The sequence below is a fragment of the Psychrobacter cibarius genome (assembly GCF_904845955.1).
GTDB lineage: Bacteria > Pseudomonadota > Gammaproteobacteria > Pseudomonadales > Moraxellaceae > Psychrobacter > Psychrobacter cibarius_B.
In genome coordinates this window covers 115,344-173,014 of the sequence record NZ_CAJGYX010000006.1, presented here as the reverse complement: position 1 = coordinate 173,014, position 57,671 = coordinate 115,344, and the positions used below count along the sequence as shown (strand labels likewise).

Annotated in this window: 50 protein-coding genes and 2 tRNA genes (1 of these 52 only partly in view); 31 read left to right on the top strand and 21 right to left on the bottom strand. The window is 44.0% G+C overall.

From position 1 onward, the window contains the following. Window positions 1–1,500: the 5' portion of a mechanosensitive ion channel gene (locus tag JMV76_RS12375; protein ID WP_201502894.1), read on the bottom strand. The gene continues 213 nt to the left of window position 1, outside the view; 1,500 of the gene's 1,713 nt are visible here — the first part of the coding sequence; the start codon lies at window positions 1,498–1,500; its stop codon lies beyond the left edge, outside the window. 474 nt (window positions 1,501–1,974) lie between these two features. On the opposite strand from JMV76_RS12375, the gene JMV76_RS12370 reads away from it, so the two are divergent. Further along, window positions 1,975–2,706 carry an FKBP-type peptidyl-prolyl cis-trans isomerase gene (locus JMV76_RS12370; protein ID WP_055125408.1) on the top strand — a complete coding sequence of 244 codons (732 nt, stop codon included), beginning with the start codon at window positions 1,975–1,977 and terminating at the stop codon, window positions 2,704–2,706. Window positions 2,707–2,802: 96 nt separating this feature from the next. On the opposite strand, the gene argA is transcribed toward JMV76_RS12370, so the two are convergent. Next, the gene (gene argA, locus JMV76_RS12365; protein WP_201502893.1) at window positions 2,803–4,125 is read right to left on the bottom strand and encodes an amino-acid N-acetyltransferase; all 1,323 of its coding nucleotides are present in this window, start codon (window positions 4,123–4,125) and stop codon (window positions 2,803–2,805) included. 516 nt (window positions 4,126–4,641) lie between these two features. Between argA and JMV76_RS12360 the strand changes: the two genes are divergently transcribed. Beyond that, a complete protein-coding gene (locus tag JMV76_RS12360) occupies window positions 4,642–5,229 on the top strand; it encodes a hypothetical protein (protein ID WP_055125406.1) in 588 nt (195 codons plus the stop codon). 150 nt (window positions 5,230–5,379) lie between these two features. Here JMV76_RS12360 and JMV76_RS12355 read toward each other — a convergent pair whose 3' ends face one another. Continuing rightward, entirely contained in the window at window positions 5,380–6,396 is a 1,017-nt protein-coding gene (locus JMV76_RS12355) for a patatin-like phospholipase family protein (RefSeq protein WP_307783674.1), read from the bottom strand. 272 nt (window positions 6,397–6,668) lie between these two features. On the opposite strand from JMV76_RS12355, the gene recG reads away from it, so the two are divergent. Beyond that, on the top strand, window positions 6,669–9,035 hold the full coding sequence (recG, locus tag JMV76_RS12350; RefSeq protein ID WP_227690371.1) for an ATP-dependent DNA helicase RecG: 2,367 nt from the start codon (window positions 6,669–6,671) through the stop codon (window positions 9,033–9,035). Window positions 9,036–9,163: 128 nt separating this feature from the next. On the opposite strand, the gene JMV76_RS15115 is transcribed toward recG, so the two are convergent. Then, on the bottom strand, window positions 9,164–9,292 hold the full coding sequence (locus JMV76_RS15115) for a hypothetical protein (protein ID WP_265090305.1): 129 nt from the start codon (window positions 9,290–9,292) through the stop codon (window positions 9,164–9,166). A 462-nt stretch (window positions 9,293–9,754) separates the two neighbouring features. Here JMV76_RS15115 and JMV76_RS12345 point away from each other — a divergent pair, with 462 nt between their 5' ends. The 12 genes from JMV76_RS12345 (at window position 9,755) to JMV76_RS12290 (ending at window position 22,418) form a co-directional block, all read left to right on the top strand. Beyond that, window positions 9,755–11,083 (top strand): efflux RND transporter periplasmic adaptor subunit, encoded by a 1,329-nt coding sequence (locus tag JMV76_RS12345; protein WP_201502892.1) that lies wholly within the window; start codon window positions 9,755–9,757, stop codon window positions 11,081–11,083. Further along, complete coding sequence (locus JMV76_RS12340; RefSeq protein WP_201502891.1) at window positions 11,080–14,181, top strand: efflux RND transporter permease subunit; 3,102 nt, start codon at window positions 11,080–11,082, stop codon at window positions 14,179–14,181. Before JMV76_RS12345 ends, JMV76_RS12340 begins: the two co-directional genes overlap by 4 nt. 216 nt (window positions 14,182–14,397) lie before the next feature. Then, window positions 14,398–14,973 (top strand): YceI family protein, encoded by a 576-nt coding sequence (locus tag JMV76_RS12335; RefSeq protein ID WP_201502890.1) that lies wholly within the window; start codon window positions 14,398–14,400, stop codon window positions 14,971–14,973. A gap of 46 nt (window positions 14,974–15,019) precedes the next feature. Then, on the top strand, window positions 15,020–15,460 hold the full coding sequence (locus JMV76_RS12330) for a transposase family protein (protein WP_201501705.1): 441 nt from the start codon (window positions 15,020–15,022) through the stop codon (window positions 15,458–15,460). Window positions 15,461–15,471: 11 nt separating this feature from the next. Then, window positions 15,472–15,852, top strand: coding sequence for a transposase family protein (locus tag JMV76_RS12325; RefSeq protein WP_238069273.1), 381 nt, complete (start codon window positions 15,472–15,474; stop codon window positions 15,850–15,852). Between the two features lie 450 nt (window positions 15,853–16,302). Beyond that, window positions 16,303–17,340 carry a DUF1852 domain-containing protein gene (locus JMV76_RS12320; protein ID WP_201502889.1) on the top strand — a complete coding sequence of 346 codons (1,038 nt, stop codon included), beginning with the start codon at window positions 16,303–16,305 and terminating at the stop codon, window positions 17,338–17,340. A gap of 54 nt (window positions 17,341–17,394) precedes the next feature. Continuing rightward, window positions 17,395–18,441: a methionine synthase gene (locus tag JMV76_RS12315; protein ID WP_201502888.1), complete on the top strand. Its 1,047-nt coding sequence runs from the start codon at window positions 17,395–17,397 to the stop codon at window positions 18,439–18,441. A 136-nt stretch (window positions 18,442–18,577) separates the two neighbouring features. Then, window positions 18,578–19,078 (top strand): flavin reductase, encoded by a 501-nt coding sequence (locus tag JMV76_RS12310; protein ID WP_201502887.1) that lies wholly within the window; start codon window positions 18,578–18,580, stop codon window positions 19,076–19,078. 77 nt (window positions 19,079–19,155) lie between these two features. Beyond that, window positions 19,156–19,989 carry a sulfite exporter TauE/SafE family protein gene (locus JMV76_RS12305; RefSeq protein ID WP_201502886.1) on the top strand — a complete coding sequence of 278 codons (834 nt, stop codon included), beginning with the start codon at window positions 19,156–19,158 and terminating at the stop codon, window positions 19,987–19,989. Window positions 19,990–20,623: 634 nt separating this feature from the next. Then, window positions 20,624–20,875, top strand: a complete 252-nt coding sequence (locus JMV76_RS12300) for an EamA family transporter (RefSeq protein WP_227690369.1) — start codon at window positions 20,624–20,626, stop codon at window positions 20,873–20,875. Window positions 20,876–20,937: 62 nt separating this feature from the next. After that, window positions 20,938–22,103, top strand: a protein-coding gene (locus JMV76_RS12295; protein ID WP_201502525.1) for an IS3 family transposase whose coding sequence is annotated in 2 segments (ribosomal slippage) — window positions 20,938–21,196 and window positions 21,196–22,103 — 1,167 coding nt in all. Because the reading frame shifts where the segments join, the coding sequence is not laid out codon by codon here. A gap of 81 nt (window positions 22,104–22,184) precedes the next feature. Beyond that, complete coding sequence (locus JMV76_RS12290) at window positions 22,185–22,418, top strand: hypothetical protein (protein ID WP_201502885.1); 234 nt, start codon at window positions 22,185–22,187, stop codon at window positions 22,416–22,418. 25 nt (window positions 22,419–22,443) lie between these two features. Here JMV76_RS12290 and truC read toward each other — a convergent pair whose 3' ends face one another. From truC to hisF, 8 genes are all read right to left on the bottom strand, one after another. Beyond that, window positions 22,444–23,214: a tRNA pseudouridine(65) synthase TruC gene (truC, locus tag JMV76_RS12285; RefSeq protein ID WP_201502884.1), complete on the bottom strand. Its 771-nt coding sequence runs from the start codon at window positions 23,212–23,214 to the stop codon at window positions 22,444–22,446. A gap of 175 nt (window positions 23,215–23,389) precedes the next feature. Then, window positions 23,390–25,234, bottom strand: a complete 1,845-nt coding sequence (gene glmS / locus JMV76_RS12280; protein ID WP_201502883.1) for a glutamine--fructose-6-phosphate transaminase (isomerizing) — start codon at window positions 25,232–25,234, stop codon at window positions 23,390–23,392. A gap of 247 nt (window positions 25,235–25,481) precedes the next feature. Next, window positions 25,482–26,864, bottom strand: coding sequence for a bifunctional UDP-N-acetylglucosamine diphosphorylase/glucosamine-1-phosphate N-acetyltransferase GlmU (gene glmU / locus JMV76_RS12275; RefSeq protein ID WP_201502882.1), 1,383 nt, complete (start codon window positions 26,862–26,864; stop codon window positions 25,482–25,484). A gap of 257 nt (window positions 26,865–27,121) precedes the next feature. Continuing rightward, window positions 27,122–27,700, bottom strand: coding sequence for a phosphatidylglycerophosphatase A family protein (locus JMV76_RS12270; protein ID WP_201502881.1), 579 nt, complete (start codon window positions 27,698–27,700; stop codon window positions 27,122–27,124). A 3-nt stretch (window positions 27,701–27,703) separates the two neighbouring features. Beyond that, on the bottom strand, window positions 27,704–28,759 hold the full coding sequence (gene thiL / locus JMV76_RS12265) for a thiamine-phosphate kinase (RefSeq protein ID WP_201502880.1): 1,056 nt from the start codon (window positions 28,757–28,759) through the stop codon (window positions 27,704–27,706). 2 nt (window positions 28,760–28,761) lie between these two features. Continuing rightward, entirely contained in the window at window positions 28,762–29,634 is an 873-nt protein-coding gene (gene nusB, locus JMV76_RS14910; RefSeq protein ID WP_227690367.1) for a transcription antitermination factor NusB, read from the bottom strand. A gap of 221 nt (window positions 29,635–29,855) precedes the next feature. After that, window positions 29,856–30,377: a 6,7-dimethyl-8-ribityllumazine synthase gene (ribH, locus tag JMV76_RS12255; RefSeq protein ID WP_045445783.1), complete on the bottom strand. Its 522-nt coding sequence runs from the start codon at window positions 30,375–30,377 to the stop codon at window positions 29,856–29,858. 176 nt (window positions 30,378–30,553) lie between these two features. Continuing rightward, window positions 30,554–31,336 carry an imidazole glycerol phosphate synthase subunit HisF gene (gene hisF / locus JMV76_RS12250; protein ID WP_201502879.1) on the bottom strand — a complete coding sequence of 261 codons (783 nt, stop codon included), beginning with the start codon at window positions 31,334–31,336 and terminating at the stop codon, window positions 30,554–30,556. A gap of 188 nt (window positions 31,337–31,524) precedes the next feature. Between hisF and JMV76_RS12245 the strand changes: the two genes are divergently transcribed. The 5 genes from JMV76_RS12245 (at window position 31,525) to JMV76_RS12225 (ending at window position 35,723) form a co-directional block, all read left to right on the top strand. Beyond that, a complete protein-coding gene (locus JMV76_RS12245; RefSeq protein ID WP_201502878.1) occupies window positions 31,525–32,772 on the top strand; it encodes a homoserine kinase in 1,248 nt (415 codons plus the stop codon). A 50-nt stretch (window positions 32,773–32,822) separates the two neighbouring features. After that, window positions 32,823–33,134: a DUF2007 domain-containing protein gene (locus JMV76_RS12240; RefSeq protein WP_045452353.1), complete on the top strand. Its 312-nt coding sequence runs from the start codon at window positions 32,823–32,825 to the stop codon at window positions 33,132–33,134. After that, on the top strand, window positions 33,135–34,043 hold the full coding sequence (locus JMV76_RS12235; protein ID WP_201502877.1) for a class II glutamine amidotransferase: 909 nt from the start codon (window positions 33,135–33,137) through the stop codon (window positions 34,041–34,043). It begins immediately after the preceding gene. Between the two features lie 73 nt (window positions 34,044–34,116). Continuing rightward, entirely contained in the window at window positions 34,117–35,259 is a 1,143-nt protein-coding gene (locus tag JMV76_RS12230; protein ID WP_201502876.1) for an AAA family ATPase, read from the top strand. Between the two features lie 2 nt (window positions 35,260–35,261). Continuing rightward, a complete protein-coding gene (locus tag JMV76_RS12225) occupies window positions 35,262–35,723 on the top strand; it encodes a type II toxin-antitoxin system VapC family toxin (protein ID WP_201502875.1) in 462 nt (153 codons plus the stop codon). Here JMV76_RS12225 and JMV76_RS12220 read toward each other — a convergent pair whose 3' ends face one another. Next, window positions 35,724–36,314 carry a YchJ family protein gene (locus JMV76_RS12220; RefSeq protein ID WP_201502874.1) on the bottom strand — a complete coding sequence of 197 codons (591 nt, stop codon included), beginning with the start codon at window positions 36,312–36,314 and terminating at the stop codon, window positions 35,724–35,726. Window positions 36,315–36,359: 45 nt separating this feature from the next. Beyond that, window positions 36,360–37,076, bottom strand: a complete 717-nt coding sequence (locus tag JMV76_RS12215) for a metal-dependent hydrolase (RefSeq protein ID WP_201502873.1) — start codon at window positions 37,074–37,076, stop codon at window positions 36,360–36,362. A gap of 460 nt (window positions 37,077–37,536) precedes the next feature. On the opposite strand from JMV76_RS12215, the gene acnA reads away from it, so the two are divergent. The 3 genes from acnA (at window position 37,537) to JMV76_RS12200 (ending at window position 41,383) form a co-directional block, all read left to right on the top strand. Next, on the top strand, window positions 37,537–40,335 hold the full coding sequence (gene acnA / locus JMV76_RS12210; protein ID WP_201502872.1) for an aconitate hydratase AcnA: 2,799 nt from the start codon (window positions 37,537–37,539) through the stop codon (window positions 40,333–40,335). 215 nt (window positions 40,336–40,550) lie between these two features. Then, window positions 40,551–40,991, top strand: coding sequence for a transposase family protein (locus JMV76_RS12205; protein WP_193007402.1), 441 nt, complete (start codon window positions 40,551–40,553; stop codon window positions 40,989–40,991). A gap of 8 nt (window positions 40,992–40,999) precedes the next feature. Then, on the top strand, window positions 41,000–41,383 hold the full coding sequence (locus JMV76_RS12200) for a transposase family protein (protein ID WP_244656536.1): 384 nt from the start codon (window positions 41,000–41,002) through the stop codon (window positions 41,381–41,383). Here JMV76_RS12200 and JMV76_RS12195 read toward each other — a convergent pair. After that, the gene (locus tag JMV76_RS12195) at window positions 41,378–41,824 is read right to left on the bottom strand and encodes a hypothetical protein (protein ID WP_201502871.1); all 447 of its coding nucleotides are present in this window, start codon (window positions 41,822–41,824) and stop codon (window positions 41,378–41,380) included. The two genes, JMV76_RS12200 and JMV76_RS12195, sit on opposite strands and share 6 nt — an antisense overlap. 32 nt (window positions 41,825–41,856) lie before the next feature. Beyond that, complete coding sequence (locus JMV76_RS12190) at window positions 41,857–42,510, bottom strand: LysE family translocator (protein ID WP_193007543.1); 654 nt, start codon at window positions 42,508–42,510, stop codon at window positions 41,857–41,859. A gap of 284 nt (window positions 42,511–42,794) precedes the next feature. Here JMV76_RS12190 and JMV76_RS12185 point away from each other — a divergent pair, with 284 nt between their 5' ends. Further along, complete coding sequence (locus JMV76_RS12185) at window positions 42,795–43,094, top strand: hypothetical protein (protein ID WP_201502870.1); 300 nt, start codon at window positions 42,795–42,797, stop codon at window positions 43,092–43,094. A 160-nt stretch (window positions 43,095–43,254) separates the two neighbouring features. Here the strand turns inward: JMV76_RS12185 and JMV76_RS12180 are convergent. From JMV76_RS12180 to gltX, 4 genes are all read right to left on the bottom strand, one after another. After that, window positions 43,255–43,330, bottom strand: a tRNA-Glu gene (locus tag JMV76_RS12180). Window positions 43,331–43,477: 147 nt separating this feature from the next. Beyond that, window positions 43,478–43,553 (bottom strand) — tRNA-Ala (locus tag JMV76_RS12175). A gap of 122 nt (window positions 43,554–43,675) precedes the next feature. Beyond that, complete coding sequence (locus JMV76_RS12170) at window positions 43,676–44,053, bottom strand: hypothetical protein (protein WP_201502869.1); 378 nt, start codon at window positions 44,051–44,053, stop codon at window positions 43,676–43,678. 144 nt (window positions 44,054–44,197) lie between these two features. Then, window positions 44,198–45,727: a glutamate--tRNA ligase gene (gene gltX, locus JMV76_RS12165; protein ID WP_201502868.1), complete on the bottom strand. Its 1,530-nt coding sequence runs from the start codon at window positions 45,725–45,727 to the stop codon at window positions 44,198–44,200. A gap of 319 nt (window positions 45,728–46,046) precedes the next feature. Here gltX and rsmH point away from each other — a divergent pair, with 319 nt between their 5' ends. The 7 genes from rsmH (at window position 46,047) to JMV76_RS12130 (ending at window position 55,940) form a co-directional block, all read left to right on the top strand. Then, window positions 46,047–47,246, top strand: a complete 1,200-nt coding sequence (gene rsmH / locus JMV76_RS12160; protein WP_227690365.1) for a 16S rRNA (cytosine(1402)-N(4))-methyltransferase RsmH — start codon at window positions 46,047–46,049, stop codon at window positions 47,244–47,246. A 245-nt stretch (window positions 47,247–47,491) separates the two neighbouring features. After that, window positions 47,492–47,989, top strand: coding sequence for a cell division protein FtsL (gene ftsL / locus JMV76_RS12155; RefSeq protein ID WP_201502867.1), 498 nt, complete (start codon window positions 47,492–47,494; stop codon window positions 47,987–47,989). Next, complete coding sequence (locus JMV76_RS12150; protein ID WP_201502866.1) at window positions 47,986–50,094, top strand: peptidoglycan D,D-transpeptidase FtsI family protein; 2,109 nt, start codon at window positions 47,986–47,988, stop codon at window positions 50,092–50,094. The genes ftsL and JMV76_RS12150 overlap by 4 nt, the downstream gene beginning before the upstream one ends. 71 nt (window positions 50,095–50,165) lie before the next feature. Beyond that, entirely contained in the window at window positions 50,166–51,875 is a 1,710-nt protein-coding gene (locus JMV76_RS12145; protein WP_201502865.1) for a UDP-N-acetylmuramoyl-L-alanyl-D-glutamate--2,6-diaminopimelate ligase, read from the top strand. 285 nt (window positions 51,876–52,160) lie between these two features. Beyond that, window positions 52,161–53,621: a UDP-N-acetylmuramoyl-tripeptide--D-alanyl-D-alanine ligase gene (locus JMV76_RS12140; protein WP_201502864.1), complete on the top strand. Its 1,461-nt coding sequence runs from the start codon at window positions 52,161–52,163 to the stop codon at window positions 53,619–53,621. Between the two features lie 3 nt (window positions 53,622–53,624). Further along, window positions 53,625–54,743: a phospho-N-acetylmuramoyl-pentapeptide-transferase gene (gene mraY / locus JMV76_RS12135; protein WP_060492004.1), complete on the top strand. Its 1,119-nt coding sequence runs from the start codon at window positions 53,625–53,627 to the stop codon at window positions 54,741–54,743. A 213-nt stretch (window positions 54,744–54,956) separates the two neighbouring features. Next, window positions 54,957–55,940 (top strand): putative RNA methyltransferase, encoded by a 984-nt coding sequence (locus tag JMV76_RS12130; RefSeq protein WP_307783673.1) that lies wholly within the window; start codon window positions 54,957–54,959, stop codon window positions 55,938–55,940. Window positions 55,941–56,007: 67 nt separating this feature from the next. Here JMV76_RS12130 and JMV76_RS12125 read toward each other — a convergent pair whose 3' ends face one another. Beyond that, window positions 56,008–57,531 carry a phospholipase D-like domain-containing protein gene (locus tag JMV76_RS12125; RefSeq protein WP_201502863.1) on the bottom strand — a complete coding sequence of 508 codons (1,524 nt, stop codon included), beginning with the start codon at window positions 57,529–57,531 and terminating at the stop codon, window positions 56,008–56,010. Window positions 57,532–57,671: the final 140 nt, after the last annotated feature.

Below are 57,671 nucleotides of genomic sequence, written 5' to 3'. Positions count from 1 at the left end.
TTCTTGTGTACTTGAGCTAGCATGAAGAGCAGATTTCGCTTTAGCTTCTTCACGTTCTTTGTCCATTTTATCCTGCATTTTACGTAGGAAACGTGCAGCGGCTTCTTGACCACCAAGACCAAATGAAAGGGCAAAGGCTACCGCTACGGCACCTAGTGTTAGACCAAAGGCTAGGTTAACGATAGAGTCAGCAATACCCATCGCTTTTAGACCCATGGCAAGTACTAAACCCATGATTAGTACACGAACGATGTTTGCTAAGAATTGTGAGCCTTGCTCAGAACGCTCAACGACACCTGCAATGATATTGGCAAGCCAGAAGCCAATAAATAGGATAATTGCGCCCAAGATAATGTTGGCACCAAACGCAATAAACATGGCGATAATGGCAGAGATAGGCTCAAAACCTAGCAAGTCAGCGGCGGCAATTGAGGCAAATAACATCGCAAAGAAGATAATCGCATAACCAACAAGGTCAGAGACTCTCTTATCGCCCATCGTTTCTTGTAAACCAACTTTCGCAGGCAATTGATTAATCTCAGTGTTTTCGATCAAACCTTTGATGATATTGGCAACCATGCGTACCACATAGAAGGTCACGACTAAAATTGCAACTGCCATAAAGATGTTTGGCAATGCTTCCATGATTTTGTTAAGCATGTTTGTCGCAGGACGAGCAATCACTTCAATTTTTAATGCGTTTAATGCAGCAATAATAGTTGGAATGATCACTACTAAAAATGCCAATGAACCAGCGATATTAGGCAAGCTATTTTTTTCGCTTAAACCTGCTTTTGTAGCCAGTTCTTGAACATTAAAAGTAGACACAAGGTTGGTCACAATGCCGCGTACCACTTTGGCAATGATATAACCGACGACAAAGACAACACCTGCAATGAGGATGTTAGGGATAAAGCTAAAGATTTTATCAACCATATTAGTCAATGGAGCAAATAAACCATCAAGCTCTAATTTACCCAATACCATCGTTAAAACAACCAACAAGATGAACCAATAAACCATATCGGCAATCGTGCTACTCATTGGTTTTACACCTGCCTGAGCACTTAAACGCTCATCCATTGACGTTTTCGCCAATGCCGCGTTGATAGCTGTGCGTGCAACAGTAGCCAAGACCCAACCAATAATACCCACAGCGATAGCGCCGATAAGATTAGGGATAAAGGCTAGGACTTGATCGACCATATTTGCAAACGGTGTCGAGATTGAGTTCAAATTCAATTGATTCAGCGCCCCAGAAATCGCGATGATAAAGATGAACCAAAATACAATCTTAGAGATAATACCTTCTAAATCGTAGGTCTTACCCGTTGAAGAGTTCATGCGTTGGTTCAGATTGACTCTAGATAATACATTACGAACCAGTGCTGCGATACCCAATGCGACTAGCCAACCAATAATAAATATTAAAATAGCACCAATAATAGAGCCGATCGGCCCACCAAGATAACCGTTAAAAGATGTGTACATTGGATTCATCTTATCCTCCTTTAATCATCATACGAAAGCCACTCAACAATATTATCAGTACAGCTATTGTTGAGCGAAACCAATACATAGATGGTTATAATTAATAGTATTTTTAAAGTAAGTTATGCGGTGATATTATAATTTTTGAGTAGATAACCTTATCAAAAAACCTTATCAAAAAACGTTAGTTTCCCTCGTGTTAATTGCTCTACTGCCAATGTTAATCATCCATGATAAAGACGTACACTCGGTTACTTATCACCTTAACTAATTTAGCTTAGCTGATGTATTAGTGGATTTAAAGATAGAAAGCTTAACGTGTTACTGTATTTGTGTGATAACTTGTTATTATGATGAGAAATATTAACATAGACTGTACATTCGCCCGATAATTTGACGGCAAACATGGTTCCTAAAACTAAGATTTGTTATTATAGGAACATGTGACATCTCGCCACTATCCTTACAATTTGAGAGTACTTTATGAAAAAAATCACTACTTTAAGCGTTGGTGCACTTGCTAGTGCTATGTTGTTGGTAACAGGCTGTAGCACAAATAACGGTAACCAAGAGACAGCTGCTAAAAGCGTTTCAATCACCGAGCAAAGCTCAGCAAATGAAAAAGTAGGTTATAGCTTAGGCTTCATGATGGCTGAAGGTAACAAAGAAGCGGTCGGTGACCTGAATCTTGATACCTTTGAAAAAGGCTTCCGTGATGGTTATGAAGGCAACGAATCAGCATTGACCCAAGAACAAATGCAGGAAGTATTAACGACTTATCAAAAAGAGCAAGAAGAAAAGTTCGTTAAAGACATGGAAACAAAAGCTGGAGAAAACAAAACCAAAGGCGCTGCATTCTTAGCAGAAAACGCTAAAAAAGAAGGTGTCAAAGAAACGGCTTCTGGCTTACAGTACAAAGTTATCACCGCAGGTACGGGTAAATCACCAAAAGCGACTGACGTGGTTGAAGTAAACTACGAAGGTAAGTTAATCGATGGTACGGTATTTGATAGCTCTTATGAGCGCGGTGAGCCAATTGAGTTCCCGTTGAACCAAGTCATCGCTGGCTGGACAGAAGGTCTACAACTGATGAAAGAGGGCGGCAAATACGAGTTTTATATCCCATCAGATATTGCTTATGGCGAAGCGGGTAACGCAGGTATCGAGCCTAACAGCACGCTTATCTTTACGGTGGAGCTATTAAAAGTAAAATAATACTTAGTACACACCCTAGTGAATAGTGTTAAATTCTAATCATAAAAAAGCCCTTATAATATTATGAGGGCTTTTTTATGATTAGAAATTGAGCATCTAAAGAGTTTTTTGAAAGACTTTAGAATTACGACCATTATGGTATTTTTCTTGACGCGATGCAGGTAGCGCGCTGGCCTCGACTTCGGCAAAGCCTTGCTCAACGAACCAATGTGCCGTCCGTGTCGTTAACACAAACAACCTGTGTAGACCATGACTGCGCGCTTGTTGCTCTAAAAATGCCAGTAAGTCCGCACCGCGACTACCGCTACGATAATCGGGATGTACGGCGACACAGGCAACTTCTGCTGATTCTGTATCTAATGGATATAGCGCCGCGCAGCCCAAAATCATACCATCACGCTCAATGACACTATAATTATCAATCTCTTGCTCTAAGCGTTCGCGTGAGCGGCTGACTAATATGCCTTGCTCTTCTAGCGGTGATAACAGCTCAATCAGTCCGACCACATCGTCAATATTGGCACGACGAATCTCTTCGTAAGGGTCATGGCTGATAAGAGTACCAGAGCCATCGCGAGTGAATAGCTCTTCTAATAAGGCACCGTCTTTGGCATACGAGATAATATGGGTGCGATGGACGCCTTGGCGGCAAGCCAAACTGGCACAATTTAAGAAATAATTGATCTCGCAATTTAAATCACGATCACGTAAGAAGCGATCGACTTCATTAGGAATCATCTCTCTTAGTAAGCGATCATCGTCATTGATGCCTGCTTCTTCGCCCAAGAAGATAAGCTTATCAGCACCCAGTGCCACAGCCGCACTGAGCGCCACGTCTTCAGCCAACAAATTAAAGACTTCACCAGTCGCTGAATAACCCATTGAGCCTAAAATCACAATATGGTCGTGTAGCAGGTTGTTTTTGATGGCCTCAACATCGATAGAGCGCACTTCGCCAGTCATTTGGTAATCGATACCATCACGAATACCGTAAGGACGTGCGGTCACAAAATTGCCTGAAATGGCATCGATGCGTGAACCATACATAGGTGAATTGGCCAGTCCCATCGACAGCTGCGCTTCGAGTTGCAGGCGAATAGCGCCTACCGCTTGTAAAATAGCAGGCATCGCCACGCGCGGTGTAATTCGAATGTCTTGATGCAGTGGGGAGGTAATGTCAGCATCTTTTAAGTTCTTTTCGATTTGCGGTCGCGCTCCATGTACCAATACCAGCTTGATACCTAAGCTATGCAGTAGCGCAAAATCATGAATAAGGGTGCTGAAATTTGGATGATTGACCGCCTCACCACCAAACATAATCACGAACGTTTTGCCGCGATGGGTATTGATGTAGGGGGCAGAGTTACGGAACCAATGGACGTATTCAGGGTTGATTTGGGGCATGGCGCTAGTAGTCATAATAAGGGCAATAGTAGTGAGAATAAGAAAAGGGGCGTAGCAAAAAATGCCTATCGCTAAAGAATTACCATAGCAAAAAACGCCGTTATGAGCTATCTTTTATTTCAGTAGTATCAATCAATTTTTATCACGGATGGACGATATACACAACCTCAACACGGGGTTAGTGTACGTACAAACACTTTTTGCTATGCTAAACGCTATTGCTTTACAGGCGATGAACGAAGATAATCAATAAAAATAAGAACTTTATACGCTAAGCTTACCAGCTATGACAAGATAGACGCCAGCAGCGCTTGCCATTAGCTGTCACTACAATCAGCAGCGATACTAGGTCTGCCAGTACTATAACAGTCAATCATTTATAATTAGTCGTGTTTCTTATAACATGTTTCTTATAAGTGGGTATGTTCCGTCTAAATTGCGCTGCCTATCAACGATTCAATATATATCAAAAGTCATTCAAGTTTTACCAGCTGCGTTTTACCGACATATTAACCAGGGATAATGAAAACCATGAAAAAAAGTAACCAATTTGCTAGCCCATTTAGTGCTTGGAGCGGACATCGCTTATTCCACGTTGTGGCTGGTACGCTCATCGGTGCGATGGTAGTGACGCAAGCCTCGGCAATGCTACCGACGCCAGAACAAGCGGTCGATAGTTCGGCAGCTGTACAGACCAATGCTACTAAAAGCAGCAACTCGAGTGCACAGGCCGTCAATAGTAAAATTACCGCGTCATTGATTAGCGTTGATGCAAACGGTCAAGAGGTTTTGGCTCCGGTGAATGCTAGTACGCGCCTACAATCAGGTAATGTTTTGGAGTACCAAGGTTATTTTACCAATACCAATGCAGATCGCGTCCGAAAAATGACCGTGACGATGAGTATCCCTGAGCAGGTAGAGTTATTGCGTACAGTATCACCTGAATTTCCATACGGCAGTGCAGACGGCAATACTTTTGCCCGTATGCCATTACGTGGAAAAGTGGATAACCAACTGCAAGAAATTCCATTAAAGTATTATAAAGCGGTACGCTGGGATTTAGAGGGTGTTGGTCTTAATGACACCGTAGTGGTTAAATACCGTGCACGTGTGAAATAAGCCAGTCATTTAATATTAAGTATTTTATCAGGGTGATTTATTTAATACCGGCTTAATATTCGTTTAATCACAAAAAGCATCACGGCTCGTTGCTGTGGTGCTTTTTTATGGGTTGTTAATAAGAAATCTTGGTACGCCGTTGCAAGGCGCTTAAAGCGTCGCATATTTTCGGCTAGATTTTTCTTTGATTAATTGCTTGATGGCAGCCATCTGTGCGGTAGTGGCTTGCGAGCCTGCAGCTATGAGAGCACGGCGCTGGCTGGTATCTAGTGAGCTGATATGACTGACCGCAGGCGTAATCAGCACATCAGCACGATCTCGTTCACGCTGCATCGATGAGGCACGATTGGCGCTTGGCGGGGCTACGACATTACTCTCCAAAAATCCCCAAAAACTACTTAATCCGTTGAGGTTTAATTTCTTATCAAGTGTAGACACACCGCTAGGATTGTTAATACCAGTATCTGTCACATCAACGGCAATAACAATATCAGCGCCCAAATCACGGGCGCTATCGACAGGTACTAGGCTGACCACGCCACCATCGATATATTTTTTACCGACCTTTTCGGGAATACGTGGCGCAATAAAAATATTTGGTACGCTACAGGATGCCTGAACGGCAAGCCCCGCATCACCAGTGGTAAAAATGGCTTTTTTCAAAGTATGCTTCTCCGCCGCGACTGCTGCAAAGCGGATAGGGAAATCCTCTATTACTCGTCCATCGACTTTATCGTTGATAAAGTTCTTGAGTTTGATACCCTCGATGACACCTTGATTGGATAAGACAAAATCTGTCAATTCGCTATCTGTAGTGGTCAGTGCCAGTTGCTCAAGCTGTACTGGTGTGTAACCGCTCGCATATAGGCCACCAACCAAGCTGCCGACGCTGGTGCCAACGATAAGTGTGGGCTTAATACCATTTGCTTCTAGTGCTTTAATCACCCCAACATGGGCGAAGCCTTTGGCACCGCCGCCGCCCAAGACTAACGCAATGTTAGGTTGCGCTATTTCAGATGCTTCAGGTAACGGCTGCGCTGGCGTTAGAGAGCTACAAGCGCTGATAGATAATCCGAGTACGGCAATTAAGCTGGTGCATAGCATTCTCATACTATGTCGCACTCTTAGACTATGAAGAGGTTGTCGATACTGGGCAGGAGCGAACATAAAAACACCTTATAAAATGACGATAATACGGAAAATAAGACATCAGTTATTGATATGATACAAATGAGCCGTTTGACTTTCAGGCTTTTTGACGCAGTATTACTAAATAGCTGAGCATAAGCAATTGTATTGTCAGCTATAATGAAATGAGTCGGTGTTTTGATGTGTCATGTTTATGACAGCTGTTTTATAAAAACTGTCATCATCTACGGTATATTGAAAATACTTGAATGAGTATATGAAAACTAAAAATAATATCGTTAGGATCTTTGATGTCAGTATCAGTGAACGCTTCTTTAACTAGCCCAACAGACCATTTTAGGTCTGAGCTGCCACTCTCAGCGCTAGATATGCCAGTGACGGCACTGGCGGGTGTGGGATTAAAAGTCGCAGAACAGTTGGCGCAATTGAATATTAAACGAATATTTGATTTATTACTGCATCTGCCACGTGATTATGAAGATCGTAGCCGACTGCTGTCTATAGCAGAGGTGGGGCACGGGCAGTCTGCGTTGATTACTGGGCGTGTGGTACACGTCGATACCAAGCGCAGCGGTATGACGGTCGTGGTAGATGATGATACGGGCACCATATCGCTACGGTTTTTTAAGGTTTATCGTGGTCTTGCACAAACCATGAGCTTAGGGACACAGCTGCAATTGTTTGGCGAAGTGAAAGTGAGTCGTTATGGTAAGCAAATCCACCATCCTGAATATCAAATTATCAGTAGTAATGAGACGGTAGTAAATACTGGTTTGCAGCCCATTTATCCAAGTGTTAAAGGCTTACATCAAAATAAGCTGCGTACCTTAATTAAGCTGGCATTACAGACGGTTCGCAGTGAAGGCTTACCAATGACGCTGTTTGCTCCTACAGATTTTGCAGTCGTGGCTGACTTGCCATTAGCACCTTTTGAACCGGCTAAAATACCGATAACAGAGGCAGAGTATCCAGAAGATATATTCTCGACACTGGCGCGTAGTGTGCCAGATAATACGACTGGTCATGGCGTTAGTAGTGTCAATAAAGCCAATGTCTATGATGCCAATAATAATACAAACAGTGATATCCATACAGTCGCTAATAGAACAGTTAATAACAACGTCTATAATCTGACGATATTTGAAGCCTTAGTATTACTGCATACGCCGCCGACTTATACCGACGCAGGACGACAATATCAGCTACTCACCCAGTTAAGTGCCCGTACTCATGCAGCATGCCAGCGTTTAATTATTGAAGAATTAACCGCCCATCAGCTCAGCTTGTTATATCGTCGTCAGCAACTGCATCAGCATAAAGCGCCCAAATGTGCCACGCAAAGTCCATTGACTGATCAGTTGTTTGCCGCATTACCATTTGATTTAACGGGTGCCCAGCAACGAGTCATGAAAGATATTACGGCTGATATGGCAACGTCCATCCCGATGTTGCGGTTGGTGCAGGGCGATGTTGGCGCGGGCAAGACTCTGGTCGCAGCGGGTGCAGCGGGTTATGCGCTTGATAGTGGTTGGCAAGTGGCTGTTATGGCACCCACAGAAATTTTAGCAGAGCAGCATTTGGTCAATTTCAAACAATGGTTTGAACCGTTAGGTATCGGTGTTGGCTGGCTTGCTGGGAAACAAACGGCGAAGCAGCGCCGCGAAGCATTGGAAGCAGTCGCAGAAAATACGGTGCAAATCGTGGTCGGTACTCATGCACTGTTTCAAGAGCAGGTACAGTTTGCCAAATTGGGCTTAGTTATTATCGATGAACAGCATCGCTTTGGTGTTGAGCAGCGTATGGCACTGACCAATAAAGGTGTGGCGAATAGCACGCCGCATCAGCTGATTATGACCGCTACACCAATTCCGCGCACGCTCGCAATGAGCGTTTATGGTGATATGGATACCTCTATCATTGATGAATTGCCACCGGGGCGTACGCCAATTACTACGGTGACCATTGACCGTAATCGACGCGATGAAGTCATTGAGAGGATTGCGGTTAATTGTGAAGCGGGTAGGCAAGCGTACTGGGTTTGCTCGTTGGTCGAAGCATCTAGTGTGCTAGATGCGCAAGCCGCTGAAGCCACTTATGAAGATTTAAATGAGCGCTTGAATATTCGCATTGGTCTTGTCCATGGCAAGATGAAATCCGTTGACAAACAAGCCATCATGCAAGCATTTAAAGCTGGCAATTTGGACTTGCTGATTGCCACAACGGTCATTGAAGTTGGGGTCGATGTCCCTAATGCGTCGTTAATGGTCATCGAAAATGCCGAACGATTAGGTCTATCGCAATTACATCAGCTGCGCGGGCGAGTCGGGCGTGGCTCAACCAAAAGCTATTGCGTACTGTTATACCAAAAGCCATTATCAGAAACTGGTACAGAGCGCTTAAATGTCCTGCGTGATAGCACTGATGGTTTTGTCATTGCCCAAAAAGATTTGGAACTGCGTGGTCCCGGTGAGTTATTAGGCAAACGTCAAACGGGTAATGTTGGTTATTATTTGGCTGATCTGATACGTGACGAGCAGCTGTTTGCCATTGCTCAGCGTTTAGCCAAACATCTAATTGCAGATCCTACGCGCAAGGCAGATGTCAGCCAACTGATTCACCGCTGGATGCCTGAGGCGAGTCGTTATACCAATGCCTAGGGCGTCTCCTCAATTCAATCGACTATCGTCTAAATGGGCTGAAAATGGCTAAATTAATGGTAAAAAAGAGGACAGCCAACGCTATCCTCTTCTGTTTTTTGACGTAAAGCCATCATCTCGAAACAATGCTATTTGGCTTTTTTCGACTTTTTCAATGACTTCTTAAGATCTTTGAGGTCTTTCTTTTTCTGCTTAATTTTTGCTTTGGTGTCTTTAATTTCTTGCTTAAGCTTTTTTACCTCTGATTTATTAGCCATGATGGATTCCTTTATTAGTAGATTTATCTTAATAATGACAAATTACCCCGTAAATACAAGTCTAAACTGTAGGGCGTATGTATCATTAGTTTTTACGAGTGATGGTTCCAACTATAATGGTCGCATCTTAATTCATTTAATATGACAACATATTTTTTCATTGGGTGAATAAGTTTTAAGCAAGGGATTTTGTGTGAAGAAGACTTATGCAATGAACTGGGAATACGCTGTCTTTTGTCTTTACTTATCGTTCACTTTATAATCTTTGCTACTAATATCTTTATTAAGTTCAATGTCTTGATGACTATCAACAATTGACTATGTAGATACTTAACATAATTGACCCGATTACGAGATAGTCTACAATGATAAAAGACTATTTTGATAAGCTCTGCCTGTATCATTTTGTTTCCCTTATACTTTTTACGGCGTTAGTACCGTGCTTATTTATAGAGACCGACTATGAGTGATTTTGAACACCCTAATAATAAGCAAGCACCGACTAGCGAGCAAGAAACCAACATTGAGCCACCTCAACCATCTGAGCTACCACCGTATCGCCAGTCTGATACTTTGTCTAAAAAAACCGCTTCAAAATTACCATTATGGTTGTTACCCGTATTGGTAGCCGTGCTTATCATTGGTGTGCTACTTGGAAAGTATTGGGGCGGTAGTGATAAAGCCGTGACCGATGAATCGCCAGTTTCTAGTCGTACTTCAAGTGATGGTGCCACTGCAAGCGCTACGAGCACTGAGCAGGCGGTATTATCAGTAGAAACGGTCAGCCCAAGCCAAGATGATATTGGTAACACACTCAGTGCTGATGGCACCATTGATGCCAAAGATACGGCGAATGTCAGTGCTAAAGTCAATGGCGTGGCTATCGAGCGTATATTGGTCGAAGAAGGTGATCGCGTCAAAGCCGGTCAAGTATTGGCGATATTTGACACCGATGCTATGGATCAGCAAGTTTTGCAAGCAGAGGCAGATGTTGCCGAAGCAGAAGCGACGCTTGCCAATGCCAGCGCTGATGCCGCTCGTGTCCTGCCATTGATTGAGATAGATGCCATTAGTAGGCAAGAAGCCGATCGCTATCGCACTGCAAAACTTCAAGCACAGGCTGCGCTACAAGCCTCCAAAGCGCGTCTGAGCACTCAGCGCTTGAGTGTAGATAATGCAACAGTGGTCGCACCAGTCAGCGGTGTCATCAGCGAGAAAATGGCGGAGGTCGGTATGGTTGCTGGTGGCGAGCCATTATTTACTATCATTAAAGGTGGTATTTTGGAATGGCGTGCAGATATTGATCCCAAGCTTGTCGGTGAAGTCAGTGTCGGGACGCCAGTACGGGTGAGCTTACCAGATGGTGATACGGTAATGGGGAAAGTGAGCCGTATAGCACCAACGGCGGACAACAACCGGCAGATTACCATCTATGCGAGCTTGGCAGCCAATGCAAAAGTACGGGCAGGTATGTATCAAACGGGTGAGTTCCTATTAGGCAGTGCCAGTACGCAAACGGTGCCCAATAGCGCTATCGTCAGCAACGATGGCTATGATTATGTGATGCTAGTAACCAATGTGACCACTCAAGATGGTCAGGCCATGGGTCGTATCAAGCAACAACGAGTGACATTGGGCGAGCGACTTGGCGAAAACGTGGCAGTGCTAGAGCCATTGCCTAGTGACAGTCAAATTGTCAAACAAGGCGGTAGCTTTTTAAATGATGGAGATTTGGTGCGTATCGTTGATGGTGTTAGCCAAACGAGTACAGCAGCGCAGGCACAACCATGAGTTTAAATGTTTCTGCTTACTCGATAAAAAATCCTTTAGTTGCCATTTTGCTATTTATACTACTGACGTTAGGCGGTATTTATGGCTTTATGAAAATGAAGGTGCAGCAGTTTCCTGATATTGACTTACCTGCAGTCGTGGTCACGGTGACTTTACCGGGTGCCGCGCCATCACAGCTCGAAAACGACATCGCAAAAAAGATAGAAAACAAGCTCACCAGTATTGAGGGCATCAAGCATATTCGCACCACGTTACAAACGGGTGCTGCCACCATGGTCACAGAGTTTGTGTTAGAAAAGGATATTCAGGAAGCGGTCGATGATGTGCGCTCGGCAGTAGGCGAGGTACGCGGCGATTTGCCTGCCGCTGCCAATGACCCTATTATTACTAAAGTTTCAACCGCAGGATTCCCCGTTGTCACTTATTCTGTGGCTTCTGAAAACATGAATGTGGAAGACTTGTCTTGGTTCGTCGATGATACGGTCACCAAGCGTCTTTCTGACATACCGGGTGTCAGTACGGTTAGCCGTATTGGTGGTTTGCAGCGTGAGATTACCGTCGCAGCTGACCCGATTACCTTGAGTGGTCTTAAGCTCTCTATCACACAACTATCCAATCAAATCACGGGTATTCAGCAGGACAGCTCTGGTGGTGAAGCAGAAGTGGGCAAAACCACCCAGACGATACGTGTCCTTGGTGCGGTGGAGCGGGCAAGTGAGCTCAATGATTTACAAGTGGCAATCCCAGTAGGCGGCACGCAAGCGCTTGGACGTATGGCACAAATCACAGATGGCGCGGCTGACCCAAGCTCTATTGCTAAGCTTGACGGGCAAACGGTGGTGGCATTTAATATCACCCGTTCGCGTGGTGCCAGTGAAGTTGAGGTCATGGAGCTGGTTGATGCAGAGCTTGCCAAGCTGTCAGCCGATGTAGGTAATATCACTATTGAAAAGGTCTATGATCGGGCAACGCCCATCGCTGAAGATTATCAAGCTTCTTTACGGATGCTGATCGAAGGTGGTCTGTTAGCAGTCGTCGTCGTATTCTTATTTTTGCGCAATATTCGGGCGACTATAGTTGCTGCTGTCGCCTTGCCATTATCAGTGATTCCCACCTTTTTAGGTATGTACTTATTTGGCTTCAGCCTCAATATTATATCTTTGTTGGCATTGTCGTTAGTGATCGGTGTATTGGTCGATGATGCGATCGTCGAGGTCGAAAATATCATACGGCATTTACGCATGGGCAAGACACCGTATGAAGCAGCGATGGAAGCGGCTGACGAGATTGGCTTGGCGGTAGTCGCGACCACCTTTACTTTGATTGCTGTGTTTTTACCCACCGCCTTTATGGGCGGTATCGTTGGACAGTTTTTTCGTCAGTTTGGCTGGACAGCTGCATTATCGATTTTTGCGTCTTTGATGGTCGCGCGTCTTATCACACCGATGATGGCAGCGTATATATTGCGACCAGAGAAAAAACACGTTGAGAAGCAAAGCGCGCTGATGGGTTGGTATCTCAAAATAGTGGCATGGACACTGCATCATCGCTGGCTAACGATGGGTGCAACTTTAGTGTTATTCGTGGCGTCACTGATGCTTGTCAAATTACTACCAACATCGTTTATTCCTGATAATGACATTGACCAAACTCGTGTGGCGATTGAGTTGACACCTGACGTTGCGCTGGAAGACACAGAGCGGGTTGCTGCGCTGGCAAGTGAGCGTATTTTAGCAATGCCTGAAGTCACCAATATTTTTACCTCAGTCGGTGAGGCTCAGGCTAGCATGGACTCAAACTCTAGTGGTGGCAAAGCCGAAAATATAGCAGGTCTAGACATCGTGCTAGCACCACGTGCAGAGCGCGGCTCTAAGCAAGAGATTGAACGTCAAATAAGTAGTTTGTTGGCAGAAGTGCCAGGTGCGCGCTTTACCGTCGGTTTGTCGAGTGGTGGAGAGAGTGGTTATAACTTCTCTATGACCAGTACCAATCCGCAATTGCTTGAACAAACCGCTCAGCAAATCATGTCAGAGATTCGAGGGCTGCCCAGTGCTGGCTCCGTGACCAGTGACCGCAGTTTGCCGCGTCAAGAGTTAACGGTGACGCCAGACAGACTGGCGATGGCGGATAAAGGGGTGACCACGCAAGACATCGCTACGACGTTACGAGTGGCGACGGTGGGTGACTATGAGCAGCGTTTATCCAAGCTCAATTTGGATACGCGGCAGATTCCTATCGTCATTCGTCTACCAGATGTTGCCAAGCAAAATGTCAGTCAATTAGAAGGTCTATATGTACCGAGCTCGTTACCCGCAGGACAGGGTGTACGTGTGGGTGAAGTCGCGTCATTGGACTTTGGCACTGGGCCTGCGCAGATTAGCAGGCTCGATCGAGAACGCGCCATCAGTATCACGGTGCAACCTGCGAGTGGCGAGCTTGGAGACTTGGTACAAGCGGTTAAATCAGTACCTGCCATGCAACAACTACCGCCTTCCATTACCATTATTGACCAAGGTCAAGCAGAAAACATGGCTGAGCTATTCAGCGGTTTTGTGATTGCGATGTCGGTCGGTGTGGTTTGTATTTTAGGCGTACTTATTCTATTGTTTGGGCGTATATTGCAGCCTTTCACCATTTTGATGGCATTGCCTTTATCGATAGGCGGCGCTTTTGTAGGCTTGGTTATTACCAATAGCAGTCTTTCTATGCCGTCGATGATCGGCTTTATTATGCTAATGGGTATTGCCACCAAAAACTCTATCTTATTAGTCGATTATGCACTGATTGCACAGCGTCGAGGTTTGGCGCGTTTTGAGGCTATTATCGATGCTTGCCGCAAGCGGGCGCGTCCTATTATTATGACCACCATTGCGATGGGCGCGGGGATGTTGCCCTTAGTCTTCGGTTGGGGTGATGCCGATCCAACCTTCCGTCGTCCGATGGCCGCTGCGGTATTGGGTGGTCTGGTGACTTCGACGTTATTAAGCCTTGTGGTGATTCCCGTGGTTTATACTTTAATGGATGATTTGTCAGGATGGTTTGCTAAATGGCTCGTACCTAGTGGCAAAGAGCAGACAACGACAGATAGTAAAGTATGATTTAATGGATTTATTTGATCATACTTATGACCATAGCGTTAGCAGTGAGAATGCTATGTTTAAAACAGACAAGCCCATACTGATTGATTAAGTATGGGCTTGTTGTCATTATATAAGAGAGCAATTATAAGAGAGCAATTATAAGAGCACAATCACAAGAGCACAGTCACAAAGGATGTGATGGCTCTATCATTTATACAGCAAAGGAGTGTTACTATGAATCAAATATCCCTCTCGACAGTCATACTGTCCTCTCGAAAGCCGCTACTAGCCTTAAGCATAAGCATGTTGGGTATCGCCAGCAGTCAGGCGAGGACTTACGATATCGACCCCACTCATACCAATGTACGCTTTGCTATTGACCATTTTAATACCTCTACCAACACAGGTGGCTTTTATAATATTACTGGGCAGCTAGATTATGACCCAGCAGCTAAGACCGGTAATATCTCGCTAGTAATTCCTCTGAATAGCCTAAATACAGGCAATACAGCATTTGATATCACACTAAAAAGCGCAGATTTTTTTGATATTGAGCAGTTTCCACTGGCGCAATTTGAGTCTACCAAATGGTATTTTACGACTGATGGTAGTGGTTCAAATGTCAGCAAAGTTGATGGTATGTTGACACTACATGGCAAGACTAATCCCATTACGCTAACGGCCAGCAAGTTCAATTGCTACCTAAACCCAATATTGAAAAAGCCAGTTTGCGGTGGGGATTTCACAACGACCATTGATCGAACGAAATGGGGCATTAGCAAATATACATTAGACCTCTTGCAAAAGTAGTTTCAAGACTCAAAGACTATAACTGAACCCTAAATATTTAAAAGATATGCCAAATATAGCCAAACTACTTGAACAGAGCGATGCAGGTTTTAAACGTTATACTGGCATCCACAAAGCCACTTTTGAGAAAATGCTAGAAGCCATGCAAGAGCATGAAGCTTCCAAGACCAAATCAGGTCGTCCAAGTGAACTTAGCTTAGAGGCGCAGATTTTACTCGCACTGACCTATTGGCGTGAATACCGAACCCTTTATCATATTGGTGTGGACTTCAACGTTCATGAGTCCTCTGCCAGTCGCATTGTCAGAAGAGTAGAAGACATCCTTATCCACTCAGGCAGATTTGATTTGCCACGAAAACTGCCACACGGTAAGCCTGAGGATATCAATTGGTCAGCAGTCATCATTGATGCCACCGAAACGCCCATTGAACGGCCAAAAAAAACCAAAAACAGTACTACAGTGGAAAAAAGAAACAACATACCTTAAAAGCGCAAGTCATCGTACATTGGCAAACAGGACTGATATTGGATGTGCAAACCTGCAACGGTTCAGTACATGACTTTAGTCTTTATAAACAAACTTGTCCTGATTGGCTGCCTAAAAACACCAGCTATCTAGCAGACAGCGGTTATCAAGGTATAGCCAAGCTACACGATCAGACCTTTATCCCCTTTAAGAAACCAAAAGGCGGTGAGTTGCTAGCGCTTTGCAAACAGGCCAATCAATATTTGGCAAAATGTCGTATTCTGGTTGAGCATAAAATAGGGCTGATTAAGCTATTCAAAATTGTGGCTGAACGCTACCGTAATCGACGTCAACGTTATGATTTAAGAATGAAGCTGTTCGCAGGACTGGTAAATCTTGAGCTTAATATCTGACTTTTGCAAGAGGTCTATTATTGGGTATTACTGAAAAAGTTCAGCTAAATATTCAGATTGAAGCTGCAAAGCGCTAACACAATCAATAGAAAGTAATTTTCTATTTATATTATCAAAAAAAAGGCTGAGACTTAGAAAATAAGTCTCGGCTTTTTTAATGAGAGAACCCTTAGATTCGTTAGTTAGTTTATCGAAATTTTCTTTATGCTTTCTTTAGCGTAGCTCATTTTTCTACAGGCTTATTTTTTGCTGAATGCTCCTATCGAGTAAGTCGTAAAGTCTCCGCTATCCAATCTCATGTCATACCATAATTTCATTAACATGAATTATATTCATCTTATATTTAAATAGTATCGTTTTTATTCTTGTAATAGTTTAGGTATGATTCACCTCATACACAAATTTGGTTTTATCTCAAATAATGAGAGTAGATTAGGGTAGCGGATTATCATGAGTAAAGAATTTAGCTGTGCCATTAAGCGCATTCGTTTTGATGAAAACTATCATCCTGCAAATAGCACGCGTCTGACGACGAACTTTGCGAATCTGGCGCGTGGCGAGCATCGTCAAGAGAACTTAAGCAAAACATTAAGAATGATCAATAATCGTTTTAATGCATTGGCACATTGGGATAATTCCACCGCAGATCGTTATTCTGTTGAGGTTGATATTATTTCTGTCGATATGGATGTTGCAGGAAATGGCGATACTTTCCCTATCATCGAGATGCTGCAAACAACGATTGTGGATCATAAAGAGAACACCCGTATTGACGGTATGATTGGTAATAGTTTCTCATCTTATGTGCGCGATTATGACTTTAGCGTCGTCTTATTAGACCATTTCGATAAACATCCATCATCTGTGCCACCAGTAGATTTCGGTGACTTACACGGCAAGCTGTTTCAGTATTTATTGAATTCAGAAGCTTACCAAGCTAATTTCACTAAAAAGCCTGTGATTTGCTTGAGTGTTTCCACCAGTAAAACCTATCAACGTACGACCAATCAGCACCCTGTATTGGGCGTTGAATACAAACAAGATGGCTGCTCTTTGAACAAAGGATCACTAACCGATGAGTACTTTTCCAAAATGGGCTTAACCGTTCGCTACTTTATGCCTACGGGTAGCGCCGCGCCATTAGCATTTTATTTTGCGGGTGACTTGCTGAGCGATTATACCGATCTTGAGCTGATCAGTGCGATTAGTACCATGGAGACTTTTCAAAAAATCTACCGACCTGAAATTTATAATGCCAATTCGGCAGCGGGTCAAGTGTATCAACCGAGTTTGAAGTACCAAGATTATTCGTTAACTCAAATTGTGTATGACCGTGAAGAACGCAGCCAGATGGCATTGACACAAGGTAAGTTCACCGAAGAGCAGTTCATCAAGCCATACCAAACCATTCTTAATGAGTGGGCAGCAAGCTATGATGTGACAAGCAGCATTGTTCAAAAAGAAGCCGTAAAAAAAGCCGCAGCATAGCCAATATAAATGTAGCCGAAAAGTAAAATACAAATTAATAAGAAGATGAATCGTATGACAATATTATTACCGACACAAAAGTTATTACCGACGTCAACGGCTGGCAGCTTACCGAAACCTTCTTGGCTTGCAGAACCTGAAAAAATCTGGTCACCTTGGGCATTAGAAGGCGCGCAACTGCTTGAAGCCAAACAAGATGCACTACGTTTGACATTGCAAGAGCAAGTGCATGCAGGCATCGATATTGTCAGTGATGGCGAGCAGACTCGTCAGCACTTTGTGACCACCTTTATTGAACATTTGGATGGCGTCGATTTTGAGAAGCGCGAGACCGTGCGCATTCGTAATCGTTATGATGCCAGTGTGCCGTCAGTTGTGGGCGCGGTAAGCCGTCAAAAGCCTGTATTTGTTGATGATGCTAAGTTTTTACGTGCGCAAACCGATCAGCCGATCAAATGGGCACTGCCTGGTCCGATGACCATGATTGATACCTTATATGATGGTCATTATAAAAGCCGTGAAAAATTGGCGTGGGAATTTGCTAAAATCTTAAATCAAGAAGCGAGAGAGTTAGAGGCGGCTGGGGTGGATATTATCCAATTCGATGAGCCTGCCTTCAATGTGTTCTTTGATGACGTCAACGACTGGGGTATTGCCACGTTAGAGCGTGCCATTGAAGGTCTAAAGTGTGAGACGGCGGTGCATATCTGCTACGGCTATGGCATCAAAGCCAATACCGATTGGAAAAAGACACTGGGTTCAGAGTGGCGTCAATATGAGCAAGCCTTTCCTAAGTTGCAGCAGTCGAATATCGATATTGTCTCTTTAGAATGCCAAAACTCACATGTACCCATGGATTTAATTGAATTGATCCGCGGTAAAAAAGTGATGATTGGTGCCATTGACGTGGCAACCAATACTATTGAAACCCCTGAAGAAGTGGCCAATACACTACGTAAAGCCTTGCAATTCGTCGATGCGGATAAGCTGTATCCTTCAACCAACTGCGGTATGGCACCACTATCGCGCCAAGTGGCACGAGGTAAGCTGCAAGCGTTAAGTGCAGGCGCAGCAATCGTGCGTCAAGAACTGACCGCTTAGGGTTCATTGAATAAACTGATACAAAATTTAGCTTTTATAGGTTGGGTTTTTAACCCCGTCTATACTAGCTTGTTTAAACTCATGAGTGACCTCAGTTATCAATGAACTTAAAGATTTAAAATTTAGGAGTTAAGTCATGATTGAAGCCACCGATTTTAGAGATGGTATGTCTTTGTTAACAACAGCGGTCAATGTTATTACCACAGAAGGCAGCGCTGGTACTCATGGATTTACCGCATCTGCGGTGTGTAGCGTCACCGATACACCGCCAACCTTGCTGGTTTGCATGAATCAGACGTCTCGCTCACATGCTCATTTTATTGAAAATAAAATATTAAGTGTCAATGTTTTAGGCGCACAGCACGAATCAATATCTAACGCTTTTGCCTCCAAATTGAGTTCACAAGAGCGATTTGAATACGGCTCTTGGTCACAACTCAAAACAGGCGCTCCCGTTTTAGAAGATGCGTTGGTCAGTTTTGATTGTGAGATTGAGGACATTCAGCAAGTGGGCACGCACAGTGTTTTCATGTGCCGGGTGGTCGCCATTAGACAAAGTGAGCAAGAGGAGAGTTTGGTGTATTTTAATCGTGCCTATTCTCGGGTTGGTCAAGTGGATCAAGTAGAAATCGCTTAAGTTGGCTTTTTAACTGATTGATTGTCACTGAACTAAAATAACCATCGTACTAACTCTACATAAGAAGTAAATATCCCGTGGAATTAATCGTTTTTTTAATTATAGGCGCGCTAGCAGGATTTGCTGCGGGGCTATTTGGTGTAGGCGGTGGCACAATTATCGTGCCATTATTATTTATCGTCTTTACGCAAATGGGTTACAGCCCTGACAATATCATGCATTTGGCATTAGGTACTTCATTGGCGACCATCATTGTCACCTCTATCAGCTCGCTCATGGCACACAATAAAAAAGGCGCAGTCATGTGGCCTGTCTTCAAAAATCTGGCACCAGGCTTAGCGATTGGTTGCTTTTTAGGGGCAGGGATTGCAGGGCAGATATCTGGGCTGTACCTTCAGCTCATTGTTGGCGTATTTTTGCTTTGGGTCGCCTACAAGATGTTTTTCGGTGGGAAAAAACAGGTAGCTAATCCTGCTACCAATTCTAGTAGTGCCGACGATGCTAATACACAACTGCCTTCAAAACCTAGGCAATTAGCAGCAGGTGGGGTTATCGGTATCGCTTCTGCCATTTTCGGTATTGGCGGCGGTAGCTTAACCGTGCCTTATCTCACGCGTTATGGTGTAGTCATGCAAAAAGCCGTTGGCACCTCAGCTGCTTGTGGTCTGCCGATTGCCATAGCTGGGGCATTAGGTTTTATATTTTTTGGGATGCAGCAACGAATTGATGTGCCTAACACCATTGGCTTTGTGCATATTTATGCCTTTTTAGGGATCAGCATCATGAGCTTTTTTACCGCCAAGCTAGGCGCGAAAGTTGCTCATATACTATCACCAGAGCTTTTAAAGAAGTGCTTTGCGTTGTTATTAACGGTTGTGGGGTGCTATTTCCTTTATAAGGGGCTGGTTTAAGTCTTTATATTAGCGCGTTTACACTGCAACGTTTAGGTCGTTCAAAAGTCTATTTTGAGTGGTTCTCTTATATCAGTCTGTTTTAGGTGGTCTATTAATGGGTCTAAAGGGTGAAGTATCTGGGTTCTGTTGGGGTATACTCTTTTGTTTTTCAGAATGATCTTTGGAAAGAGAAAATCATTTGTCCTAGAGTCTGATAGCAACTTAGAGGTTAGCAGTACAAGTGCTGGTAGGTTGTTCAAAGAAGGTTTGCTAACCTCTCTTTTTAACCCAAAACTTATCTTATTTTTATGGCTGTATTTCCGCAATTTATCGATACTGAGCAAGCCTATCTTTCTCAATTTCTAATTTTAGCTTCAGCTTTTTGCCTCTTGGTCTTACTGATCCATTTTTGCTACGCAGAAGCATTTGCTTTAGCCAGTCGGTATCTATGGAAAGCTCAAGATAACCTATAGTTAATTACAAAAATAGGCGGTGCAACATTAATGCTCATTGCCGTTCTATTGTGTGTAAGTGTAGTGCTCACTCTCTAAAAGCATCCTATGGTTAATACGAGATTGTCATAAAATTTTTAAATATAATAACCAGCCATAACTTCCTAGGCCAACTACATGACTCCTATATATATACTGCATTGGCTGTACTGGTTACTTTTATTTGGGGTGTAAACTTTACCTTTATTGCATGGGGACTTGAAAGCTTTCCACCGCTAATGCTCACCGCCCTGCGTTTTTTCTTTACCGCTGTGCCACTGGTTTTTTTTCTAAAACCGCCTAAATTTAACCGTACATTACTTATCTATGCTATCGGTACGTTTGTCATGCAGTATGCTTTTGTCTTTACTGCCATGCATTTAGGGGCATCGGTAGGGTTGACGGCACTATGAGCTATGCTGAAGAAACCGTACAATTAAACTTGGTAAACTAACGACTCAAAGAGGAGTTTACCATGGTCAAGAAAGTAAGAACCTACAGCGATGAATTTAAAGCCGAAGCTATTAAGAAGATAGCAGACAATAAGGGTAATGTTTCAGCGACTGCAAAGCAGCTTGGCATAGCCATGCAAACGCTATCTAACTGGCAAAACAAAGCCACTCAAGGCAAGCTTGCAGGGACTGAGCAATATGACCCACAGCTAATGGCCGTGCTAGAAGAGAATAAGCGCCTCAAGCGACAGCTGAAAGTTGCCGAAGAGGAGCGCGAAATTCTAAAAAAGGCGACGGCGTACTTCGCCAAACACAGCTAGTAAAGTACGCCTTTGTTAAAGACAACCAGCAACTCTTTCGCATCAGTAGCATGTGCCGTGTACTACATATTAGACCCTCAAGTTACTACGACTGGCTGGGTCGTGACATCAGCGCTCAGCAGATACATCGTAACCAGTCTGAGCTACTAATCAAAGCGGCACACAGTGAAACAAAGGAGCGCTACGGCTTTGAGCGTCTGCATGCGCATCTAAATGAGCAAGGATATGATATCAGCCCATACATGGTCAGAAGCATCAAGGAAGAACACGGTATCAAATGCCGTCGTCATAAGCGTTTTAAAGTTACTACCGACTCAAACCACAACAAGCTGGTCTATGACAACGTGCTCGATCAGCAGTTTGACGTCAACCGCCCTAACGAAGCATGGGTCAGTGATATCACCTATATCTGGACAACCGAGGGCTGGCTGTACTTAGCAGGCGTTAAAGACTTGTATACCAAAGAGCTGGTTGGCTATGCCATCAACAAACGTATGACCGCTGACTTAGTTTGCAAAGCATTGAACATGGCAATTAAGAATAAGAGACCAAGCAAGGGACTAATTGTTCACTCTGACAGAGGCAGTCAGTATTGTAGCCATGCGTATCATAAGATTATTAAACAGCATCAGTTTATAGGCTCAATGAGTGGCAAAGGTAATTGTTATGACAACGCACCCATAGAGAGCTTCTGGGGTGTATTAAAGAATGAGCTGGTATATCATCAGGACTATAAGACCAGATTTGCCGCTATTACCGATATCATTAGATATATCGAGTTGTACTACAACCAAACGAGAATTCAAAAGGGTTTAGGCTATAAATCGCCAAGACAGGTGTGGTTTGACTATTATCGTCAAGCGGCGTAACTAAAATCTCCCAAGTTTAACTGTACGGATTTGACGGCAGGGGTCAACAACCTCAGTGCTGCTTACAGGAGAGGTCGTGACATGGTGGAAGATGCTGGCAATGATATTGATATTGTCGGGGTTGTTGCTAGCGAATATAAAAATGAAACTGGGAAGAAAGCGCCAGCCAATATGATGTTAGCTGCTCTTATTCCTATAACAGCGCTTACGGTAAATAAAAATAAAAATCCAAACGCTCATAGCCGAAGGTTCAAGTCCTTACTAGGGTACCGAACCTTCATATCTAGCATCAGTATGTCGACTTCTTTGATATGACTATCTAAGATAAACCTTACTCTGTTTAAACTTTAGCGCTGTCTACCCAAGAAAACTCTTCTAAGATACGCATCCATTGGTCATCTAATTTAGCTTTTAGTAATAATGGCTCACCAGTAACCGGGTGGCTTAGTGCTAACGTTTGAGCATGCAGTAGCATGCGCGTACAATCATAGTGAGTACGAAAAAATCGTGTGTGACGTATATCGCCGTGGCTGGTATCACCCACGATATGATGGAATACATGTCGCATGTGCCGACGCAGCTGATGCTTACGCCCAGTCTCGGGTGTCAAGCGCACAAGACTATAGCGGCTCGTGTCATGCTTTTTTGATACGGCAAATGGTAACTCGATTTGTGCCAAACTTTGCCAATGGGTCACCGCCTCTTGATCGGGTTTGTCCAAATCGGCAAACTTATCGGCGATGGCATCGGGTTGAAAGCTCAACGCATAATCAACGGTGCCTTGTTCTGACATATAGCCGCGCACCACGGCTAAATACTGCTTGGTAACTTTGTGTTCAGTAAAAACCTCGCCAAGGCTGCGCGCCACGGCTGAGCTCTTGGCAAACAATAATACGCCTGACGTAGGCTTGTCTAACCGATGCACTGGAAATACATGACAACCTACCGCATCACGGGTGAGTTGCATGGCAAAGCGCGTCTCGCCCTTATCCAGCCAACTGCGATGCACCAATAGACCAGCCTCTTTATTAATTGCCACCAGAAATTCATCTTCATAGATTATTTCTATTTGATTAGTGATTTGATTGGCGGTGCCGCTTTCGATATCCATGTTCTCATTGTCCATACTGTAGATACAGTAATTATATAAGTGATTGAATTATATAAATTACTGACATTTTTCTATTCGTTATTCACAAAAAAATCCTTCGCTATCTTATTCGTACCAGATAGCGAAGGACTCGGTGCAAAAATAAATTTATTGATAATAAAATCAAATGCTTATATTACTCAACAGTCACTGATTTAGCAAGGTTACGTGGCTGATCGACATCAGTACCGCGCATTACGGCGACATGATATGACAACAGCTGTACGGGTACGCTATAGACGATAGGGGCAAGCGTCTCGCACACATCGGGCACATAGACCACATGTAATCTGTCTTCTGCGACCATTTGACTAGATTCACTGGCAAAAACGAACAGCTCACCATGACGCGCGTGTACTTCTTGCATGTTGGCTTTTAGCTTATCAAACATGCTGTCTTTTGGCGCTAGTACGACGATGGGCATGTCTTTATCGACCAAGGCCAATGGTCCATGCTTGAGCTCACCTGCCGCATAGCCTTCAGCGTGGATATAAGAGATTTCTTTCAGCTTTAACGCGCCTTCTAGAGCGATCGGGAATTGTAGACCTCGACCTAAGAACAAGCAGCTCTTTTTATACTCAAAATGCTCACTCATGGCTTTAATAGGCGCATCGAGGTTTAAGCTGGCATGTAGTTGACCACGTAGCTCTTGTAATTGACCAAGCAAGGTACTCAGGTTTTCGCCAGTCATGCGCTCCTGAACGACACCCACTTTTAAGACCAATAGCATTAAAGCGGCGAGCTGAGTGGTGAATGCTTTGGTAGAAGCAACACCAATCTCGGGACCAGCAAGCGTTGGTAAAAAGATATCCGTCTCACGTACCAGAGACGATGTCGGTACGTTGCATAATGCTAAGCTAACTAGACCTGCTGGCGTGTGCTTTTGAATATCACGTAGCGCCGATAACGTGTCTGCCGTTTCGCCAGATTGAGAAATACAAATGACGAGTGTGTTGTCGATGACGACAGGATTGCGATAGCGAAATTCACTAGCGACTTCAACGGAACAAGGCACACGAATAAGGCTCTCAAACCAATATTTTGCGACCAAGCCTGAGTGGTAACTGGTACCACAAGCGATGACTTGGACATGCTTAATGCCTTTTAATTGCGCTTCATGACGCTGTAAAAAATCATCACGCAGTTTAGACGGCTCATCGCTATCTACAGCCATCTCAACAGTACGGGCGACCGCGTCTGGCTGCTCATAGATTTCTTTGAGCATATAATGCTTAAACTCGCCTTTATCCGCATTGTGCTGTGCCGCATCAATTTCATGTATCTGACGTTTTACTTCGACACCATCGGCATAAACCTGAATGCTACTGCGCGTCAATTTGGCGATATCACCTTCTTCTAGATACATAAATCGATTGGTGACCGGTAGTAAGGCTAATTGATCAGAAGCAATAAAATTCTCACCGATACCCACACCAATCACCAGTGGAGAGCCCAAACGAACAGTAATCAACTCTTCTGGGCAGTCGATATGTAGAATACCAAGGGCAAATGCGCCATGTAATAACGGAATAACGGCACGAACCGCCTCTAGTAAATCAGGTGTGGTTTTGTAGATATCATTGATTAGATGAGCGACGACTTCGGTATCGGTCTGCGACGTAAATACGTAACCTTTAGCAATCAATTCTTCTTTTAATTCGGCATAGTTTTCAACGATACCGTTATGTACCACAGCAATCTTGCCTGATACGTGCGGATGGGCATTACGCTGTGCCGGCTCGCCATGGGTTGCCCAACGTGTATGCGCAATACCAATGTGACCATCGAAAAATTCAGGATTAACTGCCACAGCATCGACCAATGCTTGAACTTTACCCACTTGGCGCTCGCGATGGAGTTCGCCATCACGAATGACGGTTAGACCGGCAGAATCATAACCACGGTATTCTAGACGCTTAAGACCCTCAAGTAAGATATTAGCGATATTACGCTCAGCGACTGCTCCAACGATTCCACACATAACTATTCCTTAAATTCGATGTTTCGTGTTTTGATTTTTAAAAGCTTCAATGTTTCAATGCTTAACCGCTCAAATACTTTGAGAGGCGATAATGTTCAGTCAATAAATAATAGAAGTTCATACTGGCAGAGCTTTTATACTAACAATTTTGACGTTATAAATATAAGGAAGCAGCATCACAAAAATTGTCATGCTGCTTAGTATTACTTCAATAGACATTAGTCAAAATGCTGGTGATTGACCATTGCTATTTTGACTTTTTGGTCGGACGCTGAAAGTCGTTTTTCTGAGTTTGTCGTGCCCGTCCAAAGGCTAATGCTTTACTGTCGACGTCTTTAGTAATCACTGAGCCTGCGGCAACCGTAGCGGTATTACCAATAGTCACAGGTGCCACTAAACTTGAATTCGAGCCAATGAAGGCATTGTCTTCAATAATGGTTTGTGATTTATTGACACCATCATAATTACAAGTAATGACGCCTGCACCGACATTGACATCTGTACCAATGGTCGCATCACCGATATAACTCAAGTGATTGACTTTGCTGCCATGACCGATAGTCGATTTCTTAATTTCGACGAAATTACCAACTTTACTATTGTCAGCCAATACCGTTTCAGGACGCAGATGGGCAAAAGGACCAACATCAACACCTGCCCCAATCTCAGCGCGATCAATCACGCAGTAAGGTTTGATATGACAGGCATTACCAATGTGGGCATTTTTGATGACACAGCCCGCTTCGATATAAACATTGTCACCTAAGACACAATCACCCTCGAATACCACACCCACATCGACAAACACGTCTTGACCTGCAGTCAAGGTACCGCGAATATCAACGCGACTTGGATCAGCGAACTGTACACCGGCTTCTTGCAGGTCGGCAACCAGTTTGCCTTGCCACGTGCGCTCTAAGCTAGCAAGTTGTTGGCGGTTATTGACGCCTTCAATCTCAAAGGTATGCTCAGGCTCAATCGCGACAATATTAATGCCTTCAGCGACTGCCATTTTGACAATATCCGTCAGGTAGTATTCTTGCTGCGCATTGTCATTAGACAGCTTTGGCAGGTATTTATGTAATAACGCATTATCGACGCAGTAAATACCGCTATTAATCTCTTGGATTTTTTGCTCATCGGCGCTGGCATCTTTTTGCTCGACGATGGCTTCGATGTTGCCGTCTTTGTCACGTTTGATACGACCGAGACCAAAAGGATTGTCTACGGTCAACGTCAACATCGACATGCCCTCGGTGTTAGCCGCTTGTAGCGTTGCTAATGTCTGGCAGCTGACTAATGGCACATCACCATAGAGAATCAGGCTTTGCCCTTCTTTGGGTAATTCCGACAGGGTCACTTTAACCGCATGTCCAGTACCTAATTGCTCAGTCTGAGCAACCCAAGTAATAGGCAGATGCGCATATTGAGCATTGATATCTGCTTGGACTTGCTCGCCACCAAAACCATGAACAATAATAGTGTCGTCAACCGTTAATTGATGACACGTATCAAGGACATGACCCAATAACGATTTACCAGCCAATGTCTGTAGTACTTTTGGCTTGGCCGACTGCATACGCGTGCCTTTGCCCGCAGCGAGGATAATTACCGAAAGAGGAGATGTCATAATAGCCTACAAATGTAACAAAATATAATTTAGAATTATAGCGCAAACTGTCATTTAACTAAAACGCTATGTCGTGACATCTTTGTAACTTACGTTGCTTGTCATGGGCTTACCATTTACTGGTGGCTTGCTGATAAATTGGCTATCGTCACAAACGCATTACTAAAAAAGTGGGAGAGTTAAAAAAATGCTGGACTATAAACGACAATCGGTTATGAAAGACCGTCGCTTATATAAAAGCGAGGCTAATTTAACAATTAAAGGATGGTGATATAAATAATGATCCAAACGGCTGCTGCCATGATACCTGCGATGATATCATCAAGCATGATACCTAGGCCGCCTGCGACTTTTTTATCTGCCCAGCCAATCGGTGGTGGCTTAATAATGTCAAAAAAGCGGAACAATATAAAGGCGATAATAATGGCAACAATAGAAGAGGTTTGAGCGATATTTTGCCAAAAATTACCGTCAGCGATACCCATATAAGACAGCGGCAGTAGAGTAAGCCACATGCCTGCCCATTCATCCCAGACGATATGCGGGTTATCATGACCACCCATTAGCTCTGAGGTACGACCGCATATCCAACTACCAATCACACAAGAGAGAATGGTAATAATCAAAAATGGCACGAATCCTAAGCTTAGCAATGGTATCGCGACGATTAAGCCACCAACCGTGCCCCAAGTACCGGGTGCACGGCGAGGCAGACCACTACCTAAACCTAACCCAAGCCAATAAACTACGCGGTCAAGCATACTGGCATTGGCGGGTAGCGGCGGGCAGTCATTGGCTTTACGGATATCAGGCTTAGATAGGTTGTGATCAATCATGGCTTAACCTGCAAAATGTTGGTAACCCGTCAGATTGGGCCAAGTAGTAAAGGGGGCGGGATGGGTAGGTGTGATTGGCTGTCCTTGATAAAAAAGCTCTGGTCGTAAACTCTTGGTAGCATCTGGCTCATTTACGGTTATGACTTCGCCGATACAGGTAACAGGCGTGTTGCTACTGTCATTAACAGGTGGTTCAATATGAGCAGGCAAAGTAAAAGCCAATTCATAATCATCACCGCCAGTCAGCTGGCACAACAAGCGCTCGGTTAACTCAGCGTTTGCCAATGCTTTGCTAGTAGGTAGCTGATCAAGATGAATGCGCATACTAACGCTGCTTTGTTGGCAGATATGTCCAATGTCTTGATACAGACCATCAGAGATATCTATCATCGCCGTCGCACCGATTTTTGCCAATGCTGAACCCAGTGCAATACGTGGCGTTGGCATATGTAGGCGATGCGCAAGCTCAATACCGATAGCAGTATCAGGATGCTGTAGCGCATAAGCGGCATCTCCAAGCGACCCTGAGACATAAAGTTTGTCGCCAACTTGCGCGCCTGAACGGTAGACGGCTAGCGTCTCTTTGGTGAGTAACCCTTGCGCGCTGACACTCAGCACTAAATTGTCGCTGCGCGTGGTATCACCACCAATCAGCGTCACCCCAAATAGCTGGCAAGCATGAAATAAGCCTTTAGCAAATTCACTTAACCAGTGCTCATTTGCCAAGCGCTGAGGTAAGGCTAATGCCAGTAGAATACTATGCGGAGTTGCACCCATAGCGGCAATATCTGAGACGTTCACTGCCACGGCTTTATAACCGATGGTAAATGCAAGCTTATTTACTTGCTCCCAGTCAGCGCTAAAATGTCGACCTTGAACCAGCGTATCAATACAGCTGACCAAGCGTGCGCCTGCAGGCAAGCTCATCACCGCCGCATCATCACCAATGCCTTTTTCAAAACTGCCTTTGTCGACAATGCCTTTGTCGACAATGCTAGACAATGACTGTGCAGCTTGTATTTGGGAGAATATACGCTCAATCAGCTCAAACTCATTCATGATTAGTCTTTGCTGTCTGCATCAGTGCGGTCTGTTTCAATCGCTTTTTTGCTCGCTTTAAAGTCACTAATATTGGCAGTAGCTTTACTAGCACTATTGCGTTTGACGGTAGCATTATTGGCACTAATACGAGGCTTGTTTGAAGCGGTTGATTTTTCTTCAATGGCAGCTGTATCAGCACTATCTTCTATATCGGCGTTATCGTCAGCATTGCTATCCGCTTTTATTATAGGTTTAGCAGCCGCTTTTTGTGAGGTGCGTAAATTGGCTTTGCTATCTGCTTCTACTTCAATAGCACGTAGCTCTACCGCCATTTTATCAAGGACGGCATTAATCAATTTATGCGCGTCAGTAGCGCCAAAATGATTATTCAGCTTCATCGCTTCATCAAGTACCACTTTATAAGGAATCTCTAAGCGGTTTTGTAGCTCGTAAGCACCAATTAAAAGAATAGCGTGTTCAACGGTATCCAATTTATCGATTTCACGGTCAAGATGCTGAGAGATAAGGACATCTAGCGCCTCGATTTGCTCCGGGATGTCACGCATCATTTCATGATAATAGCCAATATGTACGGTATGCATGGCATTGGTCGCGCGTGTACGAGCGGCGATATCATGTGGGGCATTGTCTTTCCAGCCAAGCTTACCATCGATATCGAAGCGGCGGTCAGTGACGAGCCATTCGTATAGACCTTGCATCGCGAAGCGTCGCGCTTTACGGATAGCGGTGTGACTGGTCTTGTAAGAAGACTCACTCATATCGAAGATTTGATCACCCGCACTGCTGCTCGCGATGCGCGTGGCTTCAGCTTGTTTATCATTGGTTTGGGCGGTTTTCGCAGCGCTGATAGCGCGCTTGAGTTGGTCAGTCATAGGGGGTCTATACCTAGTTGCTAAGATAAAAAGTTTTTAAGATAAAAGTTTTAAAATAAAATGTTAAATAGTAGTTAGCTGGCAGGCTTTGCCAGTCGAGTTTTGTAGCGTACTTGGTAACAGTCTTTGTAACACTGACGCTGTGGTCTCGATAAAAACGAAAGCTCATAAGAACCACAGCGCTCATTAAATAACAAACAGCCTATCAAATGACGGCTTGATTAAGCATCTTCACTGTCATCTTCAATATCTAACTGTGATAGTACCGCAAGCATTTCTAGTACAACCATCGCCGCTTCTGAGCCTTTGTTACCCGCTTTCGTGCCAGCACGCTCAATCGCTTGCTCAATACTATCAGTGGTCAATACGCCGTTTGCGACTGGAATGTTGTAATCCATCGCTACCGCGCTTAAGCCTTTTGCAGATTCGCTTGCAACGAAATCAAAATGCGGCGTGCTACCACGGATAATCGCACCTAAAGCAACGATGGCGTCAAAGCGATCAGACTCAGCGGCACGTTGGGCAACCAATGGCAATTCAAAAGCACCAGGTACGCGGATAACGGTAATGTTGCTACCTAATACACCGTGACGTAGTAGCGCGTCAATTGCGCCATCTACCAATGATTCAACCACAAAACCATTAAAACGACCGACGACGATACCAATACGAACGTCTTTGTTTTGATGTAAATTACCATCGATGTGAGTCACGTCATTGCGCTGCTGTTGTAGATTTGACATAAAAAATCCTTTGCCGAATGGGCTTTTAATTAAAATGTAGGCATAAATAATGCGCTAAATATATCGCTAGGTTCAAATGGCTTATTATCCGTTAGATAATCAGTTAAATGAACGAAAATAAGTGGTTAGCGCTATGATAACATTTTTTTCTGTTTTATTTGTACTTTACGAGCGTACTATAGACGCATTTGTATGCCTTGCGCTGCCATATACGCTTTGGCTTCTTGAACCGTATACTCACCAAAATGGAAGATGCTGGCAGCAAGGACGGCATCGACGCCACCTTCTAACACCCCTTCGGCTAAATGTTGCAAATTGCCGACGCCACCTGAGGCAATAACGGGCACATTAACGCGGTTAGTAATTTGCTTCATCAGGGCCAAGTCATAGCCTTTTTTGGTGCCATCGCCGTCCATCGAGGTGACGAGTAATTCGCCAGCGCCAAGCTCAGCCATTTTGCTCGCCCAAGCCACAGCATCAATACCTGTTGGTTTACGACCACCATGGGTAAAAATTTCCCAACGCGGCATGATGATGCCATCAACGTCGATATCTGCAACGCGTTTGGCGTCGATAGCAACGACAATACATTGATTACCGAATTTCTGTGCGGCTTCACCAACGAATTCAGGGGTAAATACCGCTGCAGAATTGATCGCTACTTTATCCGCACCTGCATTGAGTAAGTTGCGGATATCCGCAATCTTACGCACGCCACCACCAACTGTCAGCGGAACAAATACCGTCTCCGCCATACGCTCAACGGTATGATAGGTGGTATCGCGCTCGTCATTGGTCGCAGTAATGTCCAAAAAAGTAATTTCGTCAGCGCCTTGTTCGTTGTAGCGTTTCGCTACTTCGACAGGATCGCCTGCGTCTTTAATATCGACAAATTGTACGCCTTTGACCACACGACCATTATCAACGTCCAAACAAGGAATGATACGCTTTGCTAACATAGGGACTTTCGCCTTATAATCAATTCATTCTATAAGCGCTAGTCTAGCAAAATCACCGCCATCTCAGGCAGGTTTTCGCAAGATTATTATGCTTTTAACCAAAGTTTGCTCATGCACGGTACAATCACTGTCATTACCGTCGATATTTATCCTATTTACCTTCTTTTAATTGCCATAAGTGAGATGTCATGTCCGTCTATACCCAGTTAACCGATGACCAGTTTGCCGATTTTTGCCACCGTTTTGGCGTATCGTTCGCCCGTGCCATTCCGATTACCCAAGGTATCAAAAACTCTAACTGGTTTATTCAAACGACTGACGATGTAGATGGCGCACACTCTTATGTGTTTACCTTATTTGAAGAGCGTCCACCAGAAGATATCGAAAAGATGGCGATTATCTTAAATCAATTGGACGGTAAATTACCGGTCGCCGCGCCGTTATCATTGCTTGATTTAGGCGCTGATAGCGCAGAAAAATGCTATGTCATACGCTATGACAATAAAGCAATTACCTTAGTGCCATGCCTAGCGGGCTCGCATCCACAGCAAACCACACAAGCGATGTGTCATGAAATTGGCGCCGCTTTAGCGATGCTGCATGAGACATTGCAAGCACTACAACCTGCGGAAGAATATGGCGTGCCTTTATACCCATGGAGCGAGGTGCGCGATCGTGAAATGCAGTTTATGCCAGCTGACGAAGCCAAATTGATGAGTGATATTTGGCAGTCTTATACGGATTTGCCGCTTGCCACTTTGCCAAAAGGCTTATGTCATTTAGACATGTTTGCTGATAACACGCTATGGAACTTATCGTTAAATAATAGCCAAAAAAGTGAAGCGCGTCTGACTGGGTTGTTAGACTTTACCGAAGTTAGCGTCGAACACTATGTGATGGATATTGCCATTACGATTAATGACTTTTGTACCACTTGGGGTATGGCTGAACAAGGCGAGTCGGTAAATTTTGATCGCAGTAAAATGGCGGCTTTCTTGCAAGGCTATGAGTCGAAACGCATGCTCGGTGAAGATGAAAAACGTGCCTTACCAGTGATGCTCGCAAAAGCGGCGGTGATTTTTTGGCTATTACGTCTCAACGTTATTCACTATAACCGTACCGAAGGTCGTACGGGCGATAACATCATGGTCAAAAATCCTGACCTGATGAAACGCCTTGCTGCTTATCATTGGTCACATGTAGAAAAAGCGCAAAGTACCGTGTTTGTACTAGAGCATGCGCGTTATAAAGAAGATGATAAAAATAACGATGTCGAAGATTTTAAGATAATCGGTGTGTTTGCGACTGAGCAACAAGCACAAGCTGCTATTGAGCAATTAAAATCACAATCTGGCTTTAAAGATTATCCAAACGGTTTCAATATTGATGCTTATCCGTTAAATCAAATTAATTGGTCACAAGGTTTCGGTTGCTAATAGAATGATAGCAACGAGTTATATTTATAAATATTTAAAAGGAATTTATCATGACCGATCAAGTTGATAACTGGCACAAACTGGCACGCTACGACACCAATATTCAAGGTGATCTGCATGCCAATCTGCTGCGTAACAATGGTATTACGGTGTCTCTGCAACCGCTGAGCGCAATGCCGGGTATGAATTCTGGGATTGTGCTGTGGGTGCAGGATACTGATTTGGCGCATGCACAGCGCATTTTGGCAAATATTGACACCGATGGGGCAACGCCTTATGAGGTGTTTGATGAAACGTCAGCCGCCAAAATTAACCCTACTTTAAATTCTGCACAAGACGACAAGAACGGCGGTGAAGTATAAATGTGTCAACTCCTAGGAATGAACTGTAATACCCCAACCGATATTGGTTTTAGCTTTGCAGGGTTTCGTCGCCGCGGTGGCATGACCGATAGCCATGAAGACGGCTTTGGCATTGCATTTTTTGAGCGTAGCGAATGCACTAATAGTGACAAACCAGAGAATGCTTCAACTGGTCTACGCTTATTCCATGACAATCGCCCAAGCCATTTATCGCCCGTGGCTGATTTGGTTAATAACTATCCAATCAAAGCCATGAATGTTATCGCTCATATTCGTAAAGCGACCCAAGGGCAAAATTGCTTGGCGAACACGCATCCCTTTGTCCGTGAAGTGTGGGGCGAGCAGTGGGTTTTTGCCCATAACGGGCAGATGAATAGCGAATTTATCAAACGCTGTCAGCGCTTGCAAGACAACGGCAACGCCTCACATTGCCAGCCAGTCGGCACAACTGATTCTGAAATGGCGTTTTGCTACCTTGTTAATCGCCTAAAAAGTAGCTTTAAAACCCGTCCGGATGACAAAACGCTGTTTAACTTTTTGACCACTCAATGTCGTTATTTATCCGCCAATGGGTTGTTTAATTGCTTGATATCAAATGGTAGCTGGCAATTGGCTTATGCGGGGAGTTTATTGTTTTATCTCACGCGTCAAGCGCCGTTTGGCGAGGCGAAATTGGCAGATGATGATTTGGCGATTAACTTTGGTGATGTGACGACAGATACCGATAAAGTGACGATACTAGTGACCGTGCCATTGACTGAAAATGAAAAATGGCAACAGTTAGCCGTCAATGAATGTCTGATATTCCAAGATGGCGACGTCATTTATAAAGATAGTCCAAGCCAGCGGAAGTTTTTGACGATTGATGAAGGCATTGCGGTGGCACGGGCGGTTGGGGCGAGTGTTTAGGCTGGTTGACTTGTATTTTTAAATTGGTTGTTCCGCTATGAAATTAATAGTTTAATAAAAATTAGGTGAATCCATGTTAGGCAATGACGTTCAAATCAAACAGCTTGTGGGCGTAGGCGATGTACATCTCAGCTTTCAACCTGACCAAAGAGTCTACTGCCTGATTGGTGAAAACGGTATCGGCAAGACAAAGTGTTTAGAGGCTTTGTTTACTGCTTACGCTGCTTCTAATAAAAGAATAAATAAAATAGTAAGTGACTTAGATACTCACGAAGAGATTAGAAAATTTAAATCGTTTACTACTGAAAATTTAATAGTCGAATTTATGACAGGTGATAATGTCCTTACTTTTAAAGATTTTAGAAAAGCCTCTGATTCTAAGATACCTTTTGTTATAAGCTCCATCAATAATAGAGGCTCAATAGAAGAGGGAAGAGATATTGATAATAGTATCGGGAACTTAAGTAAAAGAAAGAGTGATTATTTTTTGAAAGTGGCAGAGTGGTTTTATACAGATAACAAGCGTGGAGAAATATTTAGTAACGATATAAAAGAGTGGGTCGTACAACGTGCACAATCTGCCAATCCTTATCAAGCCGCCGAAGATAATCGCGAAGTTGAAATCATCACACTGTTAAATTTACTTAACCAAGTAGACGAACGAATTGATAGTAAGTTTCTTGAAATCTCAGGAAGTAATCGCGTATTTATCAAAGTATCTGACAAGAAAACCGAACTATCTAAGCTTTCTAGCGGCTTTGCTTCAATTCTAAAAATCATGCAATCTATCATCGCAGGCTATAGCTATTTTACCAATGAAACTAATATTGCTCATGTCAAAGGTGTGGTATTTATCGATGAAATCGAAAGCCACCTACATACTAAGTGGCAAGCGACTATTATTCCTACTTTAAAGCGCTTGTTCCCAAATACGACGTTTTATATCACTACTCACTCCGCTATTGTTTTGAGCCAATTACAACATGGCGAAGCTTATGAGTTATACCGTGATAAAGAAGATGGAATCGTAAAAACTGAGCTGATAGAACATCCCAATAATGCAGCCTTTATAGACCTACTAAAAGATGCCTTTGATATTGATATCAATCGTCTTAAGCTGGCACGTGATAATGCGCCACAGCAAAAAAATGCAAAAAAAATGTTATCTGAACTGCTAGAAAAGCGAATTAATGAGATTAAAGAGGGAACGCAATAATAATGGACACAGAAATTGCGAAGTTACTGGACTCAAATTTTTTGACTTACCTGTTAGAAGATAAAAATATCGATGAAAACGATACCAATCTTATTGAACGGTTAACGGATCTGTTGGCACTCATCAATGATGATAATGTCGAATTAGTCATTACACCGTTACTAAGATATGAGTTTTTAAGAAAATTTGGTCAGAATGAGAGTGAAGATTTTAATAAATTTAGAGCAGCTGTTGAAGAGTTTACTTGGCTAGATATCAGCAAAGATGTGACGGATTTGGCGACTAATCTATACCGTTTAGACAAATATGAAGCGGACAGTAAAGGTATACCAAAGAACCTAGAAAAGCGAAAATTTGATGTCTTTCACTTTGCTACCGCCAAAATCAACGGTATTGAGCTACTATCTAATGATAAGCACATAGATCAAATGGAAGGTTTATACGAGCGTTATCAAGCGCTATAACTAACCCAAATAAACCCCACAACAACGCTTAAGCCTTTCACCTGAACCGCAAATACACGGCTGCTTTTGCGTCACAGACATTGAAACAGTCGGATCCAAAAAATACCAGTGTGCATCATTATTGATTTTGTCTGTCACCTTCACAAAGGCAGACAATTCATGATGCGCCTGCACTTTCTCTTCTAAATTACTTGCATTATTAGTTGGCTTGAAATAAGCCTTAAACTCAACTTGCGCATGGCGTTTGCCTAGCTTTGGCGTGTGCGCTACGATTTCTAGTCCTGCCCAATTCATCTCTTTTGCCCACGATTCAATCGCCTTGATATCCAACAAGTTTTGCTGTGCAGGTAGAGTGGTCTTGACGATATATTCTGGCTTAATCAACACAAAGGCACTATAGCGCGTGCGCATGAGACGTTCGGCTGTCTCCGCTTTTATACCCTCTGCTTTGCCAACCTCACCATTATAAAAAGCATCATTATAAACAGCCTCATGATAAGGCTGACAGCAATCTTTATACAGTAGTAGTGAGCTGATAGCGCTTGATGATGGATGAATTTGGCAAGGGCAAACGTGTAGATTAGGTTGCATGTTTTATTCTCATTTTTGCTTGGGTTTTACTGCTTTACCGTATCTTTATCGCAGCATACTTTTTATTAGTTCTGGCAATATGCCAACTTTTAGCTGTGCCCATGGTGCTGGGTCACGCAGCTGCTGCCAAAACGCATCAAATGGTGGGGCAAAATAGACCAACATGGCGAGCAGTGTATATAGCAATAAATACCACCACTTATCTTTAGGCTGATAAAACTTCATCGCTGTACCTGATGAGCGCTTCATTTTCATATTGGATAAATTAACACTATATAGCTCGTCCAATGTCAAATGCACTAGCGCGCCACCGAATAAAAATAAACCGTAAAACCAGCTTGGCGTTAATGGGAGGTGCAAAACGTAGTAGCTTAAATAAGTCAGCCCCAAACCCAAAATTGCCATATAAGGCACGGAGTGAATGACGCCGCGATGCACGGTCATGTTGGTAAAAATAGAGAAAACCACATAACGCATAAAGCCGTAGCCTGCTAGCCATAATGCAATCAGGGCAAGCAAACTCAGCTCACTGCGCCAATGCATGACCAAACCAAAGGCAAAAATAAATGAGGTGATATTAAACCCAAGTTTAATCGGTGTCGAGTTATCAGAATCCAAATCAGGCAGCAGCCCACCGATGGTGCCAAGCGCCACGCAAACTAAAAACCCCGAGTCATCAATCAATCCCGCTTTATAAACTGTCAAACTGAGTGTACCACTGACCATGAATGCAACATTCAGGTGGGTGTTAAAATTTGCCATAAAAACTCATCAATAAATAGCGCGCGAAACGATTGTTTCGAGGCGTTTGCCTAGCGGTAAAAAAGCGCACCATAATAGCATAGCGCAGCCAAACATCTAACAGATAAGGCTCGTATGCCGCGACTGGTTTACCCACTACCTTTGATTCTAATATTTCTTTGGAAAATATATTGATACTTAATAATAGAACGTTAAGCCCTTGTTACGTTTACGATTATGCCACGATTTGACAACGTCTAGACGTTAACAAAGCACCGCCGTTTTGTTATGGTAAAAGAGCGTTATTGTTAAGTCCTAAAGAGTCGCTTAGCTATTTTGTTAACTCAACTTTATATTCTACTGTGTCAAATAATAACGATTTTGAATGCAACTCGTACAATCATCTATCTAGCCACCAATCCTCAGCATTAACCTATAACCGTTTGGGCTTAGGATTTATAACAACGATAAGGAAGCTACCATGAGTGATATTTTTAATGTAAAAGACACCATTACGGTCGATGGCAAGGAACATGCCTATTACAGTTTGCCAAAGCTGACCGAAACTTTTGAGCACATCAGCAAATTGCCATTTTGCATGAAAATCGTCTTAGAAAACCTATTACGTAATGAAGATAATGGTCAATCTGTCGGCAAAAACCATATCGAAGCCGTTGCTAACTGGGATGCAGGCGCAGAAGCGTCAAAAGAGATCGCCTTTATGCCAGCGCGTGTAGTCCTGCAAGACTTTACTGGTGTGCCGTCAGTTGTCGATTTGGCAGCCATGCGTGATGCCGTGGTTGAGCTTGGCGGTAAAGCTGAGCAAATTAACCCATTTATCCCAAGTGAATTGGTGGTTGACCACTCTGTACAAGTCGATGCTTATGGCCGAGAAGATGCACTAGACTTGAATGAAAAAATTGAATTTAAACGTAACAATGAACGTTATGAATTCCCGCATTGGGGTCGTAATGCGTTTAAAAACTTTGTGGTCGTACCACCAGCGACGGGTATTGTGCATCAAGTTAACCTTGAATACTTAGCTCGTGTTGTAATGGCTGCTGATGTCAATGTTGATGGTAAAAGCGAGTTGACGGCTTATCCTGATACGGTATTTGGTACTGACAGCCATACGACGATGATTAACGGTATTGGCGTGCTTGGTTGGGGTGTCGGCGGTATTGAAGCGGAAGCGGCAATGCTTGGTCAACCGTCATCAATGCTGATTCCACAAGTGGTTGGCTTTGAGCTAAAAGGCAAACTTACCGAAGGCGTTACGGCGACAGATTTGGTATTGCGCGTGGTTGAAATGCTGCGTGCGCATGGTGTGGTTGGTAAATTCGTCGAGTTTTATGGCGAAGGCTTACACAGTATGCCACTAGCGGATCGTGCGACGATTGCCAATATGTCACCAGAATATGGGGCAACCTGCGGTATTTTCCCGATTGACCAAATGGCGATTGATTATTTGCGTCTATCAGGTCGTGAAGAAAGCCAGATTGAATTGGTTGAAAAGTATGCTAAGGCGCAAGGTTTATGGCACGATGCCGATACCCCAGCAGCGACTTATTCAAGTAAATTAGAGCTAGATTTATCATCAGTACAGCCCGCACTTGCCGGTCCGAACTTGCCACAGCAGCGTATCAATTTATCTGATATGCACGAAAAATTTGGCGAAACTTTAGAAAAAATGACCAAAGACCGCAAATCAGAAGTCGAAGGCAAGGTACGCTTTGATGAAGAAGGCGGCGAGCAAGAGCAAGCGGATAGACTCTATGCTAAGCCTAATGTTTTCTCTGACGTCAATATCGATGATAAGAGCCATAAATTGCGTGATGGTTCTGTTGTTATCGCAGCGATTACCTCATGTACCAATACCTCAAACCCTGCGGTGATGATTGGTGCGGGATTAGTGGCGAAAAAAGCCGCTGCAAAAGGTCTAAAAGCCAAGCCCTGGGTCAAAACTTCATTAGCTCCCGGTTCGAAAGTCGTTACCGATTATCTTGAAAAATCTAAGTTAATGGACGAGCTTGAAAAAACAGGCTTCTATTTAGTGGGTTATGGTTGTACCACTTGTATCGGTAACTCAGGACCACTCTTAGAGTCGATTGAAAAAGGTATCGAAGAAAAAGACTTAGTCGCTGCTGCCGTGTTATCAGGTAACCGTAACTTTGAAGGTCGTATTCACTCACATGTAAAAGCGAGCTACTTAGCGTCACCACCACTCGTAGTTGCTTATGCGCTGGCAGGTACGGTTGATATTGACTTAACGACGCAGCCGTTAGGACAAGATCAAGATGGCAAAGATGTCTTCTTAAAAGATATTTGGCCAACATCAGATGAGATCAATGAGCTGATTGCTAATAATATCGATGCGGATATGTTCCGCAAAAACTACGGTGAAGTGTTTGACGGTAGTGCCGCATGGAACGCTATTAGCTCAGCCGATAGCCAGTTGTATCCGTGGAGCGAAGCGTCTACTTATATTAAAAACCCACCGTTCTTTGATGGTATGACCATGGAGCCAGAAGGTATCCCTGATATCGAAGGCGCACGCATCTTAGGGTTGTTCTGTGATTCAATCACCACTGACCATATCTCACCAGCCGGTAATATCGATCCAGATTCGCCAGCAGGTAAGTACTTGCAAGAGCGCGGTGTGATGCAAGCCGACTTCAATAGCTATGGCTCACGCCGTGGTAATGATGCGGTCATGACGCGTGGTACTTTCGCCAATATCCGTATCAAAAATACCATGATGGCTGGCAAAGAGGGCGGCTATACTTATTACTTCAACGGCGATAGCGCCACGCTTCAAGACGGCGAAGAAATGGCCATCTATGATGCGGCAATGAAGTATAAAGAAGATAAGCGTCCGCTCGTGGTACTTGGCGGTGCAGAATATGGTTCTGGCTCTAGTCGTGACTGGGCCGCGAAGGGTACGATTTTGCTCGGCGTAAAAGCAGTATTGACCAGCTCGTTCGAACGTATTCACCGCTCAAACCTAGTCGGTATGGGTGTCTTGCCATTAACCTTTAAAGACGGTGAAAACGCAGAAACTTATAATCTAGACGGCTCTGAAGTGCTTAGCATTACAGGTCTAGATAATGGCGAGAGCAAGACCGCCAAAGTCACGGCCACACGTGCCGATGGTTCGTCTGAGAGCTTTGATGTCAATGTCATGCTCCAGACGCCAAAAGAGCGTGAGTACGTGCGTCATGGTGGCGTGTTGCACTATGTGCTACGTCAGTTAGCTGCTGAGAGCAAAAACGCAGCGTAATAGTCAATTGAGCTTAGAATTATAAAAAGCCCAATCCCAGTTAAATTAGGGGATTGGGCTTTTTTATTATCTGGGAAAAGGGAAACACGTATCTGAAAATCTATTCCAATGATCTATCTAAAGTTTTCATTCCAGCTCTCCTTAAATATTAGACCTCTTGCAAAAGTAGCAAAGAGATTTAATATAAGAAACACATCCACAACTGGCTAGGAACCATGCCAAACATAGATAAACTACTCAAAAAAAATGATGCAGGCTTTAAACGCTATACAGGCATTCATAAAGCGACCTTCCATGAAATGCTGGATGCTATGCAGCAATGTGAAGCACAAAAGACTAAATCAGGTAGACCAAGCGTGCTTAGTCTTGAAGAACAAATACTACTAGCACTTACTTATTGGCGTGAGTATCGAACGCTGTACCACATCAGTATGGACTTTGGCATTCATGAGTCGTCTGCCAGTCGTATCATTCGTAAAGTAGAAGATGTTCTTATTGATTCAGGCAAGTTTGAACTGCCTAAAAAGCTGCCTAGTAGAGTCGATGACGATATTAATTGGACAGTCGTCATCGTCGATGCCACTGAAACCCCAATTGAGCGTCCAAAAAAAACCAAAGAGAGTACTACAGCGGCAAGAAGAAACAACACACCTTAAAAGCGCAAGTGATCGTCCACTGGAAAACAGGCTTAATATTAGATATTCAAACGTCCAAAGGGTCAGTGCACGATTTTAAGCTGTATAAAGATACTTGTCCTGACTGGCTTCCTTGTGACACTAAACTATTAGCCGATAGTGGCTATCAGGGCATTGCAAAGTTACATGAACAAAGCTTCACCCCCTTTAAAAAGCCACGTGGTGGTCAGCTGTTAGCGCTCTGCAAACAAGCCAATCACTATCTGGCTAAGTTTCGTATTATGGTTGAGCACAAAATAGGCTTAATCAAGTTGTTCAAAATCGTGGCTCATAAGTATCGCAACCGTCGTCAGCGTTATGATCTTAGAATGAAGCTATTCGCCAGTGTTGTTAATTTCGAGCTTGGTTTATGACTTTTGCAAGAGGTCTATTGTATTTAAGAATGCTTCTTTATCGATGCTGCCGTCATTGTTTAAGCAGGTCTTATCGACAAAAAGATAATTCGTCCAACTGATATCAGGAGACAGTTCATTGATTTCATTTACGATATCAACTTCACTAATTTCAGAGAAATCTCTAATAACAAGTTTTTGTGCCAACTCTAAAATGCGACTTTTTGTTTTATACTCATGAGAATTTGGATACTCAGAAATTTTATCAAAAAATTTCTCATAATTGATACTTAAGTCTTCGTTTACATATTCCTCACTCCAAAATATATAGTCACTCCAAAATGGGTCAGGAGACAGTTTGTCTAGTTCATGCTTTATTGCTACTTGCCTTGACTCTGAGCATGGAGTATTAATTAACTCTTCAAGTAATAAAGTGATTTTTTGCTTAGTATCATCGTTCATGATTATTTCCTCTGCTATTTATTCCAATGTTTTCAACCTTTCTCAGTCAATAGCCTAATTCCCAAGCCAATAAATACCACACCGCTTATCTTGTTTAAAATGGCTTCGATAGAGGGTTTTTTTCTCAGGTTTTCACTGAATTTTGACGCCAATAATGCTAAGCACAAGCACCATATAAAGCCAGTGACAGCAAAGGTCAGTCCTAAAATGACGAACGACACCATGCTATAAGCATAACTGGCATCGATAAACTGAGGGAAGAACGCCAAAAAGAATAATGCAACTTTTGGATTAAAGGTATTAGTGAGCACACCTTGCTTATATATTTGCCAGTGATCTAAAGGCTGAACGGGCTTTGGCTTCTCATCATCCTGCAAACTCGCGGCTATCAAAGGCGGTTGTTTACTTATGAGCATTTTGACGCCTAGATAGCACAAATAGCTGGCACCAATATATTTTACGAGCATAAATGCTGTAGGGGAGTTAGCCAACAACACGGATAATCCTAGCGAAGCCAGTAGCGTATGCACCAAAATGCCTGAAGTAATACCCAACACAGAATAAAACCCTGCCGTTTGCCCCTGCGAAATACTACGGGTAATGATGTACATGCTATCCGTGCCTGGGGTCAGGTTTAACAAGATAGCTGCCATGATAAACCCTAGATAGTTCTCAATCCCGAACATGGTTAAAACGTCCTTATGTTAAGCCTAAAAATTTGTATGTTATAAAATATTTATACATTCTATAAAATTCTTATAAGATTGATGGTAGCGAGGATTGTAAGGGTTGGCAATAGAATAAATCATTCAATAAATACTGATATTAAAAACCATAAAGTAGGTTATGGCTTCAGTCTTTATCGAAATCAATAAAACGTAAATATCTTATAAAATCGCAGATACCGCAATGTGAACTCTGATAAGATATCAGAGATTAATAAGACATTTGTTGATAATGAGGATTTGAGATGAAACGTTTGGCTTATACCATTGCTTTATCTGTTTTTGCTACGACGGTTGGGATAAATGCCGCGCATGCCGAGAGAGTTTGCAAAGTAACAGATCCGACGGGTACTCCATTAAATATTCGTGATGAACCTAATGGCAAGATTATTAATAAGCTGCGTAATGATCGCGAGGTGTATGTCACAGATACCACTTATGATAATAAAAACCGTCCATGGGTGTATTTAGAAGGCTATTATAAGGGCGAATACAGGCATTGGGGCTGGGCGATTAGAGAGTTTGTCTCTTGTTATGATCGTTGATATATTAATTTCAGCTTATCCAAACCATAATGAACTGGATATAACAAAACCAACAGACATAAAAAAGCCCAGTCACCGTATGATGACTGGGCTTTTTTATTGTTCGCTTACTAGTCTAACCTGATGCTAAGCAAAAGTGCTAGTAAGTGACGCCGAATAGTGGCGTCCCCAGGGGGATTCGAACCCCCGTTACCGCCGTGAAAGGGCGGTGTCCTAGGCCTCTAGACGATGGGGACGCATAGAGTGTTATAACCAATGGTTACAACGGTACTGCACAATATCAGATAGCTTACAAGTAAGCATTGCCTAGGTGCTGATATCGTCCTACTAGCGAGTACTTAAAGTTACGTTTCAGTAGTACTGAGCGTTGCTATAAATAAGTATGGTGGAGCTAAACGGAGTCGAACCGTTGACCCCTTGCATGCCATGCAAGTGCTCTACCAACTGAGCTATAGCCCCTCGCTAAGAGTGTGCGTATTTTATGCAAGACCGACAGTCCTGTCAACTACTATTTTAAAAATAATGCATAAATATGCAAAAAAAAGCGTTTTAGCCTATTTTAAGGGCCTAACAAGCCCAAATCAGCGTGGATTTTGCTTAAGAGAGATCTCTTTGATGGCTTTATCCGTATAAAACTCTTCTTCGGTACAATTAGAGTTACCATCAGAGAATATAATTACACAGCATTCAGTAGGGATATATTGACCCCCTTTTTCTCTGACGGTTCTGATACCTTTGAATCCAGTGATGTCAAACTGGCTTAGTTTATCTAGATTATGATTGGTATAACCACAGTAAGTAGTATATATCCATTTCAAATCTTCGAAATCTTGACCCTTTGTCAGGGTAAGCTTTGCATCAAAAAGCTCTTTTACGATGGCATCATAATATTTCTGCGCTTCTTTGAGCGTGTTAAAGACATAATCTTTGCTTTCTATCGTGACGGTTTTGGCGGTCATGTTTGTTTCCAATTAAAAGATTTGATAAAGGATGTTTAATAGTTGAAGGGTAGTAGTACCTATTAATGACAAAAAAAGGGTCAGAATTGACCTGACCCTTTTTTCTTCAAAAACTTTCAACCAATTTATTACTCAGCTGCCAAACTATTCTACTGCCAAAAAATCTGGTAATTCTGCCGCTTGTTTCTCAAGTTTTTTCAGTTTCTTTTTACCCAAACCGCCAAGTACGTCAACTGCATGGCGCAAGCGAGTCAAGGTCATATCAGCGCCGATAATCGCCATAGAATTCATGACGGGCGTCGATGAGGTGCTACCAGCGATAGCGATAAAGAACGGTGCCATAAAATCACGCATCTTGATATCGAGGTGAGCCGCAAGACCTTTTAAGGTGGCGTAGATATTTTCTTCCGTCCACGTCGGTAAGGTCTCTAACTGCCAAAGCGCCAGTTGTAGCATCTCAGTAATTTGCTCAGGGGTGAGCGATTTATGGGTAAAGCTTTCGGCTGTGATAGCAGGTAAGTTTTGGAAATAAAAGCCACCCCAATTAACCGCATCAGACAACAGCTCAATACGAGGCTGAATCGCCGCTGCGATAGCCGTCAGCTTGTCACTGTTATTTGCCCAGTCAAGGATTTTATTTTTTAGCTCTTCAGGCGTTAATGCACGTAACCATTCTGCGTTGAGCCAGTTCAGTTTTTCGATATCGAAGATAGGGCCGCCAAGGGACACACGCTGAATATCAAAACTACCAATCATTTCTTCTAGGGTAAACTGTTCAGCTTCGTCAGGCATCGAGTAGCCCATACGACCGAGGTAGTTGAGCAGCGCCTCAGGCAGCACGCCTGCATCACGATAATAGGTGATAGAGGTTGGGTTTTTACGCTTAGACAGTTTTGATTTGTCTGGGTTACGCAGCAGTGGCATATGGCAAAGCACCGGCATCTCCCAACCAAAATACTCATAAAGCAGCTGGTGCTTGGGCGCAGAGTTCAGCCACTCTTCACCACGCAACACATGGCTGATGTCCATTAAATGGTCATCGACAACGTTGGCTAAATGATAAGTCGGCATGCCGTCTGTTTTTAGCAGCACTTGCATGTCGACTTGTGTCCAAGGAATCTCAACCGTACCGCGTAACATGTCATGTACTTGACAGACGCCTTCGGTAGGCACACGCATACGAATGACATGCGGTTTGCCCTCACTGACCAATTGCGCAGTTTTCTCAGGGGCTAAATGGGCACAGCGACCGTCATAACGTGGCGTTTCACCATTGGCCATTTGCGCAGCACGCATGGCATCGAGCTCTTCACTGGTACAAAAGCAGCGAAACGCATGGTCGTTTTCTATGAGCTGTTCGGCGTGCTTTTTATAAATATCACTACGCTCACTCTGACGATAAGGCGCGTGCGGGCCACCAATATCTGGACCTTCCGCCCAGTCGAGACCGACCCAACGCAGCGCATCCAAAATCATTTTTTCAGATTGTTCGGTTGAGCGCGTTTGATCCGTGTCTTCGATACGCAAAATAAATTCGCCGCCGTGGGCTTTAGCAAAAGCTAAATTGAATAGGGCAATATAAGCGGTGCCGACATGCGGAAAGCCAGTAGGCGATGGCGCAATACGGGTACGGACAGGGCGTGTGCTGTTATTTGAAGTCGATGATTGCATCATAAAATTCTCAGAATAGGCTAGTTAATGAATATGGCAGTGAAAAATGAAAAAATAGCAGTGAAAAATGCTAATGATAAATATGAATGACAAGTTTGAATAAAAAATACGGCACAAACAATAGCCGTCAATGTAGAAAAAATAGCGTAAAATATAGCGCTAGTATAACAGAGAGATGGAATATTTTTAACGAAATGCCCGTCTAGCGCTTGACTACCCGTGTATCCTTGCGATAATAATGTTAGACAAGTCATAACTTGTTTATTTTCATCTGATTTTTCACTCTTACTGACCAAAATGGTCGTCATCTACTGAGTCGTTTGTGTCCATATTGAATAATAAGCCAAAAAATACGCCGAATACTAAGCAAGATTCTAAAATGAATCCTTCTTTAGCCACTGTTAATGCTGCATCAGAGGCTGAGCTGTCTGCTGTGGAAAACGATTGTGTGGTAGAGAATGACTCTACTAATCAGCCGACGCAAGAGTCTGTCACTGATAAAGCCAACTCTGATGAATTGAGCTTTGTTCATGATGCGGTGCTGTTACAAGAAACCGTTGCAGCAGTGCTGGGTGTCAAAGCGCTCCCAAAGCAAACAGACGATGCAGAACAAAGCAGTGACAACCAAAATAGCTTGCAGATGAGTGGCATCTACGTTGATGCAACCTTTGGGCGTGGTGGTCATAGCCGACTACTATTAAGTCAGTTGGCCGATGACGCAACCTTGATTGTTTTTGATAAAGATCCAACGGCGATTAGCGTCGCGCGTGAATTGGCAAAGACCGATAGTCGCGTGAAAGTGGTGCACGATAGTTTTGCGACGTTGACGGATAGTCTAGCGGCAATGGGTATCATGCAAGTTGATGGCTTAATGGCAGATTTGGGTATTTCATCGCCGCAAATTGATGATGGCAGTCGTGGTTTTAGTTTTATGCGCGACGGGGCGGTCGATATGCGTATGGATACCAGCCGTGGGCAGTCGGTCGCTGAGTGGCTTGAAAAAGTCGATGATGAAACCTTGGCCAATGTGCTTTATGATTTTGGCGAAGAGCGCCATAGTCGCCGCATCGCCCGTGCTATTAAGCAGATGGACAGTTATGACTCTACTTTGGCAGTGGCTGAAGCGATTAAAGTGGCGCATCCTAATTGGCAGCGCGGTAAGCATCCAGCGACTCAGAGTTTTCAGGCGATGCGCATTTTTATTAACAATGAGCTTGGCGATGTTGACGACTTTTTAGAACAAAGTATTCCGATTTTGAAGGCAGGCGGGCAGCTGGCAGTGATTAGTTTTCACTCGTTAGAGGATCGCCGTATCAAGCAGTTTTTGCAGCGTCATAGTAAAGGGCAATATCCAGAGGATGAGAATTTGCCGATGCCGCCCAATCGTCCACGCTACTTTAGCAAGCCTAAACGCGTGGGTCCAAGCAAAGCTGAAACCAGTCAAAACCCACGCGCGCGTAGTGCGTGGTTGCGTATGGCGACTCGTACTGATACCGACTATCTACCCAGTGTCGAGCAATAACACAGGTAGCGTGATGTTATAGAGAGGGTGTTTGGCTGAGTTGCTGGTGATTGGTTGCCGTCAATTAAGTAGGATAGAAAGTCTGAATACTTACGCGGCTGTTAAAAATCTGTAAACATTATCTGCTAGGCTCGGCTGTTCCTTTTTCGTTTGGTTTTACTTTATTGATGGTTCTGTACAAAGCGTCTTACCGCTCTAAAACAGTTGCCAATTTTCATACTTGAAGTCCACTTTTTGAGAGCGTCATGGCAATATCTGACAAACCCGCAAACCGTCGCGCTGCAATGCCGCATAACACCGATATCGGCGAGCTATTTGTGCGGCGATTTAATGTGGTTAGTATCTATGTAGTGGTGCTATTGCTGTTAGCAGTGGCGATTGTGTGGAGCGGTATCAAAACAGCCGAAGGCGTTCAGCAATATCATCAGGATTATAAAACCTTGCAAGACATGAAAAAACAAGAGCGTAATCTGCAAGTCGAACATCAGCGTTTGCTCATTGAACAGCAGACTTTTAGTGCGACGCCGCAAATCGCTAGCCGTGCGGTGGCTGAACTGGGTATGTTTTCACCGACGCTAAAAGATAAGCTCATTATCCAACCGGGTGTTGCCACAGCACAGGTGCCAGTCGTCGATACTGACTCAGATGAGAATAAGTCTGACGTTATCGAACCACGAGCTGCTACGGATATATCGCCTGACGCTCTTATCACCGATGCCACGGTAGCGGAGGCAGGACAATGAGTGATAAAAAACCTAATGCCAATAGCGGTAAAACGACCTCAAAAAATGCGAATAAAAAGCCAACTAGCGGTAAGGTGACTAAGCCCTTACGTCCTGCCAGTGCAGCCAAATCGGGACAAACAGGCAGTACGGCTGCAAAAAAATCCTCTGGCAACCGTAAGGCTAAATTGTTTGATCGATTGAAAAAGAGTGAAGAGCAAGGTGCTTATACCAGTGTCAAAAACCTGAAAAATAAAAGAGGATTTTTGGGTAAAGCATCTGGCGCTTCCTCTCGCGGCGGTTTTGAGCAAGACAAAAACCGTTTCCGTACTATTTGGGTCATTGCATTGGTTGTCTTGGGTTTGCTGATAGCCCGTGCTTATTATTTACAAGTTGCCAATGCCCAGTTTTATCAAGACAAAGGTGATGAGCTCATCACTAGCGTACGCACGCAAAAATCCTATCGCGGTATGATTACCGATCGCAATAATTTGCCACTTGCAGTCAGTGCACCACTGGCGACGGTCTCCTTTAGTCCGCATGATTACGCGCGCGAATATTACGAGCTTAAGCGTATTATTATCACCAATCCTGAGAGTCCACAGCTGGTTGCGCGTATGCAAAAGCGTTTGGATAATATGGATCTGACCACGCTTGCAGCTGCTGCGAATATTTCGGTCACTGAGCTGAAAAAAGTTACTGCTATCGATGACAGTATTGATGTAACCGATGAAGCAGCAGTTAAAGCAGCGCTGCCATCGGGTGCAGGCTCGCACTATTTGCCGCTACTGAATAAAGTAACGCCTGAGATTGCCCAAAGTGTCAGCACCCTTGATTTTCCTGGCGTCTATGAAAAAAACTTTTTCCAACGTTATTACCCGCAGCCACAACCAAACTCGCAGCTATTGGGTTTTATGGGTCAAAATGTCAGCGATCCTGAAGGTGGTTACGAAGGTCGTGCTGGTATCGAACGCCAATATGAGACTGAGCTGGCAGGTGATGATGGCAAAGTGTTGGTGCTAAAAGACGCCAAACAAAACAGTTTAAAAGAAATTAAACAGATTGAACCAGAAATACCAGGTAAAGATGTGGCGTTGACCATTGATTCGCGCTTGCAGTATTTGCTTTATAAAGAACTAGAGAAAGCAGGGCGTTTGCAAAAAGCGCGCTGGTCAACAGGCATGATTGTTGATGTGCAAACGGGTGAAGTGCTTGCCTTGTCAACATGGCCATCTTTTAATTCTAATAACCTGAATGAGATGACTGGTGAAAACCAACGTAACCGTGCGCTGCTCGATGTCTTTGAACCCGGTTCAGTCATGAAGCCATTCACCGTTGCAGCGGCTTTAGACTCAGGAAAATATACCGCCACTACCTTAATCGATACCAATCCTGGCTCTATTCGTGTCCGTGGTTATACCATTCGTGACCATAATAATTTAGGGCGGATCACGATGGCAACGCTATTACAGAAATCTAGTAACGTCGCCTCGACTAAGATTGCTTTGTCTTTACCAGCTGATGGCATTACCAATATGCAAAAGCAATTTGGTTTTGGTTCAAAGACACCGCTACAGTTCCCAGGGGAAGGCAGTGGGCTGGTTGTCACACCAAAAGAAAAAGAAACATCAAGACGTGCAACGGTTAGTTATGGTTATGGTCTACAGGTAACATTGGCTCAGGTCGCGCAGGCTTATTCGGCGCTGGCGGCAGGCGGTGTGATGCACCCATTGACCCTTATTAAAGATGACAAGCCGCAGCCAAGCAAGCGTATCATGGCACACGAGCAAGCGATGTCTATCGTACAAATGATGGAAAGTGTCACCGAACCGGGTGGTACGGCTAAAGGTGCTGCTATTGACGGTTATCGCGTCGCTGGTAAAACAGGGACGTCGCGCCGTATCAATCCAAAAGGTGGCTACTATACTGACCAATACCGCAACGTTTTTGCGGGTATGGCGCCAGCATCCAACCCTAGGCTGGTCGGCGTGATGCTCATCGAAGACCCGCGTGGTCAGATTTATGCTGGTTTAACAGTCGCGCCAGTCTTTCATAATGTCATGAAAGAGGCGCTGCGTTTATACAATGTACCCTTAGATAAGCCGTTAAAAACGGAAGATTTATAGGCTTAAACGTAAGTTTTTTTAATGTTCAGTTTTTAACTATTTGATGTGTTTTAACCGTATAGGATTTGCCAATGACCCTGTCACCCTCGTCGCCAAGCATTACCCCAGTCACCTTGCAGCAGCTGACTGAATCTAGTAGTAGCAATAACAGGCATGGTGTAGGTATAGAGCAGGCGTTGCAAAAACTATCGACTCAGACGACATTGATTGGGGCGGATTCAAAACCAATGAATTCGTTTCTTGATATTCCATTCCTGCAGTTTCGTTTAGACAGTCGTCAGCTAGAGCCGAACGATGTGTTTGTGTTATTAAAAAGCCACATACCAAACTGTCAAAAAAGTCGCGACTACCTCTATCAAGCCGCTGAAAATGCGGCTTTTATCCTATCAGAAATAGATCCTACGGCTTTGCTTAACACGACTAGTGTATCAAATCATGCCGATATCACTTTACCAAATGATAGTACTGCTAAAGCGCAGCGGCAATTAGCAGCACTGCCTTGCCCCACTTTATACGTGCCCAATATTCGTGATTTTTTAGGAACGCTCATTCAAGCACGTTTGCAATATCAGCAGCCCGTGACCTTGCCAACGGTGGTCGCAGTGACGGGCACCAATGGCAAAACGACTATCAGTCAATTGGTGGCGCAGTTGACGCAGCTGACAGGTATGAGCAGCGCAGTTATGGGCACGGCAGGTAATGGTAGGCTTGGTGCTTTGGTGCAAGCCAGCCATACCACGGGTGATGCCTTAGCGGTTCAGAAGTTTTTATATCAAATGGGGACAGAGAATGCTGAATTATTGGCATTGGAAGCCAGCTCACATGGTTTGGATCAGCAACGTTTACAAGGTATGCCAGTGTCAGTGGCGATTTATACCAATCTTAGCCGTGACCACTTAGATTATCATGCCGATATGACAGAGTATGCCGCAGCAAAAGCTAAACTGTTTGATAAAGCACATTTTCCAGATTTGACACACGCTATCATTAATATCGATGATGAACATGCCCAGATTATGCTCGACACCGCAGATGCCAGTGATTTAACGGTCTGGACGTACAGTTTAGAACCATCAAAATCTGCGACCTTTGTTGCGGCTGAAATCAAACCAAGCTTACAAGGTGTCGAGATTACGCTACGTACAGATTTAGGCGATGGCGAAGTTAATCATTTAGGTATCGTTAGTCCATTACTCGGGCGCTTTAATGTTGCCAATTTGCTTGCCGCAATGGCAGCTGCCGTCGCTTTAGGCATTAGCCTTGAGCGTATTGCCGCAGTGGTGCCGCAGCTACAAGGTGCGGTTGGACGTATGCAGCGTGTGCCGTCTAATGATGGCTGCTTTATCGTTGATTATGCCCATACGCCAGATGCCTTAAGCCAAGTGCTTGCCAGCCTAAAGACCCATTGTAAGGGTCAGCTGTGGGCAGTGTTTGGTTGTGGTGGCGACCGTGATGCGGGCAAACGTCCTTTGATGGCGCAAGCAGGCTTGGCAGGCGCGGATAAAGTCGTATTAACGGCAGACAATCCACGCACCGAAGATCCCAATATCATTTTGCAAGATATGCAAGCGGGCATGACGAGTGAGCAATATCAGCGTACCTATATTGAGCCTGCGCGCCAAGCAGCGATTGAGTATGCGGTCAATCAAGCAGCGGCTGATGATATCGTCGTAATCGCTGGCAAGGGTCATGAGACTTATCAAGAAATTAACCATGTTCGTTATGATTTCGACGACAGTGTTATTTTGCAAAACGCCTTAAAACAAGCAGGGCGTTTATAGCATTTATATGTAAATAATAGCGATTACAGTCAGTTTTTCATGCTATCTAAAAAGTATTAGGGTGTGTCCTCATTTTAAAGATGGTGATAAAAATGAGATAAATTGCCGTCAAACAAGGAAAGTAGCGCAAATAATATCGAGATATTAATAAGCTGGTTGACGATGTTTGGCAAAATTTAGCCATTTCTAGTCCATTTAGATAATAATCGATTGAATTGAGGACACGCCCTAGTCGTTAACTATAAAAAATAAATAAGTAGTCATCATATATATAAGGTAATCATTATGACAGCCGACAACGATAACAGCATTCAGTCGCAAGGGCTGTATGTTTGGCAAGCAGCCAATCTGCTCGCGGCAACCGCAGCACTCGATGGGCATTGGCAGCTGAGTGACGGGCAATCCGACTCAGAAAACACTTCAGTAGATGATGTAATGAGCACTCGTATCGCCACCGATACCCGTACGATAAAACCTGGTGATATATTTTTAGCGTTATCGGGTGATAATTTTGATGGTCACGATTATATCGATACTGCCATCGCGCAAGGTGCGGTTGCGGCTATCATCGCTCGCCCTATTGCTACGGCTGATACAAATAGCATTCCGCAGTTAGTGGTGAGCGATACCCGTTTAGCGCTAGGACAATTGGCTGCGTATCGTCGTCAACAGCATCAAAATTTAACCGTTATTGCTATTACTGGCTCTAGCGGCAAGACCACCTGTAAAGAGATGCTGGGTAGTATTTTTGGCAGACTAGCACCGACATTGATTACCCGTGGTAACCTAAATAATGACTTGGGTGTGCCGATGATGTTGCTCGAATTATCCGACCATCATCGCTATGCCATTCTAGAGCTTGGCGCAAACCATATTGGCGAAATTGCTTATACTACCGAGATTGTAAAGCCAGATGTCGCGTGTATCTTAAATATTGGCACGGCGCATTTGGGTGAGTTTGGCAGCCGTGAAGGGATTTGCCAAACCAAGGCTGAGATTTACCATACCTTGAATGACAGCCAATTTGCGATCGTTCCTGATAAAGATGATTTTACCAATCAATTACGCCGTATCGCTGAAAAGCATACGTCACACGTGATTGGTTTTGGTAATACTGATGTCAGTGCCAGCCATTTAGATGTCGAGCCTGAGCGCAGTGAATTTAAGCTGCATATCGGCAATCAAGTCCATGATATCAACTTGCCACTAGCGGGCGAGCACAATGTCAATAATGCTTTAGCCGCTGCTGCTTGTGCCCATGCACTAAATATCGATGTTAGTGATATTGTCGTCGGACTTGAAAATGCGCGTCCTGCTAAAGGGCGCTTGAACAGTCAATTACTGGGTATGCATCGCTTGATTGATGATACCTATAATGCCAATCCGCATTCGGTGCGAGCGGCAGCAAAAGTATTGGCGGCGCAAACGGGCACGCAAGTCATGGTGCTGGGCGATATCGCAGAACTGGGAGAGGCGGCGGTTAGCGAGCATCAAAGCTTGGGTCGTACCATTGCGACAACGGGCATCAATGTGCTGCTGTGTGTTGGTGAATACGCGCCTTTTACCGTGGCGGGTGCACAAGAGGTTTCTGACATCAATGCCCATGCGTTTACCGATAAAGACAGTTTATTGGCGTATTTGAAGCCGTATTTGCAAGCGCAGCAGGCGCAGCCTTGTACGGTGCTGTTTAAAGGTTCTCGTTCCATGCAAATGGAAACCCTTATCAATGCGCTAATCGAGGAGTAGGCGGTGTTAGTTTGGTTGTTTGGCTGGCTTGGCCAGTATTACACGCCGTTTTCTGCGGTTTCTTCGTTGACACTGCGAGCGTTACTCGCGGTCATTACCGCCCTCGCATTTAGCATGTTTTTTGGTGGGCGTGTCATTCGACGTCTGCGTGCACTGAAATATGGTCAAGCGATTCGCAATGATGGCCCGCAATCGCATTTGGCGAAAACTGGTACGCCGACCATGGGTGGGGTGCTGATTTTAAGTGCGATTGGCGTGTCCACCTTACTATGGGCACGTTTGAATAATCCGTACGTTTGGATTTTGCTCATTGTCATGATTATCTTTGGCGCGGTCGGCTGGGCAGATGATTGGCTAAAAATTAAGTATAAAGATCCCAAAGGCTTAATTGCTCGCAAGAAATATTTTTGGCTCTCTATGGGTGCTTTGTTCGTCGGTGTGTCTTTGTATTATATCGCCACCTTGCAGCCAGATATCGCGACCACGCATGAGATGCAGGATTTGCTGCTACCGATTTTCAAAGATTGGATGATTCCTTTTTCAGCAGTGCCGTTTGGTATTGGCTTTATTATCTTTACCTACTTTGTGATTAATGGTGCTTCTAACGCCGTCAACTTAACCGATGGCTTGGATGGTTTAGCTATTTTGCCCGTGGTCTTGGTCGCGGCAGGTTTGGGCGCGATGGCTTATGTATCAGGTGATGTACGCTTTGCTGATTACTTGCATGTGCCTTATATTGCCTATAACTCCGAGGTTCTCATTGTCTGTGGTTCGATGATTGGTGCAGGGCTTGGTTTTTTATGGTTCAACGCCCATCCAGCCCAAGTATTTATGGGCGATGTGGGGGCGCTTGCTCTCGGGGCGATGCTCGGTACGATCGCCGTTATGACCCGTCAAGAAATCGCTTTTGCTATTATGGGTGGTCTATTTGTCGCCGAAGCACTGTCGGTCATGCTACAGGTTGGCTCGTATAAGCTGCGTAAAAAGCGCGTCTTTCGAATGGCACCATTGCATCATCACTTTGAAGAAATTGGCTGGAAAGAGACGCAAGTGGTGGCAAGGTTTTGGATTATTGCCATTATTCTCGTCATCCTTGGGCTCATGACCTTAAAGCTGCGTTAACATAGCCATATCGCTCGAACATTAATATGAATATCATGTCCGCAAAAGCCATCTCACTTTAGTTGAGGTGGCTTTTTTTGTTGCTAACAGTTTGGTTGCTAATAATTTGTTCTTTGCATTTTCTTTCCTGCATTGTTTATCGCGCCTTTTATCACGCAGTAAGCCTGAATTTTGTTAAAATGGCAGCCATATTGCGATGACGTTGAGATACTTGTGAGCTTATTTATTTGTCCCCTTTGCCAATCACCATTACAGCCTGCCGCAGATACGTGGCGCTGCGATGGCAGCTTGCACCCAAAACACACGGCTCATCCATTTGATGTGGCACGTCAGGGTTATGTTAATTTATTGCCCGTGCAACAAAAAAAATCCAAAGCACCGGGCGATAGCCAGCAATCAATCGAGGCGCGCAAACGGTTTTTAAATGCCGGACATTATCAGTCATTACAGACGCTTATTTGCCAAAAAATGAGGGAATTGTTGGCGAAAAATGAGTCGGTCGCTGATTCAGTGGCTAATTCAGCAATTGAGCCAATAACTAAAAAGGATAGCAAGGCAATCAATTGGTTGGATATTGGCTGCGGTGAAGGATATTACACGCAGGCAATGGCACAGACGGGCATGGATACGCTCATCGCCGCAGATATCAGTAAACCGGCTGTGGTGGAGCTTGCAAAAGCCAGTAAGGTAGCAGGGCGTCTTTGGTATCAGCAAGTTAAAGACAGTGTTACTAATGCGACAGCCAAGTCGGCAGTCATCTATCCGCTTGTTACCAGCGCTGCCCATTTGCCGTTACGCGCGCATAGCATAAAGGGTATTAGCAGTATTTTTAGCCCTATCTTGCCAGACGCGTTCAATGATGTATTGGCTGCAGACGGTTATTTAATCATTGCCAAGCCAGATATCGGGCATCTAGCGACGATGCGCGAAGCGTTATTTGATAACGTCCGCGAGCATGATTCGGATAAGTTTTTGCATGAATTGGCTCCATACTTTACGATGATGGGTACGGAGCATGTCAGTACCGAGATGACGTTGTCAGCCGCTGATTTGGCTGATTTGATGACTATGACGCCTTATGCTTATCGCGCGCTTAATGAAAAAAGACAGGCGCTACTAGCAGCCGTCGAAACAGAATCCTTTACGACACAAGCTAAGTTTGTCGTTTATATTTTGCAGAAGACAGCAGCTGAATAGAATGGCTTAAGGTCATTAGCCCGTTTAGATATGATCAATTGAATTGAGGGCACGCCCTAATAATGGGTTACAAAACAGGCCCCATCGTGGCGACAATGTTATTCCAGATTTTATAAGATAACGGCCAGTTTTCAACTTGCTCACGAGTGACCTCTTCAGAATCAGCGATATACTGGTATTGTCGCTCAACGATGGCCGCTGTGAGCGTTTTATCGCTAAACACAATGTTGTTTTCATAGTTTAAATCAAAGCTACGCAAGTCTAAATTAGTCGAGCCAATCAGACTGATTTCGCCATCGATGGTCAAGGTTTTTGCGTGTAATAGACCGGGTTTATATTCGTAAATATTGACCCCCGCTTCAAGCAGCTGCCAGTAATAACTGTGACTGGTAGCAGCCACGACGATTGAGTCGTTATTCTTTGGGAAAATCATGGTTACCTGTACACCGCGATAAGCGGTCGCACACAAAATGCTAACGAGCGAATAATCAGGCACAAAATAAGGCGTTGAGATGATCAGGGTTCGTTTTGCCTGACCAATTAAGACACCTAAAAATTGTGGCGTGGTGCTGCGTCGTTGGGTAGGACCATCAGAAAAAACCTGTGCAGCAAAGCCTTTTGGCGGCAATGTGACTGGTAAAGGTGGCGGTGATGTTATTAGTAAAGGCTCCTCAGTTTCTGGCTGTGGGGATTTTTGTTGCTTTGGTTGTGGGTCAATAAAATAAGGAAAGCTGTCAAGCGGCGTATCAGGATTTTCAGTCAGCCAATCACTGGCAAACAACATCTGATTCTGTGCCACCACCGGTCCTTCGACCCGCAGCATAATGTCTACCCACGGCGCAAATTTTGGCTTTACACGAAACTCAGGATCAGCGCAGTTGCGACTGCCACAGTAACCGATTTTGCCATCAATAACCGTAATCTTGCGGTGATTTCGCAAGTCAATCCGGCTAAACATGAGTACCTTTAAAATATTACTAATTGGTAGGGCAACACTGACTTGTACGCCAGCTTCTATCATTTCCTGCCATATCTTTGAGCCGACCATTTTTCGTGAGCCCATACCGTCAACCATTGCTCGGCATATGACGCCGCGCCTTGCCGCTCGTATGAGCGCTTGAGCAGTATCGATTCCCATACCATCGATTAGCCAAATATAATACAGCACATGAATATGATCGGTCGCTGCATCAAAGTCGGCAATCATACGTTTGCGCGTCTCAGCCGCATCTGCCATCAGCTCTGCGTGATTGCCCACCGTTGTATGATAGCCAGTTGCATTGGCAGAGTAGGCAAAGGCCGCTTGGTATTCAGGTTTGATAGCCTCCGACAAAGCGATGTCATCACCAAGTACTTCGGGACTATATGCGCTTAATTTATCGATGATCTCTTTACGTTTGCGCGTAAAATCGCGTCCTAGATGCACCTCACCAAACATCCAATAAATTACAACCCCCAGATAAGGCAAAATGAACAATATCACGAGCCAAGCGAGCCGAGCGGGCGAGGTCAGATCATGGCGCGCAAGCACTCGCAAAGAGATCAGTATCAGTAGCATAAAATGAACAGTTAAAAAGATATCCAATAGCATAATGCGCTCCATCATTATTATTTTTATTTGCAGTATTTATTAGCGGTTCTTACTGATTATAACGCACTGTAAAATTACCACCGTTTTGATTGGTAAAAACAGCAATGCGGCAACGCTGGAGCTATGATACTTAGCAGTAA

Coding starts and splice junctions, on each gene's coding strand:
- JMV76_RS12370 (WP_055125408.1), top strand. CDS start 1,975: ATGAAAAAAATCACTACTTTAAGCGTTGGTGCACTTGCTAGTGCTATG.
- argA (WP_201502893.1), bottom strand. CDS start 4,125: ATGACTACTAGCGCCATGCCCCAAATCAACCCTGAATACGTCCATTGG.
- JMV76_RS12360 (WP_055125406.1), top strand. CDS start 4,642: ATGAAAAAAAGTAACCAATTTGCTAGCCCATTTAGTGCTTGGAGCGGA.
- JMV76_RS12355 (WP_307783674.1), bottom strand. CDS start 6,396: ATGTTCGCTCCTGCCCAGTATCGACAACCTCTTCATAGTCTAAGAGTG.
- recG (WP_227690371.1), top strand. CDS start 6,669: ATGTCAGTATCAGTGAACGCTTCTTTAACTAGCCCAACAGACCATTTT.
- JMV76_RS15115 (WP_265090305.1), bottom strand. CDS start 9,292: ATGGCTAATAAATCAGAGGTAAAAAAGCTTAAGCAAGAAATTAAAGAC.
- JMV76_RS12345 (WP_201502892.1), top strand. CDS start 9,755: ATGAGTGATTTTGAACACCCTAATAATAAGCAAGCACCGACTAGCGAG.
- JMV76_RS12340 (WP_201502891.1), top strand. CDS start 11,080: ATGAGTTTAAATGTTTCTGCTTACTCGATAAAAAATCCTTTAGTTGCC.
- JMV76_RS12335 (WP_201502890.1), top strand. CDS start 14,398: ATGAATCAAATATCCCTCTCGACAGTCATACTGTCCTCTCGAAAGCCG.
- JMV76_RS12330 (WP_201501705.1), top strand. CDS start 15,020: ATGCCAAATATAGCCAAACTACTTGAACAGAGCGATGCAGGTTTTAAA.
- JMV76_RS12320 (WP_201502889.1), top strand. CDS start 16,303: ATGAGTAAAGAATTTAGCTGTGCCATTAAGCGCATTCGTTTTGATGAA.
- JMV76_RS12315 (WP_201502888.1), top strand. CDS start 17,395: ATGACAATATTATTACCGACACAAAAGTTATTACCGACGTCAACGGCT.
- JMV76_RS12310 (WP_201502887.1), top strand. CDS start 18,578: ATGATTGAAGCCACCGATTTTAGAGATGGTATGTCTTTGTTAACAACA.
- JMV76_RS12290 (WP_201502885.1), top strand. CDS start 22,185: ATGGTGGAAGATGCTGGCAATGATATTGATATTGTCGGGGTTGTTGCT.
- truC (WP_201502884.1), bottom strand. CDS start 23,214: ATGGATATCGAAAGCGGCACCGCCAATCAAATCACTAATCAAATAGAA.
- glmS (WP_201502883.1), bottom strand. CDS start 25,234: ATGTGTGGAATCGTTGGAGCAGTCGCTGAGCGTAATATCGCTAATATC.
- glmU (WP_201502882.1), bottom strand. CDS start 26,864: ATGACATCTCCTCTTTCGGTAATTATCCTCGCTGCGGGCAAAGGCACG.
- JMV76_RS12270 (WP_201502881.1), bottom strand. CDS start 27,700: ATGATTGATCACAACCTATCTAAGCCTGATATCCGTAAAGCCAATGAC.
- thiL (WP_201502880.1), bottom strand. CDS start 28,759: ATGAATGAGTTTGAGCTGATTGAGCGTATATTCTCCCAAATACAAGCT.
- nusB (WP_227690367.1), bottom strand. CDS start 29,634: ATGACTGACCAACTCAAGCGCGCTATCAGCGCTGCGAAAACCGCCCAA.
- ribH (WP_045445783.1), bottom strand. CDS start 30,377: ATGTCAAATCTACAACAGCAGCGCAATGACGTGACTCACATCGATGGT.
- hisF (WP_201502879.1), bottom strand. CDS start 31,336: ATGTTAGCAAAGCGTATCATTCCTTGTTTGGACGTTGATAATGGTCGT.
- JMV76_RS12245 (WP_201502878.1), top strand. CDS start 31,525: ATGTCCGTCTATACCCAGTTAACCGATGACCAGTTTGCCGATTTTTGC.
- JMV76_RS12240 (WP_045452353.1), top strand. CDS start 32,823: ATGACCGATCAAGTTGATAACTGGCACAAACTGGCACGCTACGACACC.
- JMV76_RS12235 (WP_201502877.1), top strand. CDS start 33,135: ATGTGTCAACTCCTAGGAATGAACTGTAATACCCCAACCGATATTGGT.
- JMV76_RS12230 (WP_201502876.1), top strand. CDS start 34,117: ATGTTAGGCAATGACGTTCAAATCAAACAGCTTGTGGGCGTAGGCGAT.
- JMV76_RS12225 (WP_201502875.1), top strand. CDS start 35,262: ATGGACACAGAAATTGCGAAGTTACTGGACTCAAATTTTTTGACTTAC.
- JMV76_RS12220 (WP_201502874.1), bottom strand. CDS start 36,314: ATGCAACCTAATCTACACGTTTGCCCTTGCCAAATTCATCCATCATCA.
- JMV76_RS12215 (WP_201502873.1), bottom strand. CDS start 37,076: ATGGCAAATTTTAACACCCACCTGAATGTTGCATTCATGGTCAGTGGT.
- acnA (WP_201502872.1), top strand. CDS start 37,537: ATGAGTGATATTTTTAATGTAAAAGACACCATTACGGTCGATGGCAAG.
- JMV76_RS12205 (WP_193007402.1), top strand. CDS start 40,551: ATGCCAAACATAGATAAACTACTCAAAAAAAATGATGCAGGCTTTAAA.
- JMV76_RS12195 (WP_201502871.1), bottom strand. CDS start 41,824: ATGAACGATGATACTAAGCAAAAAATCACTTTATTACTTGAAGAGTTA.
- JMV76_RS12190 (WP_193007543.1), bottom strand. CDS start 42,510: ATGTTCGGGATTGAGAACTATCTAGGGTTTATCATGGCAGCTATCTTG.
- JMV76_RS12185 (WP_201502870.1), top strand. CDS start 42,795: ATGAAACGTTTGGCTTATACCATTGCTTTATCTGTTTTTGCTACGACG.
- JMV76_RS12170 (WP_201502869.1), bottom strand. CDS start 44,053: ATGACCGCCAAAACCGTCACGATAGAAAGCAAAGATTATGTCTTTAAC.
- gltX (WP_201502868.1), bottom strand. CDS start 45,727: ATGATGCAATCATCGACTTCAAATAACAGCACACGCCCTGTCCGTACC.
- ftsL (WP_201502867.1), top strand. CDS start 47,492: ATGGCAATATCTGACAAACCCGCAAACCGTCGCGCTGCAATGCCGCAT.
- JMV76_RS12150 (WP_201502866.1), top strand. CDS start 47,986: ATGAGTGATAAAAAACCTAATGCCAATAGCGGTAAAACGACCTCAAAA.
- JMV76_RS12145 (WP_201502865.1), top strand. CDS start 50,166: ATGACCCTGTCACCCTCGTCGCCAAGCATTACCCCAGTCACCTTGCAG.
- JMV76_RS12140 (WP_201502864.1), top strand. CDS start 52,161: ATGACAGCCGACAACGATAACAGCATTCAGTCGCAAGGGCTGTATGTT.
- JMV76_RS12125 (WP_201502863.1), bottom strand. CDS start 57,531: ATGCTATTGGATATCTTTTTAACTGTTCATTTTATGCTACTGATACTG.